The organism is Streptomyces sp. cg40 (assembly GCF_050320165.1).
In the GTDB taxonomy this organism is placed as follows: Bacteria; Actinomycetota; Actinomycetes; order Streptomycetales; family Streptomycetaceae; genus Streptomyces; species Streptomyces hokutonensis.
Map to the genome: position 1 here is coordinate 1,260,270 of NZ_CP190128.1, position 54,892 is coordinate 1,315,161.

Here is a 54,892-nt window from a genome sequence, read left to right on the forward strand (position 1 = left end):
CTACCACCAGTTCGCGGAGGGCTACTTCCTGCGCCGCGACGGCATGCAGTGGTTCTGGGACCAGTACACGACCGACGAGACCGAGCGCGCCCAGATCACCGCGTCCCCGCTGCGCGCCACCACCGAGCAGCTCACCGGACTGCCCCCGGCCCTCGTCATCACCGGCGAGGCCGACGTCCTGCGCGACGAGGGCGAGGCCTACGCCAACAAGCTCCGCGAGGCCGGGGTCCCCGTCACCGCGGTCCGCTTCCAGGGCATCATCCACGACTTCGTGATGCTCAACGCGCTGCGCGAGACCCACGCCGCCGAAGCCGCGATCACCATGGCCGTGGCCGCGCTGCGCAAGGCCCTCGCCGCCGGCTGACGCGACCCGCCGGGCCGCCCCCTCCCCTTCGACCGCGCTTCGTACGGCACACTCGGCCGCATGGACACCGACGCGTTCGTGGGGACCCTCGACCGGGAGGGCGGCCTGCTGGCCTCGGCCGCCGAGGAGGCGGGCGTCGACGCCGAGGTCCCCACCTGCCCGGAGTGGCGGGTGCGGGATCTGCTGCGGCACACGGGGATGGTGCATCGCTGGGCGACCGCGTTCGTCGCCGAGGGACACACCGCGTACCACCCCGACAGCGGCCTGCCGGACCTGGACGGCGCCGAGTTGGCGGCCTGGTTCCGGCAGGGGCACCGGCGCCTCGTGGACACCCTCGCCGCCGCCCCGCCCGACGTGGCGTGCTGGTACTTCCTGCCGGCTCCGTCGCCGCTCGCGTTCTGGGCCAGACGGCAGGCGCACGAGACGACCGTGCACCGACTGGACGCGGAGTCCGCGCGGGGCGGCACCCCCACCGCCGTCGCCCCGGACTTCGCGGCCGACGGCATCGACGAGTTGCTGCGCGGCTTCCACGCCCGCGGCCGCAGCAGGGTGCGCAGCGCGGAGCCCCGAGTGCTGCGGGTGCGCGCCACGGACACCGACGACGCGGTGTGGACCGTACGGCTGTCTCAGGAGCCGCCCGCGGCCGAGCGGGGCGGCAGCGGCGAAGCCGACTGCGAACTGGCGGGCCCCGCCGAGCAGTTGTACCTCGCCCTGTGGAACCGGATGCCGTTCCCGGCCGTCTCCGGGGACGTCTCGCTCGCCGCGCTGTGGCGGGAGAAGTCGGCGATCACCTGGAGTTGACGGTCCGTCAGTCGGACAGCATCCTCGTCAACACCGCGCGCTGTAGCGGGAGTACCTCGCCGTGCAGGTCGCGTCCCTTGTCCGTGAGGGTCACACGCACGCCCCGGCGGTCCTCCGCGCACATGCCGCGCTCGACGAGACCGTCCTTCTCCAGCCGGGCGATGAGCCGGGACAGAGCGCTCTGACTGAGGTGGACGCGCTCGGAGATCTCCTGGACGCGATAGGCGCAGGCGTCGCCGGCCAGCACGTCCAGCACCTCGAAGTCGCTGCCGCACAGGCCGTGTTGATGGAGGGTGCGGTCGAGTTCGCACTGCGTGCGGGCGTGCAGCGCCAGCATCTCCCGCCACTGGTCCACGAGCGCCTGCTCGGCCTTCTTCGCCGCCATGACAGCGCACCGTAGCAGAGAAGCGGATTTATTGCACCGTAATTAAATGCGCTTGCATTCGATGCATACGCATGTAGTCTCTGCGGCATGACCTCTCCGCTCTCCCCTCCCGCGGCCCCGTCGTCGGCGGTTCGCTGGACCCCACGGCTGTGGGGCACCCTGCTGGTGCTCTGCGCCGCGATGTTCCTGGACGCGCTGGACGTGTCGATGGTCGGCGTCGCCCTGCCCTCCATCGGCTCCGAACTCGACCTCTCCACCTCGACGCTCCAATGGATCGTCAGCGGCTACATCCTGGGATACGGCGGGCTGCTCCTCCTCGGCGGCCGGACCGCCGACCTGCTGGGCCGACGCCAGGTCTTCCTGGTCGCCCTGGGAGTCTTCGCGGTGGCCTCGCTGCTCGGCGGGCTCGTCGACTCGGGTCCGCTGCTGATCGCCAGCCGCTTCATCAAGGGCCTCAGCGCCGCCTTCACCGCACCGGCCGGTCTGTCGATCATCACGACGACCTTCGCCGAGGGTCCGCTGCGCAACCGCGCCCTGTCCATCTACACCACGTGCGCGGCCACCGGGTTCTCGATGGGCCTGGTGCTCTCCGGCCTGCTCACGGAGGCCAGTTGGCGGCTCACCATGCTGCTTCCGGCGCCCATCGCGCTGATCGCCCTGATCGCCGGCCTGAAACTGCTGCCGCGCAGCGAACGCGAGAAGGACCACAACGGCTACGACGTGCCCGGCGCCGTCCTCGGCACCGCGTCGATGCTGCTGCTGGTCTTCACCGTCGTACAGGCGCCCGACGCCGGTTGGGCCTCGGCCCGAACTCTCCTGTCCTTCCTCGCCGTTGCCGTCCTGCTGAGTGTCTTCGTGTACGTCGAGCGACGCTCCGCCGGGCCGTTGATCCGGCTCGGGGTGCTGCGCTCCGGCAACCAGATCCGCGCCCAGCTCGGCGCGATGGCGTTCTTCGGGTCGTACGTCGGCTTCCAGTTCCTCGTCACGCTGTACATGCAGTCGCTGCTGGGCTGGTCCGCGCTGCACACCGCGCTCGCCTTCCTGCCGGCCGGGGCGGTGGTGGCGGTGTCCTCGACGAAGGTCGGCTCGATCGTCGACCGGTTCGGCACGCAGCGGCTGATCGCGACGGGCTTCGCGCTGATGGTCGTCGGGTACGCGCTGTTCCTGCGGGTCAGCCTCGATCCGGGGTACGCGGCGGTGATCCTGCCGTCGATGGTGTTGATCGGCGCGGCCTGCGCGCTGGTCTTCCCCTCGCTGAACATCCAGGCCACCAGCGGGGTCGAGGACCACGAACAGGGCATGGTCTCGGGGCTGTTGAACACTTCGGTGCAGGTGGGCGGCGCGATCTTCCTGGCCGTCGTCACGGCCGTGGTCACCGCCCACGCCCCCGCGCACGCCACGCCCCAGGCGGTGCTGGACAGTTACCGGCCCGGGCTCGTCGTGGTGACGTTCATCGCGGTCGCCGGGCTGCTGATCACCCTGCCGGGGCTGCGCGGCCGTCGTGACCAGCAGACCATCGTGGTCGCCAAGTCCACTGTGAAGGAGGCGGAAGCGGAGCGCGTGGCGGTCCGTGACTAGGGGGAGCCTCCCCAAGTGTGCGCCCGGCGGAGCCGATTGCTCCGCCGGGCGCACACGTGTGAGACTCGTGGAATGAGCACGACCGGGGGACGGCGCACACAGGCCGAGCGCGACGCGATGACCGTCGAGATCGGGTACGCGCTGGTCAGCGCGGTGTTCGCGGCGGGCGTCGTGTTCGGGGCGGTCGCCGGTCCGGTGTGGCTGTTCGAACTGCCGGGCACGGTCGAGACGGTGCTGACGTGGGCGGGGCTGGTGCTGCTGCCCGTCGTGTTCTTCGTGCGCGTGGCGAGCGTGCTGTACCGGTATCGGCGGGCCGCGGGTCAGCCCAGCCAACCGGGGCGGACCAACCCCGACTCGTAGGCCAGTACGACCAGTTGGGCCCGGTCCCGGGCGCCCAGCTTCACCATTGTGCGGCTGACATGGGTCTTCGCGGTGAGCGGGCTGACGACGAGACGGCGGGCGATCTCCTCGTTGGAGAGGCCGATACCGACCAGGGCCATCACCTCCCGCTCCCGCTCGGTGAGTTGAGTGAGGGCGTCGGCCGTCGCCGGTTCCTTGGAGCGGGCCGCGAACTCGGCGATCAGCCGGCGGGTCACCCCGGGCGACAAGAGCGCGTCGCCGTCGACCACCGCCCTTACGGCGCGCAGGAGTTCGTCCGGTTCGGTGTCCTTGACCAGGAAGCCGGAGGCGCCGGAGCGGATCGCCTCGAAGACGTACTCGTCGAGTTCGAAGGTGGTCAGCATGACGACCTTCACGTCCTCCAAGTCGCCGTTCCCGGTGATGCGCCGGGTCGCCGCGAGGCCGTCCAGCAGCGGCATGCGGATGTCCATCAGGACGACGTCGGGGCGCAGTTCGCCCACCTTGCGCACGGCCTCCTCGCCGTCGGAGGCCTCGCCCACGACCTCGATGTCCGGCTGCGCGTCCAGCAGCGCCTTGAACCCGGCGCGGACCAGCGACTGGTCGTCGGCGAGCAGTACCCGGATCACCGGTCGTCCTCCTTCGGTGTGGCCTTCAGCGGCAGTACGGCGAGCACCCGGAAGCCGCCGTCCGGGCGCGGGCCCGCCTCGATGGTGCCGCCGAGCGCGGCGGCCCGCTCCCGCATCCCGGCCAGCCCGTTGCCGCTGCCCCCGGCCTCCGCACCGGTCGCGGGCCCGTCGTCGTCGACGCGCAGCCGCAGCGCCCGGGCATCGTGGTCGATGCGCACGCGCGCGTGCCGTGAACCCGAGTGCCGTACGACATTGGTGAGGGCCTCTTGGACGACGCGGAAGGCGGCGAGGTCGGTGCCGGGCGGGAGGCGAGGTGGGGTTCCCTCGACTTCGACGGTGAGGCCCGCACTCGCCGCCTGCTGCACCAGTTCGGGCAGCCGGTCGAGGCCGGGGGCCGGGGCGCGGGGCGCGTCGCCCGGGGCGCGCAGGCTGTCGAGGACCTGACGGACTTCACCCAGTGCCTCCTTGCTGGCGGCCTTGATGGTGGTGAGGGCCGTACGGGCCTGCTCGGGGTCGGAGTCGAGGAGCGCGAGGCCGACGCCCGCCTGGACGTTGATGACGGAGATGCTGTGCGCGAGGACGTCGTGCAGTTCGCGGGCCATCCGCAACCGCTCCTCGTCGGCGCGGCGACGGGCCGCCTGGGCGCGCTCGGCCCGGTCGCGGACCCACTGGTCGCGGCGGGTGCGGGCCAGTTCGGAGATCGCGGCGACAGCCACCAGCCAGGTGGCGACGGCCAGTTCACGGCCCCACGGCATCGCGTGGTCGTGCTCCGGGGGCAGCCACCGGTAGAGCCAGTGCGCGATCAGGAGGTGTGAGGCCCAGAGCGCGCCGAGCGCGGTCCAGGCCGCCCAGCGGCGCCCGGCGACGACCGCACCGAAGCAGCCGAGCGCGACGGGCAGGAAGACCGGGCCGTACGGGTATCCGGCGCCGAGGTAGAGCACGGCGGCGAGCACGGTCCCGAAGGCCACCCCTACGGGGTAGCGGTGACGCCACAGGAGCACCGCCGAGCCGACGATGAGCAGCACGCGCGCGTAGAGGTCGAGCGGGACGCGGTCGGGCTGGCTGTGCGAGGCGAAGTTGCTGCCGCCCAGCACGAACACGGTGACCAGCAGCGTGGAACGCCACGGCCACCGGGTCGGGGCCGCTTCCCCACCCCACGGCGGTCCGTGGCGCCACCATGCGCGCTGCTCGTCCATACACGTCACGCTAGACGCCGAGCGGCGCCGGGGGCGTCAGCCGGACGGGGTGATCACCCGTACTCCCCGGGGAGTAGGTCCTCATGAACTCCGGCCCGCCAAAGCGCCCCGTCAGGGGCGCGGGGAACTGCGCGACCAGCCCCCACCGGCCCGCGGACAAACAACCACGCACCCGGCAGCGCACTCACACGTCCGCGAGCCCCACCCCAAGCGCAAGCCGCCGTACCGCATGACGGAAGAACTGCTCCCGATCCTCCACCACCCGGCGGAACTGGCCGAAAAGCTCAAAGCTGACCAGTCCGAACGTCTCGGCAATGGCGGCGACGAGGGCCACGGCCGATCCGGGCGGGAGATCGGTGGCGAAGTCCGCGATCATGCGGTCCGCCTCGGGGCGCAGGCCGGGTGGGAGCGAAGGCTCAGTGAGCGTGCCGGCCCGGTGGGCGTCCTGTGCGACGCCGATCAGGACAAGAGCGACGCGGGCTGCAGACGGGACGGTGGTCTCGGGAGCGACGTACCCCGGAACCGGCGAGCCGTAGATCAGGGCGTACTCGTGCGGATGCGCGAGCGCCCAGCCCCGTACCGCCTCGCACACGCTCGTCCAGCGCCGCAGCGGCACCGCGTCGGCCACCTTGGCGTGGGCCACCTCCGCGCTCTCGCCGACGGAGTCGTACGCGTCGATGATGAGAGCGGTCAGCAGGTCGTCGCGGCTGGGGAAGTACCGGTACAGCGCGGAGGAGACCATGCCCAGTTCACGGGCCACGGCGCGCAGCGAGAGCTTCGCGGCGCCCTCGGCGGCGAGCTGTCTGCGTGCCTCGTCCTTGATGGCCGCGGTGACCTCGATCCTGGCTCGGGCGCGGGCGCCTTGTGTGGTGCTCATACGGGCAAGTGTGGCACGGAATCAGATCAGTGCACACAAACAAGAGCGGCGAACAAAAAAGAGAGCACCGCTCTTGCATTGGATCGCCCGCCCGATGCAGACTGTTCCCGAGAGCGAGAGCAGTGCTCACAAAAGGGAGCCGCGCTCTCCAAAACCCAGGAGTCGTCATGAGCACGCATGTCCAGAAGCCCTGCTGGTTCACGGTCAACGTCTTCAACCGCGCCGTCGCCTGGTTCACCCGCCGGGGTCTCAGCGTCTGGGGTTCACGGGTGCTGGCGGTCCGCGGCCGCAAGAGCGGCGAGTGGCGGACCACCCCGGTGAACCTGCTGACGGTGGACGGACAGCAGTACCTCGTCGCCCCGCGCGGCCACGTCCAGTGGACGCACAACATGCGCGCGGCGGGCGGCGGCGAGCTGCGGCTCGGCAAGAAGGTGGACGTGTTCACCGCGACCGAGGTCACCGGCGACGACAAGGTGCCGCTGCTGCGCGCCTACCTCAAGCGCTGGAAGGCCGAGGTCGGCGTGTTCTTCGGAGGAGTCGGCCCGGACTCCTCCGACGACGAACTGCGGGGGATCGCGGACGACCACCCCGTCTTCCACGTCACGGTCAGGAGCTGACCCCGCGGTCAGGAGCCGGCCTCGCCCTCCGCGGACTCCACCGCCTCGACGGGCGCCACAGGCTCCGCGGTCCTGCGGTCGAAGGCGGTCAGCGCGCGCTGGGCCATGGGGTGGCTGCGCACCAGCTCGCCGAGCGTGGTCGAACCCCGGGTGATGTCCATGAACGCCTTCCAGGCCGGCCGGAAGCCGGTGAGGGCCGCGTGGAACAGTCCGGGGCGCCGCTCGAAGACCGCGAGCATGGTCTTGCCGACGCTCATCTCCACGCCGAGCCCCGCCTTGATCGCGAACGCGTAGTTCAGCGCCTGGCGGCGGGTGTCCACGGCGTCGTGCGCCTCGGCGATCCGTACCGCCCACTCCCCCGCGAGCCGTCCCGAGCGCAGCGCGAACGAGATGCCCTCCCGGGTCCAAGGCTCCAGGAGTCCCGCCGCGTCCCCGCACACCAGCACGCGACCGCGAGACAGCGGCGAGTCGTCCGCCCGGCAGCGGGTCAAGTGCCCGGAGGAGATGCTCGGTTCGAAGCCGGCGAGGCCGAGCCGGGCGATGAAGTCCTCCAAGTACCGCTTGGTGGCGGCGCCTTCACCGCGCGCGGAGATCACACCGACCGTGAGCGTGTCCCCCTTCGGGAAGACCCAGCCGTAACTCCCGGGCATCGGGCCCCAGTCGATGAGCACCCGCCCCTTCCAGTCCTCGGCGACCGTCTCCGGCACCGGGATCTCCGCCTCCAGGCCCAGGTCCACCTGGTCGGTCTTGACCCCGACGTGTGCCCCTATGCGGCTGGCACTGCCGTCGGCGCCGACGACGGCCCGCGCGAGGACCGTCTCGCCGCCCTGGAGGACGACGGCGACCGTACGGCGGTCCGGCACCGCGGAGCCGTGCTGCTCGACTCGTGTCACTGTGACGCCGGTGCGCAGCTCGGCGCCCGCCTTCTGGGCGTGCTCGACGAGCTGCTGGTCGAACTCGGGCCGGTTGATCAGCCCGAACAGCATCTGCCGGGACCGGCGGGTGCGCGTGAAACGTCCGTTGTTCGAGAACGTTATGGCGTGCACCCGGTCCTTCAACGGCAGGTCGAAGCCGGGTGGCAGGGAGTCGCGCGAGGGTCCGATGATGCCGCCGCCGCACGTCTTGTAGCGCGGCAACTCGGCCTTCTCCAGCAACAGCACACGCCGTCCCGCGACGGCCGCCGCATAGGCGGCCGAGGCCCCCGCGGGTCCCGCGCCCACCACGACGACGTCCCACACCCGCTGCACGTCGTCCGCCGAAGAGTTCTCGCTGCTCACGATGGTCTACTGCTCCCGATCAAGCCGCTGCCGCACCTGTCCCCCGCATCCTACGGCGGACATCGCCACAGGCCGTTGTGGGAGGATCGACGGCATCATTCGTACAACGTCGCACCCACAAGGAGCGTGCCCATGTCGTCGAATCCGGTCGCCGAGACCGTCGCCTCGCTGATGCCCAGGGCAAGAACTGAGCTCGGCGAGCTGGTGGCCTTCAAGTCGGTGGCGGACTTCGACCAGTTCCCGAAGAGCGAGAGCGAGGGCGCCGCGAACTGGGTCGCCGACGCGCTGCGCGCCGAGGGTTTCCAGGACGTGGCCCTGCTCGACACCCCGGACGGCACACAGTCGGTCTACGGCTGCCTGCCCGGCCCCGAGGGCGCGAAGACCGTGCTCCTGTACGCCCACTACGACGTCCAGCCGCCGCTCGACGAGGCCGCCTGGACCACCCCGCCCTTCGAACTGACCGAGCGCGACGGCCGCTGGTACGGGCGCGGTGCCGCCGACTGCAAGGGCGGCGTGATCATGCACCTGCTCGCGCTGCGCGCCCTCAAGGCCAACGGCGGCATCCCGGTGCACGTCAAGGTGATCGCCGAGGGCTCGGAGGAGCAGGGCACCGGCGGTCTGGAGCGGTACGCCGAGGAGCACCCCGAACTCCTCGCCGCCGACACCATCGTGATCGGCGACACGGGGAACTTCCGCGTCGGCCTGCCCACGGTGACCTCGACCCTGCGCGGCATGACCCTGGTGCGGGTCCAGATCGACACCCTCGAAGGCAACCTGCACTCGGGCCAGTTCGGCGGCGCCGCGCCCGACGCGCTGGCCGCGCTGATCCGCGTCCTGGACTCGCTGCGCGCCAAGGACGGCTCGACGACCGTCGACGGGCTCGCCGCCCACGCGACCTGGGACGGACTGTCGTACGACGAGAGGCAGTTCCGCCAGGACGCCAAGGTGCTGGACGGCGTCGAGCTGATCGGTTCCGACGCGGTCGCCGACCGCATCTGGGCGCGCCCGGCCGTCACGGTCCTCGGCATCGACTGCCCGCCGGTCGTCGGCGCGACCCCGTCCGTGCAGGCCGGCGCCCGCGCACTGGTCAGCCTCCGCGTCCCGCCGGGCGTCGACACGACCGAGGCCACCAAGCTGCTCCGGGCCCACCTGGAGGCCCACACCCCGTGGGGCGCCCGGGTCAGCACCGAACAGATCGGCCAGGGCCAGCCCTTCAGCGCCGACACGACCAGCCCGGCGTACACGGCGATGGCCGACGCGATGGCGGTCGCCTATCCCGGCCAGGAGATGCAGTACGCCGGCCAGGGCGGCTCCATCCCCCTGTGCAACACCCTCGCCGCCCTCTACCCGCGGGCCGAGATCCTCCTCATCGGCCTCAGCGAGCCGGAGGCCCAGATCCACGCGGTCAACGAGAGCGTGTCTCCTGAGGAGTTGGAGCGGCTGTCGGTGACGGAGGCGCTGTTCCTGCAGAACTACGCGGCCAACTGAGCGCGCTCATGCGGTTCGTCTTCACCGGCCGGGTGACCGAGTGGCGCGGCCCCGCGCCGTACTACTTCGTCCCCGTGCCGGACGAGGAGTCGGCGGACATCCGCGAGGTCGCCACCATGGCCTCGTACGGCTGGGGAGTGATCCCCGTCGAGGCGCGGATCGGCGAGGCCGTGTTCACGACGTCTCTCTTCCCCAAGGACGGCGGCTACTTGCTGCCCCTGAAGAACGCCGTGCGGAAGCCGTGCGGTCTCGGCGCGGACGACGAGGTGACCGTGGAGATGACCGTCCGGCTCGGCATCGCCTGAACGAGGATGGAGCCATGTCCCGCACCGCGCGCATCGCCGCCCACAGTGACATCGCCACGTCCCTCGCCCTCCTCTCCGACCACGAGCTCACCGAACTGGTCGACGCGGGGGCGCCGTTGGGGTCCGGCATCGGTGGTCGTTCGGCGCTGATCGAGGTGGACGGCAGAAGGGTGTTCGTGAAGCGGATGCCGCTGACCGATGTGGAGCGGCGAGCGGAGAATGTGCGGTCGACGGCCAACGTGTTCGGGGCGCCCGCCTACTGCCACTACGGCATCGGCGCGCTCCCCAGCCCCGGGTTCGGCGTCTGGCGGGAGCTGGCCGTCCACGAGATGACGACCAACTGGGTGCTGTCCGACCGGTTCTCGGGCTTCCCGCTGCTCCACCACTGGCGGATCCTGCCCGCCCCGGAGCAGCCGCTCCCCGAGGAACTCGCCGACGCGGAGCGGACCGTGGCCTACTGGGGCGCCGGGCACGAGCACATCGAGGCCCTGCGCACGGCGTCCGCGAGCCTGACGCTGTTCATGGAACACCAGCCGCACACCCTCCACGGCTGGCTCTCCGAACAGCTCCGCACCGGCGGCTCCGACACGGCCTGCGCCCTCGTGGAGCAGGGTCTCGACGCCGTCACCGGATTCCTCCGCGAGCGGCAACTCCTGCACTTCGACGTCCACTTCAGGAACATCCTCACCGACGGGCAGCAGCTCTACCTCGCCGACTACGGCCTCGCCCTCTCCCCGCGCTTCCGACTCGCCGCGGACGAACGCGACTTCCACGACCGCCACCTGCACTACGACCACGCCTATGCCTTCTCCTACCTGGTGCACTGGCTCGTCGTGGACCAGTACGGCTACGGCCCGGACGAGCGCATGGAGTTCATCCGCGCGTGCGCCGACAGCGGCAGGCGGCCCGAGGGCATCCCCGGGGCCGCCGCCGAACTCATCTCCCGGTACGCCCAACTCGCCTTCACCGTGGGCGACTTCAACCGACGCTTCATGAACGGGAGCAGGCAGACGCCGTACCCGTCCGCCGGGGAACTCGGCTACAACAGCTCCACGCTCTCCGCGTAGTGACAAGCGACCGGGTTGCCACCGCCCCGGTCGACCAGCGCCGGCACCTCCTCCACGCAGGACGCGCGTTCGCTCTCGGTCAGCTGGTTCGCGAACTTGGGGCAGCGGGTGCGGAACCGGCAGCCGCTGGGCGGGCGGACCGGGCTCGGGACGTCGCCCTGGATGGTGATGCGTTTCCGGGCGCGTTCCTTGCGCGGATCGGGCAGCGGGATGGCGGAGACCAGGGCCTGGGTGTACGGGTGCGCCGGGCGGGCGAAGAGCTGTCTGGCGGGGGCGATCTCGACCAGGCGGCCCAGGTACATGACGGCCACCCGGCCCGCCACATGCCGCATCACCGACAGGTCGTGGGCCACGAACAGGAAGGACAGGCTCAGTTCGCTCTGGAGGTCCATCAGCAGGTTGAGGACGCCCGCCTGGATGGACACGTCGAGGGCCGACACCGGTTCGTCGAGGATGACGACCTTCGGGCGTAGCGCCAACGCCCTTGCGATACCGATGCGTTGGCGCTGGCCGCCGGAGAACTCGTGGGCGAAGCGGTTGCCGTGCTCGGGGTTGAGCCCGACCAGCCGCAGGAGTTCTCGCACCTCGGAGCCCGCCCCGGACCCGTACCGGCCGTGGATGCGCAGCGGTTCGGCGACGATCTCGTGGACGGTCATCCGGGGGTCCAGCGAGGCGTACGGGTCCTGGAAGACGATCTGCAACTCCCGCCGCAGGGGCCGCATCTGACGTCTGCTCAGTTCGGTGAGTTCATGCCCCTGATAGCGGACCTGGCCTGCTGTGGCCCGTTCCAGGCCGAGGACGGTGCGCGAGATCGTGGTCTTGCCGGAGCCCGACTCCCCCACCAGGCCCAGGGTTTCGTTCTCGTGGAGGTCGAAGGAGACTCCGCAGACGGCGTGCACATCGCCCACGCGGCGCCGAACGATTCCCTTGGACATGACCGGGAAGTGCTTGACCAAGTCCCGTACCTGGAGGACCGGTTCGCCGGTGCCGCCGTGCCCGGGCAGCGGCGGCAGGGGGGTGACGGCCTGCGCGGGCGCGGTCATACGGCGTCCTCCTCGGGGTTCGTGGCGGGGGCCGCGTCGGCGAAGCGGGCCAGGGCCTCGGTGTCCGCGCCGACCGCGTCGAAGACCTGGTCGGCGCCGGTGTCGACGAGTTCGTCGGCGAAGTGGCAGGCGCTGAGGTGCAGATCGCCACCCGCCCTGCGCAGCACGGGTTCGTCGGTGTCGCACACGTCCCGGCGCATCGGGCAGCGGGGCGAGAAGGGGCAGCCGGGCGGCAGGTTGAGCAGGCTCGGCGGTGAGCCGGAGATGGGGGTGAGGCGTGCCTCCTCGCGGTCGAGGCGGGGCAGGGAGCCGAGCAGGCCCAGGGTGTAGGGCATGCGCGGGGTGTAGAAGATGTCCTCGACCGAGCCCGTCTCCACTATCCGGCCCGCGTACATGACCGCGACCCGGTCGGTGTGGCCGGCCACCACGCCGAGGTCGTGGGTGATGAGGACGAGGGCCGCCCCGGTCTCGGCGCGGGCGGTCTCCAGGGCTTCGAGGATCTGGGCCTGCACGGTGACGTCGAGGGCGGTGGTCGGTTCGTCGGCGATGATCACGTCCGGGTCGTTGGCCATGGCGATCGCGATGACGACGCGCTGGCGCATCCCGCCGGACATCTCGTGCGGGTAGTTGTCGACGCGCCGCTCGGGGCTGGGGATGCCGACCGTGCCGAGCAGTTCGACGGCGCGTCTGCGGGCGTCCTTGTGTTTCATCTCGGGGTTGTGGCGGAGCAGGGTCTCGCTGATCTGGTAGCCCACGTTGTACACGGGGTTGAGGGAGGTCATGGGGTCCTGGAAGATCATCGCGATGCCGCTGCCGCGCAGGTCGGACAGGCGCGCGTCGGACAGACCGAGCAGTTCGGTGCCCTCGAAGCGGACCGAGCCGCGCACCTTGGCGCCGGTCGGCAGCAGCCCCATCACGGCGAGGGCGGTCACCGACTTCCCGGACCCCGACTCGCCGACGATGCCCAGCGATTCACCCCGGTCGAGCCGGTAACCGACGCCGCGCACGGCCCGTACCGTCCCGTCCTCCGTGCCGAACTCCACGCTGAGGTCCTCGACTTCGAGCACGGCGGAGGTCACGGGGACCTCGCGCACTCCATGACTCGTGGTCGTCACTGTCGCACCCTTTGCTGCCGGGGGTCGAAGGCGTCGCGCAGGCCGTCGCCGATGAAGTTGATGGTCAGCGCGATGGCGATGATGAACGCGCCGGGGATGTAGAAGAGCCAGGGCCGGGTGTCGACCGCCGTCTGCGCCTGGGAGACCAGCAACCCCAGGGAGGTGTCGGGCGGTTGGACGCCGAAGCCGAGGAAGGAGAGCGCGGTCTCGGTGAGGATGCCGGTCGCCACCAGGATCGTCGCGTTGACGATGATCGGGCCCAGCGCGTTGGGCAGCAGATGCCGGAAGATGATCCGTACGTCGGAGGCGCCGAGCGCCCGCGCCGCCTCGATGAACTCCTTCTCGCGCAGCGACAGCACCGAGGAGCGCACGACCCGGGCGACGTACGCCCAGGTCAGTCCGGCGATCACGATGGCGATCCAGTACCAGGAGCCGCCCGTGCGGGAGGAGATGACCAGGGCGATCGCGAACAGGGGCAGCGTCAGCACCAGGTCCGCGATCCGCATCATGACCGCGTCGACGACGCCCCGGTAGAAGCCCGCGATGGCACCCCAGATCGCGCCCACCAGGGTGGACCCGAGCGCGATCATGATGGCGATCTTCAGCGAGGTCTGGGTGCCGCGCATGACCTGTGCGTAGGCGTCGTAGCCCGAGGAGTTGGTGCCGAACGGGTGCTTCCAGGACGGCGGTTTGGAGTTGTCCTCGGTGTACTTCGCGTAGGAGTAGTGCCACAGGTGCGGGCCGATGAACGCCCACAGCAGGATCAGCACGAACACGACCAGGCTGACCATCGCGGCCCGGTGCCGTACGAAGCGGCGCAGCACGAGCTGGGTCTGGGTGCGCTGCCGTACGGTGAACTCGTTGTCGGGGCGCGGCAGTTGTGCGTCCACCGGCCCGAGTGCCCCAACATCAGTCATAGCGGATCCTCGGGTCGAGTACGGCGTAGAGGAGATCGGCGACGAGGTTGAACCCGATGACGACGACGGCGGAGAGCAGCAGCCAGGCCATGGTGCGGTAGACGTCGAGCGTGGTCGCCGCCTGGACCAGCATCTCGCCCATACCGTGCCACTGGAAGATCGTCTCCGTGATCACCGCGCCGCCCAGGATGATCGCGATGTCGAGCGCGGTGACGGTGGCGAGCGGGATGAGGGCGGTACGCAGCGCGTGCCGGGTCATCACCTTGCCGCGCCGAAGTCCCTTGGCGCGGGCGAGGCGTACGTAGTCGCTGTTGAGGACCTCCAGCATGGAGGCGCGGGTGTAGCGGGTCCAGGAGGCGAAGGAGACCAGGGCGAGGGTGATGGTGGGCAGGATGAGGTGGCCAACGTGATCGGTGAACTGGTTCCAGGTCGTGTCGACTTCGAGGTACGGGGACTTCTCGCCGATGGTGCCGAGGAACTGGCTGCCGGTCTTCTCGTTGAACCAGATTCCGGCCTGCTTGAGCAGCACCGCGAACCAGAACACCGGCATGGCCAGGAAGAGGAAGCCGAAGAAGGTGATGGTGTAGTCGGCGGCGGAGTACTGGCGGATGGCGCTGAACACGCCGAAGACGACGGCCATGATCAGCGCGAGGATCATCGCGGCGGCGACCAGGGTGATGGTCACCTTGAAGCGGGTGAACAGATCGTGTCCGATGTTCAGGTTGGCCTGCACGGACGGGCCGAAGTCGCCGTGCAGGACGCCGGTGATCCAGTTCCAATAGCGTTCCATCACCGGCTGGTTGGCGTGGATGTGCCGGGCGAAGGCGGTCACCGCGGCCTTGCTGGGCGCGGGTTGGCGTGAGGTGGCGAAATTGGCCACCGGATCGCCGGAGTTGATGACGACGAGGAACACGATGAACGTCGAGACGATGAGGACGGGTACGGAGACGAGGATGCGGCGCACGGTGTAGGCGAGCATGCGGTCTTCTCTCGGAGGCCGGCGGTTCGGGGATGCCGTCCGTGGTCGGGGCCCGGCCCCGGTGTCGCCGGGGCCGGGCTCGACGGGCGTGCCGGTGGAACCAACACCCGTGGGTGGTGGGCTACTTCTTCAGGCCCCAGGTGCCCGTGTTGTAGGCCGGTCCCACGTTGGTGGAGTTGTTCCGCATGTTCACGAACCGCGTCTGCGAGGCGAAGAACGTCGGCTTCTGGTAGAGCGGCAGGACGTAGGCGTCGTTCACCATGAGCTGGTCGGCCTGGTTGAGGAGGGCCGCGGCCTTGGTCGCGTCCGTCTCGCCCACGGCCTGGGAGATCAGGGAGTCGGCCGTCTTGTTGCTGTAGCCGCCGTAGTTGCCGCCACCGCCGGTGAACCAGTTCTGCTGGGCGTTGCTGGTCGGGAACGGTGCCGCGACCCAGGCGAAGACGATGATGTCGTACTGGTGCCCGGCGAGGACCGTGCCGAGGTCGGCCGCGCCGATCGGCTTGATGGTGATCTTGATGCCGAGGCTCGCCAGGTTGCTCTGCAGGATCTGGCACTCGCTCTGCCGGATCTGGTTGCCGGTGGTGTAGCGGCAGTCGAAGGGACCGACGGCCTTGCCGTCCGGGGTCTTCAACGCGGTACCCACACCGGTGAACTTGGCGTCCGTGAGGTACTTCTTCGCCTTCGTCAGATCACCCGAACCCTGACCGCTGGCGCTGACCACGTCCTTGTAACCGGCCTGCCCGGGAACGAAGTTGTGGCTGCCGAGCGGCTTCACCGCCGAGTCGAACTGGCCGACCGTCTTGGCGATGATGTCCTTGATGTTGATCGCCGTGAACATCGCCTGCCGCAGCGCCAGATACTTCCCGATCACCGGGTTGTGCAGGTTGAGGTCGAAGTGCTCCCAGGTCAGCCCGTTGCCGATGCTGTAGGTGACGCCGGGGATGTTCTTCACCTGGTTGACCAGGTCCACCTCGGGCTGCGGGTAGATGCCCTGAACCTCGTTGTTCTTCAAGGCCGTTGGCTCTTGAGTCGCGTCCGAAATCACTTTGAAGATCAGCCGCTGCAAGGTCGCCTTCTTCGCGCCGTACCACTTCGGGTCGGGCACGAAGGTGGCGTGGTCGTTGTCGACCCACTGCTGCATCTTGTAGGCGCCCGCGGTCGGGTACTTGGTGGGCGGCGTCTTCAGGAAGTACTGCCAGGCCTGCGCCATCTGAGTGACCGTCATGGCGGCGGCGTCACCGACCTTGGCACCGGAGAGCTTCTCCGCGGTGTGCGCCGGATAGAGCGGATAACCCGCGCCGAACAGCGACTTCCAGTCCGAGTACGGCTTCGACATCACCATGGTGAAGGTCTTGCCGTTGTCGGACGGGGTGAGGGACTTGATCCGGTCGTAGCCCGCGGTGCTCTGCGGCAGGCAGCCGTGGGTCTGGCTGGAGTCGCTGGCGGGCGGCGGCGGGCAGTCCTTGCCGTTGTTGGTGCGCCAGTAGTAGGTGAAGTCGTCGGCGGTGATGGGCGTGCCGTCGTTCCACGCCGCCTTCGGGTTGATCTTGTAGACGATGGTCTGCGGGCTGGTGCTGGTCTGCGTCGCCGAGGTCACCAGATCGGTGTTGAGGGCGACGGTGAAGTCCGGCTGGGGCACGAACACCTGTGGCAGGACGACCTCCAGGGCCTCCCCGTTCTCGAAGGTGTTGCCGTTGACGTCCTGGACGTTCCACTGCTGGATGTTCTTCTCCAGCACATAGGTGTACGTTCCGCCGGACTTGGTGGCGGCCGAGTTGCAGGTGTTGGCCTGGCCCACGGTGTTGCAGGACGTGAGTCCGGCCGAAGTGCCCTTGCTGGAGCCGCCGCCCCCACCGCCGCTGCTACAGGCGGTGAGCACCAGGGTGAGCCCGGCGGCGAGGGTGAGGGCCCGGGTGAGGGCCGAGGATGGCGCGCGCATGTTCCTCTCCTTCGACCGGCGAAATGTCCGGTCCCGTCGAGGCGGCCGGCGGCCGCGAGAGAACTGAGCTGCGCAAAGACGTTAGAGCTCCGATGTACCTTCTTCACGTTCCTGTTCATACCGGGAAGGCGACAATTCACCCTCGCTTTGTTATCGGAATGACCCATGCCCCGCAAAATCGCCAGGTGGTGTCCCCGAAAAGGCAAAGTCCCGTTCAACATCGTTGATCAGACCGCAAATTGACGTGTCGTCACCCGAGCGGTACGCCCGCCTCCAGATAGAGCGCGGCTCCGCGTTCCCGGGCCCGCAGCGCCCACCGCAACCGCTCGTAGCGGACCGGCGGCAACAGGTCCGCGGCCTCCTGCTCGCTGGCGAAGCACCAGCCGCGCAACTCCGGTCCCGGCAGCAGCAGTCGGTCCGCCTCGGCGGCGCCCAGCCGGCCGCCGTCGAAGAGGAGGCGCAGACCGCCGTAGCCCGGCGGTGCGGGTGGTTCCCAGTCGACCACGAGCAGCCGGGGTACGTCGTCGAGGACGATGCCGGTCTCCTCGGTGACCTCGCGCATGCCGCCCCGGGCGGGTGCCTCGCCCGGTTCGACGACACCGCCGGGAAACTCCCAGCCGGCCTTGTAGGTGGGGTCGACGAGGAGGACCCGGTCCTGCTCGTCGAAGAGGAGCACTCCGGCCGCGACGGTCTCGGAGGTGGGCTCCGGGGTCTGCACGATGTCGCAGACGGGGACGGTACCGCTGCCGACGGCGTCGGCGATCCGGCAGGCCGTCTCGTACGGGGTGAGGGCACTGGTGTCGACGAGATGCGCGTCGGCGGTGAGCCAGGAGGCGAGTGCGGCGCGGTACGGCTCGATGTGGTCGTACGCCCACTGCTGCATCCGCAGCTCCCCGTCGGGGAGGTCCGGCGGGATCTCCCGGCCGGCTATTCGCTCGCGCAGGATCGTTTCCGCCGGTGCCAGGAGAACATGCCGGACCTCTATGCGGCGGGCCGCGAGGCCGCCGAAGATCTCGTCCCGGTACTCCTGGCGCAGCAGGGTCATCGGGACGACGAGGGTCCCGCCGAGCTCGGCGAGCATGGCGGCGGCCGTGTCGATCACGAGCCGTCGCCAGATCTGCAGGTCCTGGAAGTCGCCGACCTCCGCGAGGTGTTTGGCCGGGAGCAGGTTCGGAAGTGCCCCGCCGATGATCTCGGGGTCGAAGAACGTGCTGTTCGGGATCAGGTCGATCAGTTCCCGTGCGGTGCTGGTCTTGCCTGCACCGAACGCGCCGTTGATCCAGACGACGGTCACAGGTCCCCCTCTTCTGTTGGCCCCCTGAGGCTTGCCCGTTCCACCCTGCCACGGAAACCAGCCCCAGTTGAGAGCGCGCATACGACGGCGCCGGGGCCCCCTCCGACGAGGCACCGGCGCCGTTGGCTTTGGACCGGTATCAGCTGTTCTCTCCCAGGGCACCCTCGTCGACGGCAAGGCTGCCGTCGCTGACGAGGTGGTCCATGGAGCCCACGGTGTCCTTGACGTTGAGATCGCCGAGTACGTCGTGGTCGTGGGAGTGCGACGGAGTGATCGCGGCGACGACGAACCCGGTGGCGAGGGAGGCGATGGCCAGCATGCTGCGCTTCTTCATGCCCCGTTCAACTGACGAAGCGCGCCGGGGTCACGCCCGGACCGGCCGCCGGGTGGAAACCGCTCCGCCGCGCGACCGTCGTACGAGGTCCACGGCCGCCTCGGGCCACTGCGGGTGGTCGAAGGTGAACCCCTCCGCCAGCAGCCGCCCGGGGACGACCCGCCGGCTCTTCAGGAGGAGTTCGGTGTCCGAGCGCAGCGCGAAGGCGCCCAGTTCGGCCATCCACTTCGTGGCGGGCAGGCCCACGGGAATGCCCCGGGCGGCGCGCAGGACGCGCATGAAGGCGCGTTGCGGGAGCGGTCCAGGGGCGGCGAGGTTGACCGGCCCGGCGATGTCGTCGCGCGCGACGAGGAACTCCACCGCGCGGACGAAGTCCTGGTCATGGATCCAGGAGACGTACTGGGCGCCGCCCGCGACCGGGCCGCCGAGCCCGAGCCGGGCCAGCCCGAGCAGCACGTCGAAGACACCGCCGCGGTCGGGGCTCATCACCATGGCGGCGCGCAGCGCCACCTTGCGGGTGCCCGGGGTGTCGGCGCGCTCCTGCTCGCGCTCCCAGTTCTTCGCGATCTCGACGCTGTACGCCCAGTAGCCGGGGACGTCCGGTTCGGCGCCGCCGACCAGGCCGGTGGCCTCGTCGTTGGGGGCGTCGTAGCGGTGGGCGTAGACGGTGGCGGTGCTCATCTGGAGCCAGACGCGCGGCGGGTTCGCGGCGGTGGCGATCGCCTCGCCGACGACCCGGGTGGAGTGCACACGCGAGTCCATCATGGCCTTCAGGTTGGCGGGGGTGTAGCGGCAACTGACGCTGCGGCCCGCCAGGTTGATCACGACGTCGCTGCCGTCGATCTCCCGGGCCCAGGAGCCCAGGCGCTCGCCGTCCCACCACACCTCGCCCTCGCGCTTCGGCCGCCTGGTGAGGACTACGACCTCGTGGCCGGCCTCGGTCAGGGCGCGGTCGAGGATCGCGCCCACCTGTCCCGTACCACCGGGAATGACGATCTTCACAGGGCTCCCCCTATCTGTTCGGGAGTGAGCCTAGCGCAGAAAGTTGAACGTGTTCAAAAGTCGCGCGATGGAAAGTCGAACAATCAATACGCAACCCTTCCAACAGAGTTGGACACGACCTAACGTAATCGCGCACATGGCATGCACAGGAAGTGATCCAATCTCTCGCGAGTCCGGAGGAAGGTCACCATGCGTCATCCCCACACCCGCACGACCCGCCGAAGATTGGCAGGAGCGGTCGCAGCAGGGCTGTTGTGCACGGCGGGCCTCGCCGCGCCCGCAGTCGCCGCCCCCGTACAGGCCCCCGTCTCCCCCGCCCTGGCCGACGGTCAGGCGCTCACACCTCCGATGGGCTTCAACAACTGGAACTCCACCCACTGCCGTGCCGAGTTCAACGAGTCCATGGTCGAGGGAATCGCCGACCTCTTCGTCGCCAAGGGCCTCAAGGCGGCCGGCTACCAGTACGTCAACCTCGACGACTGCTGGGCGCTGCCGTCCCGGGACGCGGACGGTCAACTCGTCCCCGATCCGGTCCGTTTCCCGCACGGCATCAAGGCCGTCGCGGACTACGTGCACGCCAAGGGACTCAAGCTCGGCATCTATACCAGCGCGGGCACCAAGACCTGCAACAGCGCGGGTTTCCCCGGAGGTCTGGGCCACGAGTACAGCGACGCGCGGCAGTTCGCCGACTGGGGCGTGGACTATCTCAAGTACGACAACTGCAACAACCAGGGCGTGGACGCCAAGGTGCGCTACACCACCATGCGCGACGCCCTGAAGGCGACCGGCCGGCCCATCGTCTTCAGCATCTGCGAGTGGGGCGAGAACAAGCCCTGGGAGTGGGCCTCGGACGTCGGGCACCTGTGGCGCACCACCGGTGACATCAGCGACAACTGGGGCTCGATGCTGTCGATCCTCAAGCAGAACCTCCCGCTCGCACAGTACGCCGGACCCGGGCACTGGAACGACCCCGACATGCTGGAGGTCGGCAACGGCGGGATGACGGACACCGAGTACCGCTCGCACTTCGCGATGTGGTCGATCATGGCCGCGCCGCTCCTCATCGGCTCGGACCTGCGCAAGGCGACCGACGCGACCTTCGACATCCTCGACAACAAGGAGGTCATCGCGGTCGACCAGGATCCGCTGGGCAAACAGGGCAACGTTGTCACGTCCGAGAGCGGACGCTGGGTCGTCGCCAAGGAGATGAAGGACGGCAGCCGCACGGTCGCGCTCTTCAACGAGTCCGGCAGCGCCCAGCGCATCGCCACCACCGCGACCGCCGTCGGCCTCCCGAACGCCCGCGCCTACACCCTGCGCGACCTGTGGCAGCACCAGAGCTACAACACCGCGGGCACGATCTCCGCGACCGTCCCGGCCCACGGCACGGTACTCGTACGGGTCTTCGCCGACCGGCAGTCGGTCAAGAACCCGCCCGCCGTCGAACTCGGCCTGGGCAGCACCCCGTTGGTCCAGGCGGCGACCGCGGCCCCGCTCACCACGACGGTGACCGACCTCGGCCGGACGACCGCCGAGCGCGTCTCCGTGACCCTGACCGGGCCCGCCGGCTGGAAGATCCGGGCCAAGTCGTCGACGACCGCGAAGGCCGTGCCGGCCGGCAGGTCGCTGCGCACCAAGTGGACGGTCACCGCTCCTTCGGGGACACCGACGGGGTCGTACGACCTTGCACTGAAGGCGAGTTACCGCTCTCCGAGCGGTACGCGCGTCACCAGCACCCTGCCGTTCACCGCGTCCGTGGTGGTCGCCCCGCCTTCGGGCACCTCGTACCTCGGTGACCTTCCCTGGATGTCAACGACCAACGGATGGGGGCCCGTTGAGCGCAACACGAGCAACGGGGAGAGCGCGGCCGGGGACGGCAATCCGATCACTCTTGGCGGAGTCGTCTACGCCAAGGGGCTCGGTGTGCACGCCGCGAGCGAGGTGGCGTACTACACCGGGAAGACGTGCGAGAAGGTCACCGCGGACGTCGGTGTGGACGACGAGAAGGGGGCCAACGGGACCGTCGCCTTCGAGATCTGGGCGGACGGCACGAAGGTCGCCTCGACCGGCGTCCTCACCAACGCGATGCCCGCCCAGCCGGTCACGGCGGACGTGACCGGCGCCCAGGTGGTCCGACTCGTCGTCACCGACGGCGGCGACGGGATCGACTCGGACCACGCGGACTGGGCGGACGCGCAGCTCACTTGCTGAGCAACGCACAACTCACTTGCCGGACAAGGGCGTAGGCCACTGAACGAACGTTTCGTCCGCTCCGCGCCTCACACCCCGGCCGCGGTCGCGTTGTTCGCCCGACGGGCGAGCGCGGCCGCGGCCGCTCCCACCAGCCCGGCGTCCGTGCCCATCTGGGCCGGCGTCACGGTCAACCGCCGTACGAAGGACAGCGTCGCGTAGTCGCTCAACGCCTTGCGCAGCGGTGTGAAGAGGACGTCGCCCGCCTTGCCGACGCCGCCGCCGATCACGGCGATGTCGATCTCCACGAGGGTCGCGGTGGCCGCGATCCCCGCCGCGAGGGCCTGCGCGGCCCGCTCGAAGGAGGCGACGGCGACCGGGTCGCCCGCGCGGGCGGCGGCCGCCACCGCGGCGGCCGAGGTGTCGCCGTCCGGGCCCGGCCGCCAGCCGCTCTCGACCGCCCGCCGGGCGATGTTGGGACCGCTGGCGATCCGCTCCACACAGCCGCGCGAACCGCACGGACAGGCGTCGCCGTCCAGGTCCACGCTGATGTGGCCGATGTGGCCCGCGTTGCCGGTCGGCCCGGGATGCAGCTGCCCGTTGAGAACGAGACCGCCCCCGACTCCGGTGGAGACCACCATGCACAGCGCGTTGGCATGCCCGCGCGCCGCCCCCTGCCAGTGCTCGGCGGCCGTGATCGCCACGCCGTCGCCGATCAGCTCCACGGGCAGGCCCCCGGTCGCCGCACGCACCCGTTCGACGAGCGGATAGTCGCGCCAGCCGGGCACGTTGACGGGGCTCACGGTGCCCGCGGAGGCGTCCACGGGACCCGCGCTGCCGATGCCGAGGGCGCTCGCGCGGGACCACGAGGGCGATGCGGTGAGTTCCGCGAGCACCTCCTCCACGGCCCGCATCACGGTGTCGCCGTCGTCCTGCGAGGGCGTCGGGCGCTGCGCGCGCACCAGGATCTTGCCGTGGCCGTCCACCAGCGCCCCGGCGATCTTGGTGCCGCCGATGTCGAGCGCGGCCACGAGGTCGGTGTGCATCAGTGTCAGATCTCCCCGTCAAACATGAGAACCACCAGAAGGTGAGTTGGACCGGTCTCGCGGTGGGGGCGCAGGCCGGAGATATCGGTGGACAGTCTCTCTCGCACATGACAACGTTGTCCAGGCTCTATGCTCGACGCCACATCCTCATACAAACCCATGGACCTATGCATCCCCCGTGGACGACAGGACAGGACAGCGCATCGTGCCAGAGACCGCCCGCCGCCCCGAGAACCGCTACGGCAACCGTCCGACCATGAAGGACGTGGCCGCGCGCGCCGGTGTCGGCCTGAAAACGGTGTCACGGGTGGTCAACGGCGAGCCGGGCGTCACCCCCGACACCGAGCGCCGCGTCCAGGAGGCCATCGACGCCCTGGGCTTCCGCCGGAACGACAGCGCCCGCGTCCTGCGCAAGGGCCGCACGGCCAGCATCGGCCTCGTCCTGGAGGACCTCGCCGACCCGTTCTACGGTCCCCTCAGCCGCGCGGTCGAAGAGGTCGCCCGCGCTCACGGCGCCCTGCTCATCAACGGCTCCAGCGCCGAAGACCCGGACCGCGAGCAGGAGTTGGTGCTCGCGCTGTGCGCCCGGCGGGTGGACGGCCTGGTGGTGATCCCGGCCGGGGACGACCACCGCTACCTGGAGCCGGAGATCAAGGCGGGCGTCGCGACGGTCTTCGTGGACCGCCCGGCCGGGCAGATCGACGCGGACGTCGTCCTGTCCGACAGCTACGGCGGCGCGCGTGACGGTGTCACCCACCTCATCTCCCACGGCCACCGGCGCATCGGCTTCATCGGTGACATGCCCCGCATCCACACGGCCGCCGAGCGCCTGCGCGGCTACCGGGCCGCCATGGAGGACGCCGGGATAGCGGTCGAGGACTCCTGGATGTCCCTCGGTGTGACCGACCCCGTGCGGGTGCGCCGGGCCGCCGAGGAGATGCTGTCCGGCCCCTCCCCGGTCACCGCGATCTTCGCCGGCAACAACCGCGTGACGGTCACCGTCGTCCGCGTCCTCGCCGAACAGTCCCGCCGGATCGCCCTCGTGGGCTTCGACGACTTCGAACTCGCCGATCTGCTCCAGCCCGGCGTGACCGTCGTCGCCCAGGACGCGGCCGCCCTCGGCCGCACCGCCGCCGATCGCCTCTTCCGTCAGCTGGACGGCACGCTCATCGCCCCGGAACGCATCGAGTTGCCGACCCGGCTGATCACCCGGGGCTCGGGCGAACTACCGCCGTCGGACTGAGCCGAACCGTGAACGGCCGTACGCTGGAGGCTCTGGGGCTCGCCCGGGCACCGCGCGAGTTCCCGCTCGACTACCCGGGCGCTTGGCCCGCCACCTCCGGACTCCTCGTCGGCGACCGGCTGTTGCCCCTGGACGACCGCGTCACCTACGAGGACCGCACCCCTGTCCTCGCCATCGGTTCCAACGCCTGCCCCGCCCAACTGCGGCACAAGATGGCGGAGTTCGGAATCGACTCCCCCGTCCCGATGGTGAAGGTCCGGGTCACCGGGATCGACGTCGGCGTCTCCGCTCATGTGAGCCGCGTGGGCTATGTGTCCGCGTCGCCGGTCAACTCACCCGGTGCCGTACGGGAGTTGTTCGTGACGTGGTTCGACGCGCGGCAGCTCGCGGTGGTGGACGCGAGCGAAGTGGCGTACGACCGGGCGTGGTTGACCGGGCCCGAGTTCCGTTTCGCGTCGTCGGACTCCGGGGAGTCGCTACGGGGCGCGTATGTCTACGTCAACCGGCATGGGGTGCTGCGCGACGGCACGGGTGCCCCCCGCCGGCATCCGGGCGAGCGGGCGCTGCTCACCGAACTGCTCGCTGCCTCACCGGAGTTGAGGAAGCTGTTCGGGCGAACGCCGGAGGAGTTCTGCGCGCGGGCGCGCGAGGACCGGGAGTTGTGCGAGCGGGGTACTCGGCTGTTCCGGGAGGAGGGGTTGGTGACGGTGTCCGGGCTCGAACGCCTCGTAGGGTCTCAGCAGACCGGCAGCCCCGGGACCGGTTCGTCGTTGCCCCCGCCCTTGATGTAGACGTCGCTGACATAGACGTTCGTGTTGCCGCTGTCGTCGTCCGTCTTCGCCCACCAGACGTTGGTCCACTGGCCGTACGTCTCGCGGCGGCCCAGGTTCGACTGGCAGTAGAAGTAGTTGGTGCCCGCGCCGAGGACGCCGACCTCGGTGCCGGACACGGTGTAGGACTTGGCGGTGCGCCACACCTGGCAGTTGTACTTGCCGCCGCCGATGGACTGGCAGGCCGGGGTGGGGCTGGAACTGGGGCTGGTTCCGTCGGTGGGGGTGCTGTTGCCGCCCGTGCCTCCGCCGCCGGAGGACGTGGACCTGCTCGGCGAGGCGGTCGGAGACTGCCCGGTTGTCGTGTCCCCACCCTTGCCGGTGTGCTGCTGCGTCGGGGTCCGGGTCCCGTCGGCGCCCTTTCCGGTGGGCTTGGCGGAGTCCGAGCGCTTGGCGTCCGCGCGTGCAGTGGGCGAGGAGGCACCGGCGTCCTGGACCGGGGGCGAGCCGCCCTGCGAAGTGACCGACGTGCTACCGGAGTTGACGTAGTGGGCGACGACCACTCCGGCACCGGCGAGGACGACCGCTGCGGCAGCGGCGGCGATCAGCACGCGGGCCTTGCGGCGGGGGTGGGCGGGGTGCGCCATGGGCCCGGTCGGTGGGGTCGGATGGAGCACCGGGGCGAGGGGTGGGCCGAAGCCTTGGGGCACCGAAGTGGCAGCGGGCGTGGAGACGGGTGGGAGGGTGTCCGATCCGGTCGGCGAAACCGGGGAACCGGGGGCATGGGCTCCCGGTCCGGGCGGATTTCCGGGGGTACCGGCCGCGTTCGGTTCTCCGGTGCCGGCCGGGGCCTCGTGCAGCTCTCCGGGTCCAGCCAGGGCTTCGGACTGCTCCGCACTTCCAAGACCCGTGGTGCGGGCCGCCGTTGACTCCCGCGGGTCCTGAACCGGGGCTTCCGGCCCATCACTTCCGCTCGATGTCGGCGCCCCCGCTCCGAAGCCCGCCGCCATCGCGGCAGACCCTTCCCCGGCCCCCCTCAGCAATGTCGTCGGCGAGTCCGTCTCCGGCGCCTGCGCCACCGCTTCCAGCAGTGTGCGCGCCCGGTCGGCGTCGGGGCGCGACTCGGGGCGCTTGTCGAGGAGTTGGCGCAGGACGGGGGTGAGCGGACCGGCGCGGTGGGGTTCCGGCAGGGGCTCGTCGACGATCGCCGTGAGCGTGGAGTACGTCGAGGTGCGGCGGAACGGTGAGGCGCCCTCGACGGCCGCGTACAGCGTGGCACCCAGGGCCCAGACGTCGGAGGCCGGGCCGGGGTCGGCGCCCTGCGCCCGCTCGGGGGCCAAGTAGTCCAGGGAACCGATGAGTTCGCCGCTGCGCGTGAGGTGCGTGGCGGAGCCGTCGCCCGGGTCGTCCATCGTCGCTATGCCGAAGTCCGTGAGGACGACCCGGCCCGAGCGCTCCAGGAGGATGTTCCCGGGCTTCACGTCGCGGTGCAGCACACCGGCGGCGTGGGCGGCGGCCAGCGCCTCCGTCACCTTCGCGCCGATCCCGGCCGCCTCGCGCGGGTCGAGCGGGCCGCGCTCCGCCAGTACGTCGTCCAGGGAGGGGCCGTCGATCAGCTCCATGACGATCAGCGGGCGTCCGTCGACCTCCGCGATGTCGTGCACGACTACGACACCGGGATGGCGGACCCGTGCCGCCGCCCGTGCCTCGCGCTGCATCCGCAGCCGCAGATCGGCGAGTTGGGGCGCGTAGTCGTCGGTGAACGTGCGCAGTTCCTTGACCGCCACCTCACGGCCGAGGGCCTCGTCGACAGCGCGCCAGACCACACCCATGCCGCCGCGCCCGAGCCGGGCCACGACGCGATAGCGCCCGGCAAGCAGCCTGCCGACTCCGTCCACGCGTCCGCTCTCCCCCGAAGACACTGCCGCTCCGTCCCTATTTCCTGGTTTCCTGTGGCACATCCATGAACGCCGTACAGCCTACGGGGCGGCAGTGACAACGGGAGGGGGCGGCGGCAGCTGTGACAGGTCCGCTACTTCGGGGACGCCGTCAAGTCGCCCCGGCGGGGCGCCGCGAAGCCCTCCAGGTCCGTCCGGGTCAGCCCGGTCGCACCGGCCACCTCCGCGAGGTCGAGCGCGCCGCAGTCCAGGCCGCGCAGCAGATAGCCGCTGAGGGCCTTGGCGGTCGCGGGCTCGTCCATGACGTCGCCGCCGGCCCGGTTGGCGTAGCGGGCGAGGCGGGCGGCGGCCTGTTCGAAGCCCTCGCGGTAGAAGGCGAAGACGGCCGCGTAGCGGGTGGGGATGTGACCGGGGTGCATGTCCCAGCCCTGGTAGTACGCGCGGGACAGCGCCCGCCGGGTGAGACCGTAGTGCAGCCGCCAGGCGTCGTGGACCCGGTCCGTCGGACCGACCGGCAGCACATTGGTCGAACCGTCCGAGACGCGGACGCCCGTGCCCGCCGCCGCGACCTGCATGACGGCCTTCGCGTGGTCGGCGGCGGGGTGGTCGCTGGCCTGGTAGGCGGCTGAGACGCCGAGGCAGGCGCTGTAGTCGAAGGTGCCGTAGTGCAGGCCGGTGGCGCGGCCCTCGGCGGCCTGGATCATGCGGGCGACCGTGGCGGTCCCGTCGGTGGCCAGGATGGACTGGCTGGTCTCGATCTGGATCTCGAAGCCGATCCGGCCGGCGGCGAGCCCGTGCGCCTCCTCGAAGGCCTCCAGGAGTCGCACCATCGCGGTGACCTGCTCGGCGTAGGTGACCTTGGGCAGGGTCAGGACCAGCCCCTCGGGCAGCCCGCCGGCCGCCATCAGTCCGGTCAGGAAGATGTCGAGGGTGCGGATGCCCCGGTCGCGCACCGGTGCCTCCATGCACTTCGTCCGGATGCCCATGTACGGCGCCGCCGTGCCCTTCGCGTACGCCTCGGCGATCAGCCGGGCCGCGCGGGCGGCGGCCTCGTCCTCCTCGGCGTCGGGGCGCGGGCCGTAGCCGTCCTCGAAGTCGATCCTCAGGTCCTCGATCGGCTCGCGTTCCAACTTGGCCCGCACGCGCGCGTGGACGGGTTCGGCGAGTTCGTCGGAGAGGCCGAGGACGGCGGCGAAGCAGGCGGCGTCGGGGGCGTGTTCGTCGAGGGCGGCGAGGGCGCGGTCGCCCCAGCTGCGGATCGTGTCGGCGGCGAAGACGTCACCGGGCACGTAGACCGTGTGGACGGGCTGGCGGGTGCCGGGGTCGCCCGGGTAGCGGCGCTCCAGTTCGGCGTCGACCGGTGCCAGGGAGGCGCTGATCTCCTCGCCGACCGCGCCCGCGAGGCTCGTCGCCACCTTCTCCTGCTCGCCCTGACCCATCCCACAGCCTCCAGGTTTCCGCTCTACGGAATCAACAATCCGTAGAGCGAAGTTATCCGTGGATCTTCCCGCGGGTCAACACCCTGTCCACAGCGTGAACCCACGGCGTTCACTCCCACCCCGAGGCCCTCTTCCGCCCGACGCCCCGCCCCTTCATCCTGACTCGCAAGGGGAGGGATGCACATGTCGACTGCCTGGACGGTGACCCGCCGCGCGGGGCTGACCACGCTGGTGGCAGCCGCCATCGCCGTGCCACTGATCGGAACCGTACGCGCCGACGCCGTCCGGCACGACACCCGTCTGCTGGACGTCATGACGTTCAACCTGCGCTACGCGAGCAGCACCGAACCCAACAGCTGGCAGGTCCGCCGCCCGGTGATGCGCGACCTGCTGCTCCGCGCGGCTCCCGACATCATCGGCACCCAGGAGGGCCTCTACGGGCAGCTCCAGGACATCAGGCAGGACCTCGCGCCGCACTACGACTGGATCGGCAGCGGCCGCAAGGGCGGCAGCCACGACGAGGAGACGGCGATCTTCTACGACACCCGCAGGCTCGCCCCTCTCGAGTACGACCAGTTCTGGCTCTCCGACACGCCCTCCGTGATCGGCTCGAACACCTGGGGCGGCGCCCACCCGCGCATCGCCACCTGGATCCGTTTCCGCGACCTCGGGGACGACGGCCGGCAGTTCTACGTCCTCAACACCCACCTGGACAACGCGAGTCAGTACGCCCGCGAGCGCGCCGCCACGCTCATCGCCGCTCGCCTGGCCCGACTCGACCGCTCCCTGCCGATCGTGGTGACCGGCGACTTCAACACCGCCGCGTACACCACCTCGGTCTACGACACGATGCTGGGCGCCGGCCTCAGGGACACCTGGGACGCGGCGGCCGGGCGCGGGGAGCTGTACGGCACCTTCCACGGCTATCGGGCGCTCGTTCCGGAGGGGAACCGCATCGACTGGATCCTCGTCGGCGAGGGGATCACCGTGCGCCGTACGGTCATCGACACGTTCTCCGAGAACAGCCAGTTCCCGAGCGACCATCTGCCGGTCCAGTCCACGATCAGCCTGGGATGAATGAAGGCTCCCGCGACCACGTGGGTCACGGGAGCCTCGTACAACTCGTACAACTCGTACAACCGGAGAACATCAGCCCTTGCGGGTGTTGATCTCCTCGGTGAGCTGCGGGACGACGTCGAAGAGGTCGCCGACCACGCCGTAGTCGACGAGGTCGAAGATCGGGGCCTCGGCGTCCTTGTTGACGGCCACGATCGTCTTCGAGGTCTGCATGCCCGCGCGGTGCTGGATCGCGCCGGAGATACCGTTGGCGATGTACAGCTGCGGGGAGACGCTCTTGCCGGTCTGGCCGACCTGGTTGGAGTGTGGGTACCAGCCCGCGTCGACGGCGGCGCGCGAGGCGCCGACGGCCGCGCCGAGGGAGTCGGCGAGCGCCTCGATGATCGCGAAGTTCTCCGAGCCGTTGACGCCACGGCCGCCGGAGACGACGATCGCGGCCTCGGTCAGCTCCGGGCGGCCGGTCGACTCGCGCGGGGTGCGCGCGGTGACCTTCGTGCCGGTGGCCTTGTCGGAGAAGGTGACCGTGAGGGCCTCGACGGTGCCGGCGGCCGGGGCGGCCTCCACGGCGGCGCTGTTGGGCTTCACGGTGATGACCGGGGTGCCCTTGGAGACCCGGGTCCTGGTGGTGAAGGAGGCGGCGAACACCGACTGCGTGGCGATGGGGCCCTTGTCGCCGGCCTCCAGGTCGGTGGCGTCGGTGATGATGCCCGAGCCGATGCGCACCGCGAGGCGGGCGGCGATCTCCTTGCCCTCGGCGGAGGACGGCACCAGGACGGCGGCCGGGGAGACGGCGTCGTAGGCGGCCTGGAGGGCGTCCACCTTCGGTACGACGAGGTAGTCGGCGTACTCGGCGGCGTCGTGCGTGAGCACCTTCACCGCGCCGTGCTCGGCGAGCGCGGCGGCGGTGTTCTCGGCACCGGAGCCGAGGGCGAGGGCGACGGGCTCGCCGATACGGCGCGCCAGCGTCAGCAGCTCCAGGGTGGGCTTGCGGACGGCACCGTCCACGTGATCGACGTAGACGAGAACTTCAGCCATGGGAATGGTCTCCTGCGTGCTTGCGAAGTCTGAGGGGCGGTGAGGGAGCCTGCGGCGGGCCGTGACCCTTGGGGCTTAGATGAACTTCTGGCCCGCGAGGAACTCGGCGAGCTGCTTGCCGCCCTCGCCCTCGTCCTTGACGATCGTGCCGGCGGTACGCGCGGGGCGCTGAGCCGCGGAGTCGACGGCGGTCCAAGCGCCTTCGAGGCCGACCTCGTCGGTGTCGATCTCCAGGTCGGACAGGTCCCAGGCCACAACCGGCTTCTTCTTGGCGGCCATGATGCCCTTGAAGGACGGGTAGCGCGCCTCGCCCGACTGGTCGGTGACGGACACGACCGCCGGCAGGGAGGCCTCCAGCTGCTCGGAGGCGCTGTCGCCGTCCCGGCGGCCCTTGACGACGCCGTCCGCCACGGAGACCTCGGAGAGCAGCGTGACCTGCGGGACGCCCAGGCGCTCGGCCAGCAGGGCGGGGATCACACCGGCGGTGCCGTCGGTGGAGGCCATGCCGGAGACGACCAGGTCGAAGCCGGCCTTCTCGATCGCCCTGGCCAGCACCAGGGAGGTGCCGATGACGTCGGTGCCGTGCAGATCGTCGTCCTCGACGTGGATGGCCTTGTCGGCGCCCATGGACAGCGCCTTGCGCAGCGCGTCCTTGGCGTCCTCCGGACCCACCGTCAGGACGGTGATCTCCACGTCGTCGTCCGAGTTCTCGGAGATCTGCAGCGCCTGCTCGACCGCGTACTCGTCGAGCTCGGAGAGCAGACCGTCCACGTCGTCCCGGTCGACGGTCAGGTCATCGGCGAAGTGCCGGTCGCCAGTGGCGTCGGGCACGTACTTCACAGTGACAACGATCCTCAAGCTCACGCCGGCTCTCCTACTGCATCGTCATTTTTCGGCTGCCTACTTCCAGGCAGCATAGGCGCCTTGAACGGCCGTTCCCGGTGCGGGCGGCCGGTGCTCCGAGCGAAATATTACTCGCCAGTACGCAGCACTACGCTCCCTCAGCAGGTGCCCGCTAAGCAAGCGCTTTGAACTGTGACCTGTGCAACGCAGCGTAATCGGAACTCGACGCTTCCGCAGGGTGGCCGGTCACCCACCGGGAGTGGTCTCAGTCACGCAGCCCGTTGAAGCGGCCCTGGTGGTAGAGGAGCGGGCGGCCGGAGCCGGCGTGGTCACCGAGGACGACCTCGGCGATGACGATGCGATGGTCCCCGGCGGGCACGCGCGCGACGACCCGGCACACCAGCCAGGCGAGCACGCCGTCGAGGACCGGCACACCCTCGGGCCCCTCGTGCCAGACGGTGGGCGCCCCGAACCGGTCGGCGCCGCTGCGGGCGAAGGTGGCGGCCAACCGCTCCTGGTGCTCGCCGAGTATGTGGACGCCGACATGGTCGGCCCCGGATATCGCGGGCCAGCTGGACGCGCCGGTGCTGATCCCGAAGGAGAGCATCGGGGGCTGCGCCGAGACGGAGCTGAGGGAGGTGGCGGTGAAGCCGACCGGACCGGTCTCACCGTGCGCGGTGATCACCGCCACACCGGCGGCGTGCTGCCGGAAGACGGAGCGCAGCAGATCGGGAGAGGCGAGCCGGGAGGTGCCGAGATCGGGCGTGGCCGTCATGGGGCTGTCCTTCTTGGGGAGGCGACGAGCGGGACCGTGGCTGCTCAACAGCCCGGACAGCACGCGCTCGCGGTACGTGCGAGGTCGACGTGCGCCCGCCCGAAAAGAAGGAGTTCCGAAGGCATACAGTCAGGCTGACGATAGGTGGTGTGCGCAGTCAAGTACGTTCCGGCATATGGGAGATGACTCACCGCTTCCGCCCGAATCGTCAAACCGCCTCCCCCAGGGCCGCGATGACATCCGCCTTGCGGGGGAGGCCGGTGGCGCGCCGCACGACCCGTCCGTCCGCGTCGAGCACCAGCACGGTGGGGGTCTTCAGGATGTCGAGTTCCCGCACGAGGTCCAGATGATCCTCGGCGTCGATCTCGATGTGACGGACTCCGGGGACCATGCCGGCCACCTCGCCCAGCACCCGGCGCGTGGCCCGGCAGGGCGCGCAGAAGGCGCTGGAGAACTGCACCAGGGTGGCCTTCTCGCCGAGGTCGCCGCCCAACTCGGTGGCTCCGAGCCGTTTTCCGCCGTCGCGCCCGCGCACCCGCACTCTCCCGCTCCGCCGCCGATGCAGCACTCCGTAGGCGCTCGCCGCCGCGAGCACCGCCACGCACACCACGAGACCGCTCATCCCCTGCTCCAGCGTTCACGAGACTGCAAAGATTCCCAGCACTACGAATCGTTTCTGCTGCGGAATCCTAGGTTCATGGACATCGATGTGAGAGGACCGCGCTTCGGGGCGGCCCTGACGACCGCGGTACTGGCGGTCGTGCTGGTCACCGGCAGCTTCTGGCTGCTGGCCTGGCAGACCCTGGCGTTCGCGCTGGGCGCGGCGGGCGGCGTCGGCCGCTCGCCGTACGGCTGGCTGTTCCGGAAGGCCGTACGGCCGCGGATCGGGCCGCCGACCGAGTTCGAGTCGCCGGAGCCGCCGCGGTTCGCGCAGGCGGTCGGACTGGTCTTCGCCGGGGTGGGTCTGGTCGGTTTCGGCGTGGGACCGGCCTGGCTGGGGCTCGCGGCGACCGGTGCCGCGCTCGCCGCCGCGTTCCTCAATGCCGCGTTCGGGTACTGCCTGGGGTGCGAGATGTACCTGCTCGTACGCCGGGTGACGGTTCGCGCAGAGTAAAGGCCATTTAAAAGTCCGAGGTGGATCAAGTGATGGACGTGACGAGGATCTCGCCGTTCTCCGGCACGAGGACTGGCCAGTCGTTCGTTCTTCGGGCACGATCTGCGCAATGCCGTAAACCTACGGCTGCGTAACTTTCCCGCCCGGAGAACCCCTTCAGGCAGAGAGAAGGGTCCACCCCGTCCATGGCTGAGCTTGTCTACCGTCCCGTCGTCGGTCTCGCCCAAACGTTGTTCAAGGTCTGGGACCTCAAGATCGACTGCAAGGGATCGGAGAACATTCCGCGCTCGGGCGGCGCTGTGCTGGTCAGCAACCACATCAGCTATCTGGACTTCATCTTCGACGGCCTGGCCGCCCTGCCGCAGAAGCGCCTGGTGCGCTTCATGGCGAAGGAGTCGGTGTTCCGGCACAAGATCTCCGGTCCGCTGATGCGCGGCATGAAGCACATCCCGGTGGACCGCAAGCAGGGCGAGACCGCCTACCAGCACGCGCTGGAGTCGCTGCGGTCCGGCGAGATCGTCGGCGTCTTCCCCGAGGCGACGATCTCGCAGTCCTTCACCCTGAAGAGCTTCAAGTCGGGTGCCGCGCGCATGGCCCAGGAGGCCGGCGTCCCGCTGATCCCGATGGCCCTGTGGGGCACCCAGCGACTGTGGACCAAGGGCCACCCGAAGAACTTCAAGCGCAGCCACACCCCGATCACCATCCGGGTCGGCGAGCCGGTGGAGGCCCCTCAGGACCAGTACGCGGGCGCCATCACCCGCCGACTGCGCGAGCGCATCCAGGAGTTGCTGGAAGCCGCCCAGCGCGCCTATCCCGTGCGGCCGAACGGCCCCGACGACACCTGGTGGATGCCGGCCCATCTCGGCGGCACCGCACCCACCGCCGAAGAGGTCAAGGCGGCCGAGGCTCGCTGAATCGTCACGCCGGGGCGTGGACGGCGATCCGCGCCCCGGGGCTGAACTTCTCCAGCAGTTCGGCGAGTTCGGCACCCGCGCGCTCCACCTCGGCGACAGGCATCGGCGACAGGCTCTCCAACAGGAAGACGGCGGACGTCGATTCCTCCGTGAGCCTGGTACGCGGCCCCTGCCGCCAGTTCCAGCGGCGGCAGGTGACACCGGCCGCGTCGGTCCACACCACCTCGCCCGCGTCCGGGTGTTCGACGACCTCCTCGCCGCCCGCGAAGGTCACGAACTCCTCGTCCCCGGTGGCCCGTTGGAGAGTCATTCCGCCCTGGATGCGGTCGGTGTCCTCACCGCCCACAGGGATCAAGTACGCGACGCTGATGGCGTTGTAGAGGTCGACCAGCACATTGATCCGGGGCAGTCCGGCGTCCGTGAGCGCCCTCTTGGCCAGCGCCTCGGCCGAGTTGCGGGTCCGCGACGGCTTCGACCCGAACGCCGTGTACACCTCGCGCCAGGCCGCCATGTGCGGGTCCTCGTGCGGGGCACGCCCGTCCAGCCGTACGGCCAGCCGGCGGGCCGCGTCGTCGAGGAGCGCCGAACTCGCTTCGGTGCTGGGCCCGTTGACCAGTCCGTGCGCCTCGATCACGACATGCGTGAAACCGGGTGCGAGGGTGCGGACTTCGTCGGACACGGTCAGGGTAAGCGTCATGAGGTGCCTCAGAGTGCGGTCGGGAGCGTCTGCCACAGGTACGACCGGTCGGGGGCGGCCTTCAGGGCGCTCAGCACGACCGGGTGTGGTTCAGCGTACAGGACCGGATAGTCCAGCTCATTGAACTCGGGATCGGGCACAAAGGCCAGCCGCTCGCCGTCGAGGGAGAACTGCGCGTCCACGCCCGGCTTGTTGCCGCGCGGATCCTGCCGGTGCCAGGCCCCGTTGAACCGCACGGCGACCAGCCCGTGCACCACGTCGAACTTCTGGTAGCACAGGGCCGTCGGGATGTCCTCGGCCCGCAGCAGCGCGGCCAGCGCGTGCGCCTTGGCGTAGCAGATGCCGGTGCCCTGCTCCAGGACGTCGGAGGCCCGCCAGGTGACGCGCGGGTCGCCCACGTCCTGCGAGTGGGGGATGGCGTCCCGCACGAACTCGAACGCCAGCTGTGCATAGCCATACGAGTCGGCGGCACTCTTGGCGAGTCGCGCGGCGGTCTCGCGCACGAGGGGATGACCGTGGTCGATGGCCTCGTCGGCAGCCAAGTAGGCGGAAAGATCGGGGGTGTTCTGGATCAGCTCCATGGGTGGAGAGCATAGGAAAGCGATCACCCGAGAGTCAATGACTTTTCAGGTGACCGCATACCTATGCACATTCTGTTCAAGCTTGACTAGCGGGCCATCTCCTCCTTGAGCGCCGCCACGAACGCGTCCACGTCGTCCTCGGTCGTATCGAAGCCGCACATCCAGCGGACGTCGCCGGCCGCCTCGTCCCAGAAGTAGAACCGGAAGCGCTCCTGAAGGCGCACGCTCACGTCGTGCGGGAGCCGGGCGAAGACACCGTTGGCCTGCACCGGGTAGAGGATCTCCACGCCGTGCACCGCGCGGACGCCCTCGGCGAGGCGCTGGGCCATCTCGTTGGCATGGCGGGCGTTGCGCAGCCAGAGGTCCTTGGCGAGCAGCGCCTCCAACTGCACAGAGACGAAGCGCATCTTGGAGGCCAGCTGCATGGACAGTTTGCGCAGGTGCTTCATGTGGCTGACGGCGTCCTGGTTGATGACGACGACCGCCTCGCCGAAGATCGCGCCGTTCTTCGTCCCGCCCAGGGAGAGGATGTCGACGCCCACCGCGTTGGTGAACGTCCGCATGGGGACGTCGAGCGAGGCCGCCGCGTTGGCTATCCGGGAGCCGTCGAGGTGGACCTTCATCCCGCGCGCGTGGGCGTGCTCGCAGATCGCGCGGATCTCGTCCGGCGTGTACAGGGTGCCGAGTTCGGTGCTCTGGGTGATCGAGACGGCCTGCGGCATCGCACGGTGCTCGTCGTCCCAGCCGTACGCCTGCCGGTCGATCAGTTCGGGCGTGAGCTTGCCGTCGGGCGTGGGCACCGTGAGCAGCTTCAGCCCGCCCATGCGCTCGGGGGCGCCGCCCTCGTCGACGTTGATGTGGGCGCTCTCGGCGCAGATCACCGCGCCCCAGCGGTCGGTGACCGCCTGGAGCGCGACGACGTTGGCGCCGGTGCCGTTGAAGACCGGGAAGGCCTCGGCCGTGGCGCCGAAGTGGCTGCGGATGATGCCCTGGAGGTTCTCGGTGTAGTCGTCCTCTCCGTAGGCGACCTGGTGGCCGCCGTTGGCGAGGGCGAGGGCGGCGAGCACCTCGGGGTGGGCGCCGGCGTAGTTGTCGCTGGCGAAGCCGCGGATCTCCGGGTCGTGGTGGCGCCGTGCGTCGGTCTTCGGAGGGTTCACGGCTTCTCGGTCAGCCACAGACGGTTTCCGTTCACTTCGGCAGCGGGCTTGTCCCAGACGCCGGCGATGGCCTCGGCGAGGTCCTTGACGTCGGTGAAGCCCGCGAACTTCGCGTTGGGGCGTTCGGCGCGCATCGCGTCGTGCACCAGCGCCTTCACCACCATGATGGCGGCCGCGGAGGTGGGCCCGTCCTCGCCGCCGGCCTTGCGGTAGCCGTCGGCCATCGCGAGGGTCCAGGCCTCGGCGGCGGCCTTCGAGGCGGAGTACGCCGCGTTGCCCGCGGTCGGCTTGCTGGCGCCGGCCGCGCTGATCAGCAGGTAACGGCCGCGGTCGCTGCGCTCCAGGCCGTCGTAGAAGGCCAGCGAGGTGTGCTGCACGGTGCGGATGAGCAGCTTCTCCAGCAGGTCCCAGTCGGCGAGGTCTGTCTCGGCGAAGGTGGCGCTGCCGCGCCAGCCGCCGACGAGGTGGACGAGGCCGTCGACGTGACCGAAGTCCTTCTCGATGTGCGCGGCCCAGTCGCGGGTGGCCTGCGGGTCGAGCAGGTCGACGGTGTCCCCCACGACGGTGGCGCCGCCGTGCGCGTAGCGGGCCGCGTCCACGGCCTCCGCCAGGCGTTCGGGATGCGCGTCCGAGCCGACGACGGTCGCGCCCGCCTCCGCCAGCCGCACCAGCACGGCCCGGCCCGCCGGTCCGCCCGCTCCGGCCACCGCGATCACCGCGCCGTTGAGCGCCCCGTTCCCCATGGTCCTCGCCTCCTGAGCCACTTCGGTGCTGCGGTCGCTCACGCGGCGATCCGCTCGGCGCTCTCCGCCGTGATGCCCTTGGTCGAGGCGATCACGTTCTTCAGCTTCTTGGAGAGGGCCTCATAGAACATGCTCAGCGGAAACTCGTCCGGAAGCACGTCATCCACGAGTTTCCGCGGCGGCTGGCTCAGGTCCAGGGCGTCGGGACCCTTGGCCCACTTGGAGCCGGGGTGCGGGGCGAGGTAGGTGGCGACCAGCTCGTAGGCCTTGAACCAGTGGACGAGCTTGGGGCGGTCGATGCCCGCGCGGTAGAGGTCCTCGATCTCGGCGCACAGCTGGTTGGTGACCTCGGGGGCGCGCCGCCAGTCGATGTGCAGCTTGTTGTCGGTCCAGCGGACGACGTCGTGCTGGTGGAGGTAGGCGAAGAGGAGCTGGCCGCCGAGTCCGTCGTAGTTGCGGACGCGTTCGCCGGTGACCGGGAAGCGGAACATGCGGTCGCAGAGGACCGCGTACTGCACGTCACGGGCCTGCGGGACGCCGTCGGCCTCCAGCCTCACGGCCTCCTTGAAGGCGGTGAGGTCGCAGCGCAGCTCTTCGAGTCCGTACATCCAGAAGGGCTGGCGCTGCTTGATCATGAACGGGTCGAAGGGCAGGTCGCCGTGGCTGTGGGTGCGGTCGTGGACCATGTCCCACAGGACGAAGGCCTCCTCGCAGCGCTTCTGGTCGTCGACCATGGTGGCGATGTCCTCGGGCAGTTCCATGCCGAGGATGTCGACGGCGGCCTCGGTGACCCGGCGGAAGCGGGCGGCCTCGCGGTCGCAGAAGATCCCACCCCAGGAGAAACGTTCCGGCGCCTGGCGTACGGCGATGGTCTCCGGGAAGAGCACGGCCGAGTTGGTGTCGTAGCCGGACGTGAAGTCCTCGAAGGTGATGCCGCAGAACAGCGGGTTGTCGTAGCGGGTCGCCTCCAGTTCGGCCAGCCAGTCGGGCCAGACCATGCGCAGGACGACAGCTTCGAGGTTGCGGTCCGGGTTGCCGTTCTGCGTGTACATCGGGAAGACGACCAGGTGCTGGAGTCCGTCCCGGCGGTTCGCGGCGGGCTGGAAGGCCAGCAGCGAGTCGAGGAAGTCCGGCACCTGGAAGCCGTCGGCGGCCCACCGCTCCAGGTCCCTGATCAGAGCGGCGTGGTAGGCGGCATCGTGCGGCAGCAGCGGGGAGAGTTCCTCGACGGCACCCGTCACCCGGCGCACGGCGTACTCGGCCTCCGCGCGGTCCGGGGCGCCCTCGTCCGCGAAGTCGATCGACCCGTCCTTGGCCTGCCATGGCCGGATCCGCTCCACGGCATCCTTGAGCACGGGCCATGCCGGATGCTCAACCACCCTGGTCACGGGAGGAACCCGCTCCTCCGAACCCACCTGCACAAGAATTTCCGTCATGTCCCATCCTCCACGGGAGAATCCAGCGTATGGGAACCGTATACATATGTGGTTTCTCCCAGCAAGAGGATCTTCGGGAGATTATCCTGCCGACCCCTGCCTGTGACCGAACTTTTTCCTGCCGTAAACCATGAACGCCGCCGAAGAGACACCGCGCGGTTACCCAGGGACCGGGGCGCCGAAACCAGCCACCGGTCAATCGCCCCGGGACGCGCCCGCGCCCGGGTGACCGCTCCGGCCGGTGCCGCGCAGGTCGGCCGCCGACGTCTCCGCGATCCTCCGTGTACGCGCGGGTCCAACGCCGGGCCCGGCCGTTAGGCTGCGGCTCTGCCGCGTGGACGCCGGTGTCCGGCCGCGCCCACGCGCGCGTGCCGAGCCGCCGTCGACGGAAGCGAGTTGAACCTTGAACTTCCTTACCATCGGTCACCGCGGAGTCATGGGTCTCGAACCCGAGAACACTCTCCGTTCCTTCGTCGCCGCCGAGCAGGGCGGCCTCGATGTCATCGAACTCGATCTGCATCTGAGCAGGGACGGCGCCCTCGTCGTCATGCACGACGCCGACGTGGACCGTACGACCGACGGGACCGGCCCGATCGCCGAGCGGACCCTCGACGAGCTGCGCACCCTGGACGCGGGCCGGGGCGAGCGCGTACCCACCTTCGAGGAGGTGCTGGACGCCGTCCGCTCGCCGCTCCAGGCCGAGATCAAGGACCTCGCGGCGGCCCGGGCGCTGGCCGAGGTCATGCACCGGCGGGACCTGGTCGGACGGGTCGAGGTGTCCTCGTTCCACGACGAGGCGATCACCGAGATCGCCCGCCTGGTGCCCGGCGTCCGCACCGCGCTGATCGCGAGCCGTTTCGGTCCCGACGTGGTGGAGCGGGCCACCGAGGCCGGTGCCGAAACGGTCTGCCTGAACATCCGCAGGCTGACCCTGGAGGTCGTCGAGGCGGCCCGCAAGGCGGACCTGCGGATCATCGGCTGGGTGGTCAACACCCAGGACCACCTGCGGCTCGTACGCGCCCTGGAGCTGGACGGCGCGACCACCGACTACCCGGAGATCAAACGCACGGGCCGCTTCACCGCGTGAGTACCAAGTGAGGCCTACGCGAGTTCCTTGACCAGCAGCTCGAACTCCAGGTCGTCGCGCTGCGGAATGCCGAACCGCTCGTCGCCGTACGGGAACGGGGTCATCCGGCCCGTACGGCGATAGCCGCGGCGCTCGTACCAGGCGATGAGGTCGTTGCGCACGGAGATCACGGTCATGTGCATCTCCGCCACTCCCCAGGTCTCCCGGGCCGCGCGCTCCGCCTCCGCGATGATGACCTTGCCGAGGCCGCCGCCCTGGAGCTGCGGGCTGACGGCGAACATCCCGAAGTAGGCGTGGTCGCCGCGGTGTTCGAGCTGGCAGCAGGCGACGACCCGGCCCTCGCGTTCGACGACCAGGAGCCGGCCGTCGGGCGACTTGATGACCTCGAGCACGCCCTCGGGATCGGTCCGCTGCCCTTCGAGGATGTCCGCCTCGGTGGTCCACCCGGCCCGGCTGTCGTCACCCCGGTAGGCCGACTCGATCAGCACGACGAGGGCGTCCACATCGGCGTCGGTGGCGTCGCGGAAGGTCAGTCCGGTGGCGGCGGTGTCCATGGTGCACAACTCCGATCAGAGGCGCGGCTCGGCAGTGACGAGAGTAACGCGGCCGGACCACTAGGCTCCGGCCGCATGGTGCACGTACTGAGCAGCCGCATCCTGCTGCGCCCGACCGACCCCGACCGTTCCCGCGCCTTCTACGGCGAGCAGCTGGGGCTGCCCGTCTACCGCGAGTTCGGCACGGGGACGGAGCGCGGGACCGTCTACTTCCTCGGCGGCGGGTTCCTGGAGGTCTCCGGACGCTCCGACACCCCGCCCTCGCCCGCCGTGCGGCTGTGGTTGCAGGTCGCGGACGCGGGGGCCGCGCAGGAGGAGTTGCGGGCGAAGGGGGTCGAGATCGTACGGCCGCCCGTGAAGGAGCCGTGGGGGCTGGTGGAGATGTGGGTGGCGGACCCGGACGGGACGCGGATCGTGCTGGTGGAGGTGCCCGCGGACCATCCGCTGCGGTACCGGCCGGGGATCTAGGCCTACGGCGGGCAGGCCGCCCTTCCGTGTCGGTTGGCCGGGGTCGCGGCCCGGGCTTAGCGTGCTGGGAGGGGTACGTCCTGCGGAAGGAACGTCATGAAGCTCGACAGGCCGGTGACCGGCGGGCCCTGTTGGGTCGAGCTCGGGACCAGTGACCTAGAGGCGGCCAAGGGGTTCTACGCCGACGTGTTCGGCTGGCGTCCGGAGACCGATCCCCGGCAGGAGGCGGGCGGCTACACGGTCGCGCACGTCGGGGACGCGGCGGTCGCCGGCCTGACGCCCCTGTTCCAGGAGTCGCAGCCGGTGGCGTGGAACGTGTCGTTCGCGGTGACGGACGCCGACGCGGCCGCGGAACGGGTGCGTACGGCCGGCGGGACGCTGCTGATGGAGCCGGCCGACGTGTTCGACATCGGGCGTTTCGCGGTCGCCCTGGACCCGGGCGGGGCCGCGTTCCAGATGTGGCAGGCACGGACCTTCCCCGGTGCCGGGCTGTTCAACTCGCCCGGCGCGCTGGGCTGGGTGGAACTGCTGACCCGGGCGCCCGAGCGGGCCGAGGCCTTCTACACGAGCGTGTTCGGCTGGACCGTGCGGTCCTCCGTGCACTACCCGCAGTGGGGCATCGACGGTGCCGACTTCGGCGGCATGATGGCGATGGACGAGAAGTTCCCGCCCCAGGTGACTCCGCACTGGCTGCCGTACTTCGCGGTGAACGACGTCCACGCGACCGCCGCCGCGACGACCTCGGCGGGCGGCGCGGTCCTCATGGAGCCCCGGTCCGTCGGCGACGTACGGCGGATCGCGGTGCTGCGGGATCCGCAGGGTGCGGTGTTCGGGGTGCACGCGGCGGGCGGGGAGGGCTGAGTCCGTTCACCCGCCCGCCGCGCGCCGTCAGGCCAGCGGTGTCACCGTCACCTGGTCGATCACGGGGGCGTACGCGGAGCGTTGACCGTACTGGTTCGTGGACTTGCCGTCGTCGTCCGGGAGTTCGTCGGCCGTGAAGGTGAGGGTGTTGGCGCCCTCGTCGAGGGTGACGGGGACGGTCAGGTCGTGGAAGTTGTTGAAGTGGAAGGTCGTGGGGAACAGGACGCGCCGCGGGGCGTCCCCGTTGACCACGATGTCCGCGTGGCGGCAGACCGGGTCCGGGTTGTAGTGGGTGGCGGGCGCCTGCTCGCCGTTGGAGTAGCGGATCGTGAGCGCGTGCCGGCCGGCCCGCTCCGCCGTCACGGTGAGCGTGAGGGCGTTTCCGGGGCCACCGCCGATGCCGTCGACCGCCTTGCCGCCGGTGGCGAACGTGTGGGCGCCGGTGACCCGGGCGCCGCCGGTCGTGGTGCCCTCCTCGGCCGGGTACGTCGAGGTGGGCAGGAGGCCGCGTGACGGGTCCGTCCTGAGGCGGTCCAGGACGAGGTCGTCGGAAGTGGCGGTGACGGTGACCTTGTTGATGCCTGACATGAGGAACAGGGACATGGAGGATCGTTCAACAATCCCCACGTTCTCACCGTTGATCGTCAACTCGCCCTCCCCGGGGCCGATGCGGTCGACGGTCACCGTCGCCTCCCCGTCGTCCGCCGCGTGCACCCAGAAGGTGGCCGTCCCGCCCCGCGGCAGCACGGCGACACCTGGACCAGAGGCCCCCCGGATCGTGTGGTCGACGCGCGCGCCACCCCCCAGGGCGGCGAACTCGGCGTCGTACAGCGCGGAGCCGGCCTCCCGCTCGCCGCGGAGGGCGAGGTCGAGCTTGTCGACGACCGCGTCACCCCGCGTGACACCGAGGTCGGGATCCTTGGCCGCGAGGGTGATCGTGTGCGCGCCGGCGGTCAGCTCGACCTGGGTATCGGTGTGGCCCCACACCGCCCACTTGTAGCCCAGCGGCAGCCGGAGTTCGCGCGGCTGGCCGCCGTCGACACGGAGGAAGACATTGGTGGGTCCCTGCTCGCGCACCGCGTCGGCCAGGTTGTACGAGTTGGCGAAGACGCTCACGTCGTACGTCCCGTCCTGCGGGACCTCGACGGAGAAGGCGAGCACGCCGTCGGAGCCGGTGCGGAGTCCGCCCACGTGGTAGCCGGTCGAGGTGGCGAACTTGTCGACGTCGGCCGGTGACCCCTCGGGCCCGTTCAGGGAACGGCCGCCACCGAGGTAGGCCGCGTCCTCGGCCTGGTACGTCCGCCGCCAGCCGACCGAGGGCGGCAGCACCACGGCCCCCTCGCCGCCCGGGGACAGGATCACCTGGTACGCCGACATCTCCTCCAAGTCCGTCAGATGGAGCGTCACTTTCCCGTCGACGACGGGGAGTTCATGGTCGGCGAGCCGCAACGGCTGCGCGGAGGCGCCGACTTGGCCCGTCCAGGGGATCTCCAGGAGCCGCGCATGAACGGTCGTACTGAAGACTTCCGGGTCGACGTGCTCGAACACGACGTCCGCCGGACCGCCCGCGCCGCCGAACAGTGCCCGCGCCTGGCGCTTGTCCCGGTCGAGCGCGGCGACGCCCTGAAGTGTGTACTGCACGTTCGGGTGGGGCGCTGCGACCTGGACGGTGTGGCCCGTGAACTGGCCGTAGGCGTTGAACAGCCACCACTGTCCGTTGCCCTTGTTGGCCTCGACCGCCGAGTCGTTGAGGTTGCCGTCGATGTTCCAGTACGCCATGTCGGCGTCGACCTTGGACTCCTCGATCGCGGCGATCCACTGGATCATCTGCCCCGGGACGGACAAGTGGTAGTTGTGGGCGTACTCGTTGATGTTGACGGGGAGTGGACCGATGCCCAACTCCCTTTCCAGCGCACGGTACTTGGCGACGTTCGTGCGGATCTCGTCCGGCGAGGACAGCTCGTGCCAGGTGACGATGTCGGGCAGGACGCCCTCGGCCGCCGCGAACTCCAGGAAGCCCTTGACCTCGTCGTACAGTTCGCAGGTGTTGGGGCCGGCGATACGGGCGCCGGGGTCGAGGTCCTTGATGAGGCGGTAGATGTCCCGCCAGGCGGTGAAGTAGGCGCGCGGGTCGGTGCGCCAGGACGTCCCGTCGTAGCTCCACTCCCCCGTGCCGAACATGTTGCCCTCGGGCTCGTTGAACGGGACGTACACGACGTGGGACCGGTACTCGCCGAGCGCCAGTACCTGTTCGACGTGCCTGCGGACGCGTGCCGTGAAGTCGGCGAGGCGCTCGGGGCCGGTGGCGCCGGGCCATTCATAGGGGAAGCCGCGGTAGATGTCGGTCAGGTAGACGTAGACGTCCTTGCCGCCCGCCTCGACGAAGGGGCGCAGTATCTCCAGGGCGTCGGCGCCCGGGTGCTGGACACCGTCCTGGGCCTTGGTGGAGACGGTGCGGACGTACATGCCCTCGACGACGTTGCGGCTGGGGACACCGTCGCCGTAGAGGCCGTAGAGCGTGCCGCTCGCGCCTCCGTGGAAGGGGCCGGTGTCGGTGCCGAGGTCGATGGTGAGCGTCCCGGAGGCGGGGGCGGCGGAGGCTGCGGCTGCCACGGCATCAATCCCTTGTTCGACATGTCGTACGACAGTCGGCTTCCCGAACCGACCTGGTCGAACGTAGGGAGATCACGCGCCTCACGTCAACGGTCCCCCGCCATCCACCTGCGGCGGCTCAGACGCGCAGGACGCCCAGTCGGCCTTCCAACTGGACCAGCAACTCGCCCAGCAGCGTGGCGAGTTCGCCCTGTCCGGGGGTGTCCAGACCAGCGAGCACGGTGGTCTCGTAGGCGAGCTGCTCGGGCAGGATCTCATCGACGAGTTCGCGGCCGGTCTCCGTCAGGCGGACATGCGCGACGCGGCGGTCGCGGGTGTCGCCGCGGCGCTCGACCAGTCCGCGTTCGGTCAGGTGCTTGAGGCGCTTGGTGACGGCGGCTCCCGAGGAGAAGGTCTCGCGGGTCAGCTCGCTCGGCGTCAGCTCGTGCCCCGTACGGCGGAGCGCGCCGAGCAGGTCGAACTCCGGTCGGCTGAGCCCGGCCCGGCGCAGTGGCGCGTCCTCGGCCTGCTGGAGCAGGGCGGCACACCGGTTGATCCGGCCGATGATCTCCATCGGCCCGGTGTCGAGACCGGGGTGCACGGCCTGCCACTGCCCGACGACGGCGGCGACGGTGTCGTGGCGCGGAGCGCTCGGTGAGGGGTCGTCGCGGGCCGCATCCGGAGAGGCACCGTTTCCGTCCGCCGGCCGTCCGTTCATTGACGTCATCCCCGTACGCCCTCCGTCTTCCTGCCCGTGCGTCGATCCGCGGCCGGCCGGGGGTGCGGTCCCCGGCGTCGTACCGTCGCGGCGAGCGTACGGTGTCCGGACTGCTCGGCGAGCACGACCCGCTCCTGGGGCAGGGCGCGCTGCCACCACTCGCCGGACGCGGCGTCGACGGTGGCCCGCAGCTCTACCAGCGCGGCGGCGAGCGCGCGGTGCGCGGAATCCAGGGTTCCGGGGGCGGGAGCGGGCTCCGCCAGGAGGCGCACGGCCCGCCCGTGCGCCCCTTCGACGGCGGTCAGCGCCTCCTCGATGCGATCGGTCGCGCGGCGATTGGTGACGGCGAACGCGGCCACGAGGCCGACCAGGGCGCCGACGAGGGTGTCCACGACCCGCTCGGTGATCAGCTCCCCGGGCCGCTGGGTCCGGGCGAACTCGGTGATGAGCAGCGCCATCGGGGTCACACAGACGCTGCCGAGCCAGTAGTTGCGGCCGATCAGCGCCTCGGCGCCGAAGTTGAACGCGAGGCAGCACAGTACGAGCACCGCCGGATGCGCGTGCGCGAGCGGGGCCACCCCGGCGAAGACGAGCACGCCCACGAGGTTGCCGACGACCCGCTGCACTCCCCGGCCCCAGGTGAGGGTGATGTTGGCCTGGTAGAGGGAGGCGGCGGTGACGAGGGCCCAGTAGGGGCGGCCGACGCCGAGGGCCAGGGAGGCGTAGCCGGCGAGGGCACAGCCGATCGCCGTGCGCAGCACGAGGGGGGCGAGTGGGCCGAGCCTGGTCCACAACGGGCGCGCGGGCGTGGCGAGTTCGGCGTCCGCGCCGAGCAGTTCGGCTACGGCGCCCACCGGGTCGCCGGTCTCCGGGACCGGTCCCCTGCCGCGCAGTTCACGGGCCCAGGTGCGCAGCAGTTCCGGGTCGGTGTCCGCGGGCGCGGCGAGGGCGACCTCGGCGCGGACGACGAGTCGTTCGAGGGCGCGGCGGGGCTCGGTGCGGACACCCGTGGCGAGCAGGGACTGCCAGGCCGCCTGGATGGCTGCCGCCGTCGCGACACGCGCGCGTGCGTGGCCGTCGCCGGTGCCGCGGGTGGCGGCGTACCCGGCGGCGACATTCAGCGCCTGGGCGGTGGCGCGGCGCTCTGGGCCGTAGGGCCGGAACAGGCCGGGTGCCATCCCGACGAGCCACGCCCAGGCGCCCGCCGCGGCGGCGAGCGCGAGGTGGCCGGGGATCTGGGCGGGCGTCTGCGGCGCGAAGAGCGAGGCGGAGCTGATGAAGGTGAGGACGACGTTGCCGGGCGGGCCGATCCGGGTCGCGTCGCACAGTCCCTTCTGTACGGCGGCCAGGACGGCGCCGACCGTGACCAGCACGACGGCGTTCGTGGTGAGGGAGGCGGTGACGAGCGCGACGGCGAGACCGCCGATAATCCCGAGCACCACCCAGAACAGGGCGCGGGCCCGGGCGGCGTAGGGCTTGTTGTGGGCGTAGAGCGCGCACAACGAGCCGGCCATCGTGTACATCGCCAGGTCGAGGCGGCCCAGGGCGAGCAGGGTCAGATTGGGTGGGGCGACCGAGACGACCACGCTGAGCGCGGGCTTGAACCAGATGTCGGACGGCCGGCCGAGGCGCAGCACACCGGCGAGCGGAAGGCGTCGGACTCGGGGAGCCCGCGGGGCGGGGTCGGGGGTCGCACTGCTCATGGTGGATAAGTTTAGCAGGTGTTTTACTCGTGAATTAGTTGCGTGAACACGCCTCCGACCTGCCGCACTCCTCCGAGTGCTCCCCATGTACACCGTTGCGCTCGATTGCGCCCCGTGCGGCACGGGCAACCTGTGACCGATCGTCTACGAAGAGTGAGAACAGGGCGGAACGGGGGATGCGCATGCACGGACCGGCTTCGCCCGGCTGGCTGCTGGTGGCGCTGTGCGCGGCGACCGGGGCCTACTGCCTGCTGCGGATGCGCAGTCCCGTGGAGGAACAGCGGCGGGCCGCCGGCGGCGAGGCCCTGATGGGCTTCGGGATGGCCGCGATGGCCGTGCCCGCCGCGGTGTTCGCGCCGCCGTCGTGGGCCTGGCCCGGCTACGCGGCGGTGTTCGGCGCGGCGGCGCTGCGAGCCCTGTGGGCCGCGCGCAGGAGCCCGCACCATGTGCACCATCTGCTGGGCACCGCCGCCATGGTCTACATGGCGCTCGTGATGGGCGCCTCCCCCGGTCACCACCATGAGCACGAAGGGTCCGGAGTCCCGCTCGTGACAGGTGTGCTGCTCCTCTACTTCGTGGGATACGTGCTGCTGTCGGGCATACGACTGGTACCCGTCACCGGCGCGGCCGTAGGCGACGGCGGAAGCGTCGGATGGGGCGACCGACCGGAGTTGGCCCGGGCGTGCCGGCTGTCGATGGGGATCGCCATGGTCGCGATGCTCTTGACCCTCTGAGTGGCCGAGTGGCCGAGAGTCCACGGCACTGTACGAATTCGTGGTCTGCGTCACTTTGCCGTAACAAGCCGTACCCCTGATCACCGCAGCGCTCATAGGGTGCTCCCATGATGGTCCCCGCGGCACTGTTGCTGCTCGGCGCCCTGGCCGCCGTCGTCGCCCCACGGCTGCTCGCCCGGGCCGACTGGCCGGACCATGAGCCGGTGCTCGCGCTGTGGGTGTGGCAGTGCGTCGTGGCGGCCGTCCTCCTGTGCTGCGCCCTGTCGATGACGCTCAGCGCCGCCGCCGCTTGGCAGGCGGTGCGCGGCCACGTCTTCGCCAACGCCCCGCACGCCGTGCTGGACGCCTATCCCCTTGTGACGACCGGGCCCTGGGCCGCGGCCACCGCGGTGGCCCTCGCGTGCGGCGGCGCGTGGACGGTGGCGATGCTGGTCCGTGAGGTCCTACGGGCCCGGTCGCGGCGTCGGCGGCGAAGGGCCGAACTCCTCGTTCGCGCACCGCTGTTGCCCGGCGAGGAGCCGGGCGCCGAGCCGCTGGTCGTGCTGGAGGGCGAGCGCCCCGACGCGTGGTGGATGTCCGGCCCCGCGCCTCAACTGGTCATCACCACAGCCGCGTTGCGCCGGCTCAAGGGACGGCAGCTGGACTCCCTGCTCGCCCATGAACAGGGGCACGCGCTGGCCCGGCACGACTGGCTGCTGCACTGTTCGGCCGCGCTCGCGACCGGGTTCCCGCAGGTGCCGGTGTTCGCCGCGTTCCGGGACGAGATGCACCGCCTGGTCGAACTCTCCGCCGACGACATGGCCTCCCGCCGCTTCGGCCGCCTCACGACCGCGCTCGCACTCGTCGAACTCAACGAGGACCGTGGGGTGTTCGGGCCTTGCCCGACCCCGCATGCCCATGTCCCGCAGCGGGTGCACCGGTTGCTCGCGCCCCAGGACCGACTCACGACGACGCGCCGTCTGGGGCTGACCGCGACGGCGGCGCTGGTGCCGGTGATTCCGGTGCTGGTGGCGTTCGTACCGGGGCTGCGGGCGCTCGGCTGAGGTCGACGTGGATCGGCATGGAACGGTACAGATCGGCGAGGATCGTTCCATGCACCGTCCGCCCCTCCCTGCTCGCCGGCACACCACCGTCGCCCTTGCCCTGACTCTGACCCTGTGCTCCGCGCTGCTCCTCACCCTGGTCGCGGTCGAGTGGCGTCCGCTGATCGACCTCGACGGCCGGATCGCCGGAACGACGCACCGTTGGGCGGTCGAGCACCACGGGGTGACGCAGGTGTGCCGCATCCTCACGGACTGGGTCTGGGACCCTCTCACCCTGCGCCTTGTATGTGCGGCCACCATGATGTGGCTGGTGTGGCGGCGTTCCGCATGGTGGACAGCACTATGGCTGGCGGCTACATGTGCGCTCGGCACACTGTTGCAGCAGTCCCTGAAGGCACTGGTCGGACGCCCTCGCCCGGTGTGGCCCGACCCCGTCGACTCCGCCCATTACGCGGCCTTCCCCTCGGGCCACGCCATGACCGCAACGGTGGTCTGCGGCCTCCTCCTGTGGCTGCTGCACCGTCACGACCCCGGACGCGCTGTGTGGCGTACGGCCATGATCCTGGCCGTGATCTCCGTGGCGGGTGTGGGGCTGACCCGTGTGTGGCTGGGTGTGCACTGGCCGTCGGACGTGGTGGGCGGCTGGGTTCTGGGGGCGTTGGTGGTGGCGGTGGCTGTCGGGGGCTACGAACGACGGTGGGCGTGAGTGAGAGGCTGAGTAAGATCACCGCATGAATGCCGTCCTCTTCGACTTCTCCGGAACCCTCTTCCGTATCGAGTCCACCGAGTCCTGGCTGCGTGCCGTACTGCGGGAGACCGGGATCGCGCTGCCCGAGCCGGAGTTGACCGAGGCGGCGCGGGCACTGGAGTCGGCGGGGGCGATGCCGGGTGGGGCACGCCCGGAGCGGCTGCCCGCGGAGTTCGCCGAGATCTGGGCGGTCAAGGACGAGAGTGCCGAGCTGCACCGGGCCGCGTTCACCGGCGTCTCCCGCCAAGTTCCCCTCCCCGACCCGGCGTTGCACGACGCGCTGTACGACCGGCACATGAAGCCAACCGCCTGGACGCCGTACCCGGACGCGGAATTCGTGCTGCGGACACTGCGTGAGCGCGGCATCGCCGTGGGTGTGGTGAGCAACATCGGCTGGGATCTGCGGCCGGTGTTCCGCGAGCACGGCCTCGACATCTACGTGGACACGTACGCACTGTCGTACGAACACGGCGTTCAGAAGCCGGACCCGCGGCTGTTCGCGGTTGCCTGTGAGGCGCTCGGGGCCGACCCTAAGGACGTGCTGATGGTCGGCGACGAGCGACGCTCGGACAGTGGGGCGGCGGCCCTGGGCTGCCGGGTGCACTTCGTGGACCACCGCCCGGTGGCCGAACGGCCGGACGCCCTGCGTCCCGTGCTCGACCTGGTCGGTCAGGGCTGAGCCGGGGCCGGCCCGAGAAGTCCAGGAGCCGGCCCCGCCCGCCGAGTCACCCCTGATATCCCTCCACCTCGGACTCCGGGCGTACCCGCGCCTCGTCCGGGTTCTCACCGAACTCCACCTTGGCGCGGCGCTGCCTCAACAGGTCCCAGCACTGGTCGAGTTCGCGTTCCAGCTGGCCGAGGCGCTGGTGCTCCGTGGTGCTGTCGATCGTGCCGGAGGCGAGGGCCTCCCGGAGCTTGCGCTCGTCGTCGACCATCTCGTTGATCCGCGCGAAAATCTGCTGGTCCTGGTCCATGCCCGTGCGCCTCCTCGGCTCGTCACCCGTGCCCACTCTAGGGACGGATCACGTGCCGTGCGACAGATGTGTGAGAAGGCGGCGCCGGACGCCGGCCCAAAGGTCGCCCAAGGTAACCATTGGGGTGAAAGGAGCCGCCCGCCTGAGACGATCCCCCGCGTCGCCCCAGACGGACGGCAGCATTCGACGGGCCCTCGCGACGGGGACCCGTACGTCCTGAGTATAGTTGGCTGATAGCCAGTCAACGCAGGAGTTACAGCATGTCCCCGCGAAGCGCCTCGGTCAATGAAGAGTTGCGACGGCGTTCCCGGGAGCGGCTTCTGCAGGCGGCTGTCGAGCTGGTCGGTGAACGCGGCTTCGAGGCCACCACCTTGGGCGACATCGCGGACCGGGCCGGCTCGGCGCGTGGGCTGGTGTCGTACTACTTCCCCGGAAAACGCCAGTTGGTGCAGTCCGCCGTGCACCGGTTGATGCACCGCACACTCGAGGAGGCGCTGGAGCGCGAGCCGCGCACCACGGACGGGCGGGAGCGCATGGCGCGGGCCATCGACGCGATCCTGGGCCTCGCGCACGACCGGCCCGTGCTGATGCGCCAGCACATGGCGGGGCTCCTCCAGGGCGAGGGCTTCGTGCAGTGCCCTGAGCAGCGGCGGCTGGCCGAACTGCTCGGGGGGACGATCGCGCGGTACAGGTCGGGGAACGACCCGTCCGACTACCCGATGCTGCGAGCCCTCCTCATGGGCGCGGTCTACGCGGCGCTCGTGCCCGGGGTGCCGATGCCGATCCCGGTGCTGCGTACCGAGTTGTTCCAACGGTACGAACTGGACTGGGAGTTGGGGATCCCACCCGACAACGGCACCCCGCGCCCGGCGGCCGACACGGACCTCTCACGGTTCTTCGCGACGGACGACCGGCCGGCCGACGACCGTCCCGCCGAGCCCACCGCCACATAGCCCGCCCACTCGACCAAGCAGCTCAGCGCCGCGCGTGACGAGGTGTCAGATAACCCGCGTCGCGCGCCTGCGAGATGAGCCGGAGCGAGCGGCGTCGGCTGTGTCCGGTCGCGCACATCACCGCGAGGACGGGATCGACGCCCTCCTCCTGTGCGGCGCGGTACTCCTGGGCGACCAGCCACCGTCCCTCGATGCCACGTGGCCAGGGCGGCCGGGCCCGGCGCGCTCCGACCGGCCCGGCTCCTTCCTCGCCTTCGTACGCGGACCCCGGCTCCAGGCCGCACGCCTCGAAGAGCGGCCCCTCGATCCAGTCGGCCAGCACCGTCAAGTCGTCGAGGGACAGGGCGGGTTGGGCCCGTACGTCCTCGACGGAGAGGCCCTGGTCGGAGACCACGGCGAGGGCGTCGACCCGGGCGCCGTCGGTGAAGGCCAGCCGGACGTGGAACCACGAGGTGGCACCGTCGTGCTCCTGCACTTCCCACGCGGGCCACACGGACACCGCGCCGTCCTCCGGGCAGCGATCGGAAAGATTAACAAAGGATGCTTCTAGCACACACGCAACGTAACCGCATGATCACATTCCATACGAACGGACACGCGCGCCCCCGTCGCGTACGGGTCCGCACGGCACCCTGTCAGCGGAGCCCCTGCGGTGGGACCCTGGAGTTGCCAGCGGTCTGACGATTCGCCGATCTCCTGTGTGCCTGACGGGTGAGGAGTTCCGCCGTGCTGCGTGTCGCCGTCGTCGGTTCCGGGCCGAGTGGGGTCTACACCGCCCAGAGCCTGGTCCAGCGGGAGCCAGGGGTGCTGGTCGACGTCCTGGACCGGCTCCCGTGCCCGTACGGGCTGGTGCGCTACGGCGTGGCGCCGGACCACGAGAAGATCAAGTCGCTGCAGAACAATCTGCGGACGGTGCTGGAGCACGAGCGGGTGCGGTTCCTCGGCGGGGTGCAGGTGGGGCCCGGCGGGCTGCCGGCCGCGCGGCTGCGGGAGCTGTACGACGCGGTCGTGTACTGCGTGGGCGCCGCCACCGACCGCCATCTGGGGATTCCCGGCGAGGAGCTGCCGGGCAGCTGGTCGGCGACCGAGTTCGTGTCCTGGTACAGCGCCCATCCGGACTCCACCGCCGACGGTTTCGTGCTCGGCGCACGCTCGGCCGTGGTCGTCGGCGTGGGCAATGTCGCGGTGGACGTCACGCGGATACTGGCGCGCGGCACGGCCGAGCTGAGCCGTACCGACATCCCGCAGGCGGCGCTCGCCGCGCTGGCCGCGAGCGGGGTGACGGACATCCACATGGTGGGCCGGCGAGGTCCCTCGCAGGCCCGCTTCACCACCAAGGAGCTGCGCGAGCTGGGCGGTCTGCCGGACACCGAAGTGACCGTGAATCCCGCCGAGTTGGCGCTCGACCCGGACTCCATGGACCCCTCCGCCCTGCCCGCAGCGCAACGCCGCAACGTGGAGACGCTTCGCTCCTGGGCGGCCCTGCCTCCCTCGGGAGCCGCCCGCCGTATCCACCTCCGCTTCTTCCTCCGTCCCGTCGAATTCCTCGCCGACGCGGGGCGGGTGGGCGCGGTGCGCTTCGAGCGGACCGCGCCGGACGGGCGGGGCGGGGTGCGCGGCACGGGTCAACTGGAGGACTTCGAGGCGCAGTTGGTGCTGCGTTCGGTGGGCTATCGCGGGGTGCCGCTGGACGGGCTGCCGTTCGATGCCGAGCTCGGCGTCGTGCCGCACCGGGCGGGCCGTGTCCTGCGCGAGAAGAGGGCCGTACCCGGCGAGTACGTGGCCGGCTGGATCAAGCGGGGCCCGACGGGCGTCATCGGCACCAACCGCCCGGACGCGAAGGAGACGGTGACGTCCCTGTTGGAGGACGCGTCCACGCTCGTACGACATGAAGCGTCCGAGGACCCGCTCACCGCGCTGCGCGCCGAGGGGATCGAGCCGGTCGGGTGGGCCGGGTGGGAGGCGATCGAGCGGGCCGAGGCCGAGCTGGGGGCCTCGCTCGGGCGGGGCGGTGTGGTGAAACTGCCTGGCTGGGAGGCCCTTCGGGAGGCGGTGCGGGCGTCGCGCGCATAACGGATGGGCATGACACACGGCGGCAACACCTCAGAAATCAACAAACTGTTCAAGGCGCTTACGGTCTCGTGCTGTCCACACGTTTCTCCCCTCCCCCTCCTCCCCTCTCCGCCGCTCAGGAGTGCCCATGGCAACGACCACACCCGTGCATCCCGTCGACGAGGTCCCACCCGTACGGCAGTTGGCCGCCTTCGGGCTCCAGCACGTGCTCGCGATGTACGCGGGCGCGGTGGCGGTTCCGCTGATCGTCGGCGGGGCGATGAAGCTGTCGGCCGCCGATCTGGCGTATCTGATCACCGCGGACCTGCTGGTGTGCGGTATCGCGACGCTCATCCAGTGCGTCGGCTTCTGGCGGTTCGGGGTGCGGCTGCCGATCATGCAGGGCTGTACGTTCGCGGCCGTGTCGCCGATGGTGCTGATCGGTACGACGGGCGGCGGACTGCCCGCGATCTACGGCTCCGTGATCGTCGCGGGGCTCGCAATCGCGCTCCTGGCACCGGTGTTCGGCAAGCTGCTGCGCTTCTTCCCGCCGCTCGTGACCGGCACGGTGATCCTGATCATCGGTCTGTCGCTGCTGCCCGCGGCGGGCAACTGGGCGGCGGGCGGCCAGGGTTCGAAGAACTTCGGCGAGCCGAAGAACCTCGCTCTCGCGGCCTTCGTGCTCGTCGTCGTGCTGGGCGTGCAGCGGTTCGCGCCCGCGTTCCTGAGCCGGATCGCGGTGCTGATCGGCATGGCCGTGGGGCTGGTGGCCGCGGTGGTGTTCGGGTTCACGGACTTCAGCGGGGTCGGGGACGCCGACTGGGTCGGCATCAGCACGCCGTTCCACTTCGGCACGCCCACATTCCACGCCTCGGCGATCGTGTCGATGCTGGTGGTGGCGCTGGTGACGATGACGGAGACGACCGGAGACCTGATCGCCGTCGGCGAGATGACCGACCGGAAGATCGAGCCGCGCTCCCTCGCGGACGGCCTGCGCGCCGACGGCCTGTCCACCGTCCTCGGCGGGATCTTCAACACCTTCCCGTACACCGCGTACGCCCAGAACGTCGGCCTCGTCGGCATGACCCGGGTCCGCAGCCGCTGGGTCGTCGCGGTCGCGGGCGGCATCCTCGTCGTCCTCGGTCTGCTGCCCAAGCTGGGCGCGGTCGTCGCCGCGATACCGGCACCGGTGCTCGGCGGCGCGGGCCTGGTCATGTTCGGCACGGTCGCCGCGAGCGGCATCCGCACCCTGACCCAGGTCGACTTCAAGGACAACCACAACCTCACCGTCGTCGCCGTCTCGGTGGCCGTGGGCATGCTGCCGGTCGGCGTGCCGACGGTGTACGCGCAGTTCCCGGACTGGTTCCAGACGGTGATGAACAGCGGCATCAGCGCGGGCTGCCTGACGGCGATCGTGCTGAACCTGGTGTTCAACCACCTTGCGGTGAAGGGGAGTTCGACGAGTGCTGCGGTGGCCGTGGAGAAGTCGCCGGAGGAGGTCGCCTAGACACCGAGGCAAGGGGTGGTCACGCGGGCCGGTCGGAGATCGGCCACGCGGCCAGTCGTTCCTGCAGACGCGCGTGCCGGAACTCGTACACGGCTCCGATCTGCCGCAGCACACCCCGGCGATGCGCCCCGTCGAGGAAACCCATGAGCCGCCAGGGCAGCCGGCCGGTCCCGCACAGCCACAGGCGCGTGACCAGGAACCAGCCCCAGGCGCTCAGGGCCAACGCCAGGGGCGCCACAGCCACCAGGACGAAGCCCGAGAACGTCACCATGTCCCCGCCGGTGGTCAACCAGGCCAAGGGCGCCGGGATGGTGACAAGGAGCGTCAGGGTCGCGCCGACCGCGCCGAACAGCGCCAGGAGCACCACGCGGCTCAC

Annotated in this window: 56 protein-coding genes (2 of these 56 only partly in view); 24 read left to right on the top strand and 32 right to left on the bottom strand. The window is 70.4% G+C overall.

Features of this window, described 5'->3' with window-relative positions:
* Nucleotides 1-364, top strand: the 3' portion of a protein-coding gene (locus ACQHII_RS05600) for an alpha/beta hydrolase (RefSeq protein WP_427918167.1). The gene continues 605 nt to the left of window position 1, outside the view; 364 of the gene's 969 nt are visible here — the last part of the coding sequence; the start codon falls outside the window, past its left edge; its stop codon occupies nt 362-364.
* A 60-nt stretch (nt 365-424) separates the two neighbouring features.
* Nucleotides 425-1,165: a maleylpyruvate isomerase family mycothiol-dependent enzyme gene (locus ACQHII_RS05605; RefSeq protein WP_427918168.1), complete on the top strand. Its 741-nt coding sequence runs from the start codon at nt 425-427 to the stop codon at nt 1,163-1,165.
* A 7-nt stretch (nt 1,166-1,172) separates the two neighbouring features.
* Here the strand turns inward: ACQHII_RS05605 and ACQHII_RS05610 are convergent, their stop codons facing one another.
* Nucleotides 1,173-1,550, bottom strand: coding sequence for a MarR family winged helix-turn-helix transcriptional regulator (locus ACQHII_RS05610; protein WP_359612612.1), 378 nt, complete (start codon nt 1,548-1,550; stop codon nt 1,173-1,175).
* A gap of 87 nt (nt 1,551-1,637) precedes the next feature.
* Between ACQHII_RS05610 and ACQHII_RS05615 the strand changes: the two genes are divergently transcribed.
* Together ACQHII_RS05615 and ACQHII_RS05620 are read left to right on the top strand one after the other, a co-directional pair.
* Nucleotides 1,638-3,128, top strand: coding sequence for an MFS transporter (locus ACQHII_RS05615; protein WP_427918169.1), 1,491 nt, complete (start codon nt 1,638-1,640; stop codon nt 3,126-3,128).
* A gap of 72 nt (nt 3,129-3,200) precedes the next feature.
* On the top strand, nt 3,201-3,488 hold the full coding sequence (locus tag ACQHII_RS05620) for a DUF6332 family protein (protein ID WP_427918170.1): 288 nt from the start codon (nt 3,201-3,203) through the stop codon (nt 3,486-3,488).
* On the opposite strand, the gene ACQHII_RS05625 is transcribed toward ACQHII_RS05620, so the two are convergent.
* The 3 genes from ACQHII_RS05625 to ACQHII_RS05635 all read right to left on the bottom strand — a co-directional run bounded on the left by ACQHII_RS05625 (nt 3,449) and on the right by ACQHII_RS05635 (nt 6,187).
* A complete protein-coding gene (locus tag ACQHII_RS05625) occupies nt 3,449-4,114 on the bottom strand; it encodes a response regulator (protein WP_427918171.1) in 666 nt (221 codons plus the stop codon). The two genes, ACQHII_RS05620 and ACQHII_RS05625, sit on opposite strands and share 40 nt — an antisense overlap.
* Complete coding sequence (locus tag ACQHII_RS05630; protein ID WP_427918172.1) at nt 4,111-5,310, bottom strand: sensor histidine kinase; 1,200 nt, start codon at nt 5,308-5,310, stop codon at nt 4,111-4,113. Before ACQHII_RS05630 ends, ACQHII_RS05625 begins: the two co-directional genes overlap by 4 nt.
* 184 nt (nt 5,311-5,494) lie before the next feature.
* Complete coding sequence (locus ACQHII_RS05635) at nt 5,495-6,187, bottom strand: TetR/AcrR family transcriptional regulator (RefSeq protein ID WP_427918173.1); 693 nt, start codon at nt 6,185-6,187, stop codon at nt 5,495-5,497.
* 167 nt (nt 6,188-6,354) lie between these two features.
* Here ACQHII_RS05635 and ACQHII_RS05640 point away from each other — a divergent pair, with 167 nt between their 5' ends.
* Nucleotides 6,355-6,804 carry a nitroreductase family deazaflavin-dependent oxidoreductase gene (locus tag ACQHII_RS05640; RefSeq protein WP_427918174.1) on the top strand — a complete coding sequence of 150 codons (450 nt, stop codon included), beginning with the start codon at nt 6,355-6,357 and terminating at the stop codon, nt 6,802-6,804.
* An 8-nt stretch (nt 6,805-6,812) separates the two neighbouring features.
* Here ACQHII_RS05640 and ACQHII_RS05645 read toward each other — a convergent pair whose 3' ends face one another.
* Nucleotides 6,813-8,081 (bottom strand): geranylgeranyl reductase family protein, encoded by a 1,269-nt coding sequence (locus ACQHII_RS05645; RefSeq protein ID WP_427918175.1) that lies wholly within the window; start codon nt 8,079-8,081, stop codon nt 6,813-6,815.
* Between the two features lie 132 nt (nt 8,082-8,213).
* Between ACQHII_RS05645 and ACQHII_RS05650 the strand changes: the two genes are divergently transcribed.
* From ACQHII_RS05650 to ACQHII_RS05660, 3 genes are read left to right on the top strand one after another with little or no spacing between them, the layout of a single operon-like run.
* On the top strand, nt 8,214-9,569 hold the full coding sequence (locus tag ACQHII_RS05650) for a dipeptidase (RefSeq protein WP_427918176.1): 1,356 nt from the start codon (nt 8,214-8,216) through the stop codon (nt 9,567-9,569).
* Between the two features lie 8 nt (nt 9,570-9,577).
* A complete protein-coding gene (locus tag ACQHII_RS05655) occupies nt 9,578-9,874 on the top strand; it encodes a DUF1905 domain-containing protein (protein ID WP_427918177.1) in 297 nt (98 codons plus the stop codon).
* A gap of 14 nt (nt 9,875-9,888) precedes the next feature.
* Nucleotides 9,889-10,941: a protein kinase family protein gene (locus ACQHII_RS05660; protein ID WP_427918178.1), complete on the top strand. Its 1,053-nt coding sequence runs from the start codon at nt 9,889-9,891 to the stop codon at nt 10,939-10,941.
* On the opposite strand, the gene ACQHII_RS05665 is transcribed toward ACQHII_RS05660, so the two are convergent.
* The 8 genes from ACQHII_RS05665 to ACQHII_RS05700 all read right to left on the bottom strand — a co-directional run bounded on the left by ACQHII_RS05665 (nt 10,914) and on the right by ACQHII_RS05700 (nt 19,564).
* Nucleotides 10,914-11,984 (bottom strand): ABC transporter ATP-binding protein, encoded by a 1,071-nt coding sequence (locus tag ACQHII_RS05665; RefSeq protein ID WP_427918179.1) that lies wholly within the window; start codon nt 11,982-11,984, stop codon nt 10,914-10,916. The two genes, ACQHII_RS05660 and ACQHII_RS05665, sit on opposite strands and share 28 nt — an antisense overlap.
* Nucleotides 11,981-13,099 (bottom strand): ABC transporter ATP-binding protein, encoded by a 1,119-nt coding sequence (locus ACQHII_RS05670; protein ID WP_427918180.1) that lies wholly within the window; start codon nt 13,097-13,099, stop codon nt 11,981-11,983. The genes ACQHII_RS05665 and ACQHII_RS05670 overlap by 4 nt, the downstream gene beginning before the upstream one ends.
* The gene (locus ACQHII_RS05675) at nt 13,096-14,016 is read right to left on the bottom strand and encodes an ABC transporter permease (protein WP_427918181.1); all 921 of its coding nucleotides are present in this window, start codon (nt 14,014-14,016) and stop codon (nt 13,096-13,098) included. The genes ACQHII_RS05670 and ACQHII_RS05675 overlap by 4 nt, the downstream gene beginning before the upstream one ends.
* Nucleotides 14,009-14,995 carry an ABC transporter permease gene (locus ACQHII_RS05680; RefSeq protein ID WP_427918182.1) on the bottom strand — a complete coding sequence of 329 codons (987 nt, stop codon included), beginning with the start codon at nt 14,993-14,995 and terminating at the stop codon, nt 14,009-14,011. The genes ACQHII_RS05675 and ACQHII_RS05680 overlap by 8 nt, the downstream gene beginning before the upstream one ends.
* 121 nt (nt 14,996-15,116) lie before the next feature.
* Nucleotides 15,117-16,934 (bottom strand): ABC transporter family substrate-binding protein, encoded by a 1,818-nt coding sequence (locus tag ACQHII_RS05685; protein WP_427918183.1) that lies wholly within the window; start codon nt 16,932-16,934, stop codon nt 15,117-15,119.
* 250 nt (nt 16,935-17,184) lie between these two features.
* Nucleotides 17,185-18,228, bottom strand: coding sequence for an NUDIX hydrolase (locus tag ACQHII_RS05690; RefSeq protein ID WP_427918184.1), 1,044 nt, complete (start codon nt 18,226-18,228; stop codon nt 17,185-17,187).
* A 139-nt stretch (nt 18,229-18,367) separates the two neighbouring features.
* On the bottom strand, nt 18,368-18,562 hold the full coding sequence (locus tag ACQHII_RS05695; protein WP_019069460.1) for a hypothetical protein: 195 nt from the start codon (nt 18,560-18,562) through the stop codon (nt 18,368-18,370).
* 30 nt (nt 18,563-18,592) lie between these two features.
* The gene (locus tag ACQHII_RS05700; protein ID WP_427918185.1) at nt 18,593-19,564 is read right to left on the bottom strand and encodes a TIGR01777 family oxidoreductase; all 972 of its coding nucleotides are present in this window, start codon (nt 19,562-19,564) and stop codon (nt 18,593-18,595) included.
* 189 nt (nt 19,565-19,753) lie between these two features.
* Here ACQHII_RS05700 and ACQHII_RS05705 point away from each other — a divergent pair, with 189 nt between their 5' ends.
* The gene (locus tag ACQHII_RS05705) at nt 19,754-21,775 is read left to right on the top strand and encodes an NPCBM/NEW2 domain-containing protein (RefSeq protein ID WP_427918186.1); all 2,022 of its coding nucleotides are present in this window, start codon (nt 19,754-19,756) and stop codon (nt 21,773-21,775) included.
* A 68-nt stretch (nt 21,776-21,843) separates the two neighbouring features.
* Here ACQHII_RS05705 and ACQHII_RS05710 read toward each other — a convergent pair whose 3' ends face one another.
* Nucleotides 21,844-22,800: an ROK family protein gene (locus tag ACQHII_RS05710; RefSeq protein WP_427918187.1), complete on the bottom strand. Its 957-nt coding sequence runs from the start codon at nt 22,798-22,800 to the stop codon at nt 21,844-21,846.
* Between the two features lie 178 nt (nt 22,801-22,978).
* Here ACQHII_RS05710 and ACQHII_RS05715 point away from each other — a divergent pair, with 178 nt between their 5' ends.
* On the top strand, nt 22,979-24,043 hold the full coding sequence (locus ACQHII_RS05715) for a LacI family DNA-binding transcriptional regulator (RefSeq protein WP_427918188.1): 1,065 nt from the start codon (nt 22,979-22,981) through the stop codon (nt 24,041-24,043).
* Between the two features lie 8 nt (nt 24,044-24,051).
* Nucleotides 24,052-24,834, top strand: a complete 783-nt coding sequence (locus ACQHII_RS05720) for a hypothetical protein (RefSeq protein ID WP_427918189.1) — start codon at nt 24,052-24,054, stop codon at nt 24,832-24,834.
* On the opposite strand, the gene ACQHII_RS05725 is transcribed toward ACQHII_RS05720, so the two are convergent.
* Together ACQHII_RS05725 and ACQHII_RS05730 are read right to left on the bottom strand one after the other, a co-directional pair.
* A complete protein-coding gene (locus ACQHII_RS05725; RefSeq protein ID WP_427918190.1) occupies nt 24,780-26,735 on the bottom strand; it encodes a protein kinase domain-containing protein in 1,956 nt (651 codons plus the stop codon). The genes ACQHII_RS05720 and ACQHII_RS05725 overlap by 55 nt on opposite strands.
* A 110-nt stretch (nt 26,736-26,845) precedes the next feature.
* Nucleotides 26,846-28,150: a DUF6986 family protein gene (locus ACQHII_RS05730; protein ID WP_427918191.1), complete on the bottom strand. Its 1,305-nt coding sequence runs from the start codon at nt 28,148-28,150 to the stop codon at nt 26,846-26,848.
* Between the two features lie 183 nt (nt 28,151-28,333).
* Between ACQHII_RS05730 and ACQHII_RS05735 the strand changes: the two genes are divergently transcribed.
* The gene (locus ACQHII_RS05735; protein WP_427918192.1) at nt 28,334-29,227 is read left to right on the top strand and encodes an endonuclease/exonuclease/phosphatase family protein; all 894 of its coding nucleotides are present in this window, start codon (nt 28,334-28,336) and stop codon (nt 29,225-29,227) included.
* A 72-nt stretch (nt 29,228-29,299) separates the two neighbouring features.
* Here ACQHII_RS05735 and ACQHII_RS05740 read toward each other — a convergent pair whose 3' ends face one another.
* The 4 genes from ACQHII_RS05740 to ACQHII_RS05755 form a co-directional block, all read right to left on the bottom strand.
* Nucleotides 29,300-30,262 (bottom strand): electron transfer flavoprotein subunit alpha/FixB family protein, encoded by a 963-nt coding sequence (locus tag ACQHII_RS05740; RefSeq protein ID WP_427918193.1) that lies wholly within the window; start codon nt 30,260-30,262, stop codon nt 29,300-29,302.
* A 75-nt stretch (nt 30,263-30,337) separates the two neighbouring features.
* Nucleotides 30,338-31,126 (bottom strand): electron transfer flavoprotein subunit beta/FixA family protein, encoded by a 789-nt coding sequence (locus ACQHII_RS05745; protein WP_427918194.1) that lies wholly within the window; start codon nt 31,124-31,126, stop codon nt 30,338-30,340.
* A 244-nt stretch (nt 31,127-31,370) separates the two neighbouring features.
* A complete protein-coding gene (locus ACQHII_RS05750; protein ID WP_427918195.1) occupies nt 31,371-31,880 on the bottom strand; it encodes a flavin reductase family protein in 510 nt (169 codons plus the stop codon).
* 208 nt (nt 31,881-32,088) lie between these two features.
* Nucleotides 32,089-32,502 (bottom strand): TlpA family protein disulfide reductase, encoded by a 414-nt coding sequence (locus ACQHII_RS05755; RefSeq protein ID WP_427918196.1) that lies wholly within the window; start codon nt 32,500-32,502, stop codon nt 32,089-32,091.
* Between the two features lie 75 nt (nt 32,503-32,577).
* Between ACQHII_RS05755 and ACQHII_RS05760 the strand changes: the two genes are divergently transcribed.
* A complete protein-coding gene (locus ACQHII_RS05760; protein WP_427918197.1) occupies nt 32,578-32,994 on the top strand; it encodes a DUF4395 domain-containing protein in 417 nt (138 codons plus the stop codon).
* Nucleotides 32,995-33,179: 185 nt separating this feature from the next.
* The gene (locus ACQHII_RS05765) at nt 33,180-33,908 is read left to right on the top strand and encodes a lysophospholipid acyltransferase family protein (protein ID WP_427918198.1); all 729 of its coding nucleotides are present in this window, start codon (nt 33,180-33,182) and stop codon (nt 33,906-33,908) included.
* A 4-nt stretch (nt 33,909-33,912) separates the two neighbouring features.
* On the opposite strand, the gene ACQHII_RS05770 is transcribed toward ACQHII_RS05765, so the two are convergent.
* The 5 genes from ACQHII_RS05770 to ACQHII_RS05790 form a co-directional block, all read right to left on the bottom strand.
* Nucleotides 33,913-34,605 (bottom strand): B3/B4 domain-containing protein, encoded by a 693-nt coding sequence (locus ACQHII_RS05770; protein ID WP_427918199.1) that lies wholly within the window; start codon nt 34,603-34,605, stop codon nt 33,913-33,915.
* 8 nt (nt 34,606-34,613) lie between these two features.
* Nucleotides 34,614-35,186: a transglutaminase domain-containing protein gene (locus ACQHII_RS05775; protein ID WP_427918200.1), complete on the bottom strand. Its 573-nt coding sequence runs from the start codon at nt 35,184-35,186 to the stop codon at nt 34,614-34,616.
* A gap of 86 nt (nt 35,187-35,272) precedes the next feature.
* Nucleotides 35,273-36,343, bottom strand: coding sequence for a threonine aldolase family protein (locus tag ACQHII_RS05780; protein ID WP_427918201.1), 1,071 nt, complete (start codon nt 36,341-36,343; stop codon nt 35,273-35,275).
* Nucleotides 36,340-37,086, bottom strand: coding sequence for an SDR family NAD(P)-dependent oxidoreductase (locus ACQHII_RS05785; RefSeq protein WP_427925236.1), 747 nt, complete (start codon nt 37,084-37,086; stop codon nt 36,340-36,342). Before ACQHII_RS05785 ends, ACQHII_RS05780 begins: the two co-directional genes overlap by 4 nt.
* A 38-nt stretch (nt 37,087-37,124) precedes the next feature.
* Nucleotides 37,125-38,522 carry a DUF6421 family protein gene (locus ACQHII_RS05790; RefSeq protein WP_427918202.1) on the bottom strand — a complete coding sequence of 466 codons (1,398 nt, stop codon included), beginning with the start codon at nt 38,520-38,522 and terminating at the stop codon, nt 37,125-37,127.
* Between the two features lie 403 nt (nt 38,523-38,925).
* Here ACQHII_RS05790 and ACQHII_RS05795 point away from each other — a divergent pair, with 403 nt between their 5' ends.
* Entirely contained in the window at nt 38,926-39,609 is a 684-nt protein-coding gene (locus tag ACQHII_RS05795) for a glycerophosphodiester phosphodiesterase (RefSeq protein ID WP_427918203.1), read from the top strand.
* Nucleotides 39,610-39,623: 14 nt separating this feature from the next.
* Here the strand turns inward: ACQHII_RS05795 and ACQHII_RS05800 are convergent, their stop codons facing one another.
* On the bottom strand, nt 39,624-40,163 hold the full coding sequence (locus ACQHII_RS05800; RefSeq protein ID WP_427918204.1) for a GNAT family N-acetyltransferase: 540 nt from the start codon (nt 40,161-40,163) through the stop codon (nt 39,624-39,626).
* A gap of 75 nt (nt 40,164-40,238) precedes the next feature.
* Here ACQHII_RS05800 and ACQHII_RS05805 point away from each other — a divergent pair, with 75 nt between their 5' ends.
* Together ACQHII_RS05805 and ACQHII_RS05810 are read left to right on the top strand one after the other, a co-directional pair.
* A complete protein-coding gene (locus ACQHII_RS05805) occupies nt 40,239-40,631 on the top strand; it encodes a VOC family protein (RefSeq protein ID WP_427918205.1) in 393 nt (130 codons plus the stop codon).
* 96 nt (nt 40,632-40,727) lie between these two features.
* Nucleotides 40,728-41,492, top strand: coding sequence for a VOC family protein (locus ACQHII_RS05810; RefSeq protein ID WP_427918206.1), 765 nt, complete (start codon nt 40,728-40,730; stop codon nt 41,490-41,492).
* A gap of 27 nt (nt 41,493-41,519) precedes the next feature.
* Here the strand turns inward: ACQHII_RS05810 and ACQHII_RS05815 are convergent, their stop codons facing one another.
* The 3 genes from ACQHII_RS05815 to ACQHII_RS05825 form a co-directional block, all read right to left on the bottom strand.
* The gene (locus tag ACQHII_RS05815; RefSeq protein WP_427918207.1) at nt 41,520-44,105 is read right to left on the bottom strand and encodes a cellulosome protein; all 2,586 of its coding nucleotides are present in this window, start codon (nt 44,103-44,105) and stop codon (nt 41,520-41,522) included.
* A gap of 118 nt (nt 44,106-44,223) precedes the next feature.
* Nucleotides 44,224-44,811 (bottom strand): MarR family winged helix-turn-helix transcriptional regulator, encoded by a 588-nt coding sequence (locus tag ACQHII_RS05820; RefSeq protein ID WP_427918208.1) that lies wholly within the window; start codon nt 44,809-44,811, stop codon nt 44,224-44,226.
* Nucleotides 44,808-46,505: an FUSC family protein gene (locus tag ACQHII_RS05825; RefSeq protein ID WP_427918209.1), complete on the bottom strand. Its 1,698-nt coding sequence runs from the start codon at nt 46,503-46,505 to the stop codon at nt 44,808-44,810. Before ACQHII_RS05825 ends, ACQHII_RS05820 begins: the two co-directional genes overlap by 4 nt.
* Nucleotides 46,506-46,687: 182 nt before the next feature.
* On the opposite strand from ACQHII_RS05825, the gene ACQHII_RS05830 reads away from it, so the two are divergent.
* The 4 genes from ACQHII_RS05830 to ACQHII_RS05845 all read left to right on the top strand — a co-directional run bounded on the left by ACQHII_RS05830 (nt 46,688) and on the right by ACQHII_RS05845 (nt 49,709).
* Nucleotides 46,688-47,239, top strand: coding sequence for a DUF5134 domain-containing protein (locus ACQHII_RS05830; protein ID WP_427918210.1), 552 nt, complete (start codon nt 46,688-46,690; stop codon nt 47,237-47,239).
* 107 nt (nt 47,240-47,346) lie between these two features.
* On the top strand, nt 47,347-48,282 hold the full coding sequence (locus ACQHII_RS05835; protein WP_427918211.1) for a M56 family metallopeptidase: 936 nt from the start codon (nt 47,347-47,349) through the stop codon (nt 48,280-48,282).
* 49 nt (nt 48,283-48,331) lie between these two features.
* Entirely contained in the window at nt 48,332-48,988 is a 657-nt protein-coding gene (locus ACQHII_RS05840; RefSeq protein WP_427918212.1) for a phosphatase PAP2 family protein, read from the top strand.
* Between the two features lie 25 nt (nt 48,989-49,013).
* Nucleotides 49,014-49,709, top strand: a complete 696-nt coding sequence (locus ACQHII_RS05845; protein ID WP_427918213.1) for an HAD family hydrolase — start codon at nt 49,014-49,016, stop codon at nt 49,707-49,709.
* Nucleotides 49,710-49,755: 46 nt separating this feature from the next.
* Here ACQHII_RS05845 and ACQHII_RS05850 read toward each other — a convergent pair whose 3' ends face one another.
* Nucleotides 49,756-50,004, bottom strand: coding sequence for a DUF2630 family protein (locus tag ACQHII_RS05850; RefSeq protein WP_019069429.1), 249 nt, complete (start codon nt 50,002-50,004; stop codon nt 49,756-49,758).
* Nucleotides 50,005-50,264: 260 nt separating this feature from the next.
* Between ACQHII_RS05850 and ACQHII_RS05855 the strand changes: the two genes are divergently transcribed.
* Nucleotides 50,265-50,957, top strand: a complete 693-nt coding sequence (locus tag ACQHII_RS05855; protein WP_427918214.1) for a TetR/AcrR family transcriptional regulator — start codon at nt 50,265-50,267, stop codon at nt 50,955-50,957.
* A 22-nt stretch (nt 50,958-50,979) separates the two neighbouring features.
* On the opposite strand, the gene ACQHII_RS05860 is transcribed toward ACQHII_RS05855, so the two are convergent.
* On the bottom strand, nt 50,980-51,456 hold the full coding sequence (locus tag ACQHII_RS05860; RefSeq protein WP_427918215.1) for a DUF6214 family protein: 477 nt from the start codon (nt 51,454-51,456) through the stop codon (nt 50,980-50,982).
* A 227-nt stretch (nt 51,457-51,683) separates the two neighbouring features.
* Here ACQHII_RS05860 and ACQHII_RS05865 point away from each other — a divergent pair, with 227 nt between their 5' ends.
* Nucleotides 51,684-53,030, top strand: coding sequence for an FAD-dependent oxidoreductase (locus ACQHII_RS05865; protein WP_427918216.1), 1,347 nt, complete (start codon nt 51,684-51,686; stop codon nt 53,028-53,030).
* 127 nt (nt 53,031-53,157) lie between these two features.
* Complete coding sequence (locus tag ACQHII_RS05870; RefSeq protein WP_427918217.1) at nt 53,158-54,516, top strand: nucleobase:cation symporter-2 family protein; 1,359 nt, start codon at nt 53,158-53,160, stop codon at nt 54,514-54,516.
* A gap of 19 nt (nt 54,517-54,535) precedes the next feature.
* Here ACQHII_RS05870 and ACQHII_RS05875 read toward each other — a convergent pair whose 3' ends face one another.
* Nucleotides 54,536-54,892, bottom strand: partial view of a hypothetical protein gene (locus tag ACQHII_RS05875; RefSeq protein ID WP_427918218.1) — the 3' end only. It continues 1,038 nt past the right edge of the window; the window shows 357 of its 1,395 coding nt (coding positions 1,039-1,395); its start codon lies beyond the right edge, outside the window — the gene reads right to left on this strand; the stop codon is at nt 54,536-54,538.

Excerpts from the sequence above, each read along its gene's own strand:
- ACQHII_RS05635 (WP_427918173.1), bottom strand. The coding sequence starts at position 6,187 with ATGAGCACCACACAAGGCGCCCGCGCCCGAGCCAGGATCGAGGTCACC.
- ACQHII_RS05650 (WP_427918176.1), top strand. The coding sequence starts at position 8,214 with ATGTCGTCGAATCCGGTCGCCGAGACCGTCGCCTCGCTGATGCCCAGG.
- ACQHII_RS05870 (WP_427918217.1), top strand. The coding sequence starts at position 53,158 with ATGGCAACGACCACACCCGTGCATCCCGTCGACGAGGTCCCACCCGTA.
- ACQHII_RS05810 (WP_427918206.1), top strand. The coding sequence starts at position 40,728 with ATGAAGCTCGACAGGCCGGTGACCGGCGGGCCCTGTTGGGTCGAGCTC.
- ACQHII_RS05605 (WP_427918168.1), top strand. The coding sequence starts at position 425 with ATGGACACCGACGCGTTCGTGGGGACCCTCGACCGGGAGGGCGGCCTG.
- ACQHII_RS05710 (WP_427918187.1), bottom strand. The coding sequence starts at position 22,800 with ATGCACACCGACCTCGTGGCCGCGCTCGACATCGGCGGCACCAAGATC.
- ACQHII_RS05655 (WP_427918177.1), top strand. The coding sequence starts at position 9,578 with ATGCGGTTCGTCTTCACCGGCCGGGTGACCGAGTGGCGCGGCCCCGCG.
- ACQHII_RS05740 (WP_427918193.1), bottom strand. The coding sequence starts at position 30,262 with ATGGCTGAAGTTCTCGTCTACGTCGATCACGTGGACGGTGCCGTCCGC.
- ACQHII_RS05665 (WP_427918179.1), bottom strand. The coding sequence starts at position 11,984 with ATGACCGCGCCCGCGCAGGCCGTCACCCCCCTGCCGCCGCTGCCCGGG.
- ACQHII_RS05750 (WP_427918195.1), bottom strand. The coding sequence starts at position 31,880 with ATGACGGCCACGCCCGATCTCGGCACCTCCCGGCTCGCCTCTCCCGAT.
- ACQHII_RS05680 (WP_427918182.1), bottom strand. The coding sequence starts at position 14,995 with ATGCTCGCCTACACCGTGCGCCGCATCCTCGTCTCCGTACCCGTCCTC.
- ACQHII_RS05765 (WP_427918198.1), top strand. The coding sequence starts at position 33,180 with ATGGCTGAGCTTGTCTACCGTCCCGTCGTCGGTCTCGCCCAAACGTTG.
- ACQHII_RS05855 (WP_427918214.1), top strand. The coding sequence starts at position 50,265 with ATGTCCCCGCGAAGCGCCTCGGTCAATGAAGAGTTGCGACGGCGTTCC.
- ACQHII_RS05685 (WP_427918183.1), bottom strand. The coding sequence starts at position 16,934 with ATGCGCGCGCCATCCTCGGCCCTCACCCGGGCCCTCACCCTCGCCGCC.
- ACQHII_RS05760 (WP_427918197.1), top strand. The coding sequence starts at position 32,578 with ATGGACATCGATGTGAGAGGACCGCGCTTCGGGGCGGCCCTGACGACC.
- ACQHII_RS05770 (WP_427918199.1), bottom strand. The coding sequence starts at position 34,605 with ATGACGCTTACCCTGACCGTGTCCGACGAAGTCCGCACCCTCGCACCC.
- ACQHII_RS05805 (WP_427918205.1), top strand. The coding sequence starts at position 40,239 with ATGGTGCACGTACTGAGCAGCCGCATCCTGCTGCGCCCGACCGACCCC.
- ACQHII_RS05705 (WP_427918186.1), top strand. The coding sequence starts at position 19,754 with ATGCGTCATCCCCACACCCGCACGACCCGCCGAAGATTGGCAGGAGCG.
- ACQHII_RS05850 (WP_019069429.1), bottom strand. The coding sequence starts at position 50,004 with ATGGACCAGGACCAGCAGATTTTCGCGCGGATCAACGAGATGGTCGAC.
- ACQHII_RS05825 (WP_427918209.1), bottom strand. The coding sequence starts at position 46,505 with ATGAGCAGTGCGACCCCCGACCCCGCCCCGCGGGCTCCCCGAGTCCGA.
- ACQHII_RS05775 (WP_427918200.1), bottom strand. The coding sequence starts at position 35,186 with ATGGAGCTGATCCAGAACACCCCCGATCTTTCCGCCTACTTGGCTGCC.
- ACQHII_RS05840 (WP_427918212.1), top strand. The coding sequence starts at position 48,332 with ATGCACCGTCCGCCCCTCCCTGCTCGCCGGCACACCACCGTCGCCCTT.
- ACQHII_RS05660 (WP_427918178.1), top strand. The coding sequence starts at position 9,889 with ATGTCCCGCACCGCGCGCATCGCCGCCCACAGTGACATCGCCACGTCC.
- ACQHII_RS05695 (WP_019069460.1), bottom strand. The coding sequence starts at position 18,562 with ATGAAGAAGCGCAGCATGCTGGCCATCGCCTCCCTCGCCACCGGGTTC.
- ACQHII_RS05800 (WP_427918204.1), bottom strand. The coding sequence starts at position 40,163 with ATGGACACCGCCGCCACCGGACTGACCTTCCGCGACGCCACCGACGCC.
- ACQHII_RS05785 (WP_427925236.1), bottom strand. The coding sequence starts at position 37,086 with ATGGGGAACGGGGCGCTCAACGGCGCGGTGATCGCGGTGGCCGGAGCG.
- ACQHII_RS05630 (WP_427918172.1), bottom strand. The coding sequence starts at position 5,310 with ATGGACGAGCAGCGCGCATGGTGGCGCCACGGACCGCCGTGGGGTGGG.
- ACQHII_RS05835 (WP_427918211.1), top strand. The coding sequence starts at position 47,347 with ATGATGGTCCCCGCGGCACTGTTGCTGCTCGGCGCCCTGGCCGCCGTC.
- ACQHII_RS05755 (WP_427918196.1), bottom strand. The coding sequence starts at position 32,502 with ATGAGCGGTCTCGTGGTGTGCGTGGCGGTGCTCGCGGCGGCGAGCGCC.
- ACQHII_RS05675 (WP_427918181.1), bottom strand. The coding sequence starts at position 14,016 with ATGACTGATGTTGGGGCACTCGGGCCGGTGGACGCACAACTGCCGCGC.
- ACQHII_RS05620 (WP_427918170.1), top strand. The coding sequence starts at position 3,201 with ATGAGCACGACCGGGGGACGGCGCACACAGGCCGAGCGCGACGCGATG.
- ACQHII_RS05820 (WP_427918208.1), bottom strand. The coding sequence starts at position 44,811 with ATGACGTCAATGAACGGACGGCCGGCGGACGGAAACGGTGCCTCTCCG.
- ACQHII_RS05790 (WP_427918202.1), bottom strand. The coding sequence starts at position 38,522 with ATGACGGAAATTCTTGTGCAGGTGGGTTCGGAGGAGCGGGTTCCTCCC.
- ACQHII_RS05730 (WP_427918191.1), bottom strand. The coding sequence starts at position 28,150 with ATGGGTCAGGGCGAGCAGGAGAAGGTGGCGACGAGCCTCGCGGGCGCG.
- ACQHII_RS05615 (WP_427918169.1), top strand. The coding sequence starts at position 1,638 with ATGACCTCTCCGCTCTCCCCTCCCGCGGCCCCGTCGTCGGCGGTTCGC.
- ACQHII_RS05830 (WP_427918210.1), top strand. The coding sequence starts at position 46,688 with ATGCACGGACCGGCTTCGCCCGGCTGGCTGCTGGTGGCGCTGTGCGCG.
- ACQHII_RS05640 (WP_427918174.1), top strand. The coding sequence starts at position 6,355 with ATGAGCACGCATGTCCAGAAGCCCTGCTGGTTCACGGTCAACGTCTTC.
- ACQHII_RS05610 (WP_359612612.1), bottom strand. The coding sequence starts at position 1,550 with ATGGCGGCGAAGAAGGCCGAGCAGGCGCTCGTGGACCAGTGGCGGGAG.
- ACQHII_RS05845 (WP_427918213.1), top strand. The coding sequence starts at position 49,014 with ATGAATGCCGTCCTCTTCGACTTCTCCGGAACCCTCTTCCGTATCGAG.
- ACQHII_RS05735 (WP_427918192.1), top strand. The coding sequence starts at position 28,334 with ATGTCGACTGCCTGGACGGTGACCCGCCGCGCGGGGCTGACCACGCTG.